Consider the following 53,395-nt stretch of genomic DNA (forward strand, 5'->3'; position numbering starts at 1 on the left):
TCGACACGGGTCCGGGCCGGCACGGCGAGGGAGACCACGGCACTGCGCCGCCACCGGAGCGGCGGCCGGACGCCGACGCGGTCTCGCGGCGGGGCGGTCCTGGTACGGCGGGGGTAGGCGACGCGGTCGGCACGGTCGGCGGCGTCGACGTAGAAGTCCAGCAGCCGCCGCAGGACGTCGGCGCGCTCCCGGTCGGTGTCGTCGGCGCGGGACCTGGAGTGGCCGTACTCCCGCAGCAGGTCGTGGAACTGGTACCGGTCCGGAACCGGTTCGCGCAGCAGATGGCAGGCCAGCAGCGACTCCAGCATCCGTTCCGCGGCGGTGGGGCCGAGGCCCAGTGCGGCGGCCGCCGACTCCGTCGTGAGGTCCGGGCCGGGGTGCAGGCTGAGCCGGCGGAACGCGGCGCGCTGCTCCTCCGTGAGGGTCTGGTACGTCAGGTCGAAGGCGCGGACCATCTCCTTCTCCGTGTCCCGGATCTCGCCCAGCCTGCCCTCCGCGCGGGTCAGGCGGTCGGCGAGGGTGGTGAGCGTCCAGGCCGGATGGGCGCGGAAACGGCCCGCCACCAGCTCGATGGCGAGCGGGAGACGGCCGCATAATCGCACGATCAGGGCGGTCTGCCCGGCGTCCTGGGTGCGTTCTCGGCCGGCGAACGCGCGGAACAGGGCGATGGCGTCGTCGTTCGGCAGCACGTCCAGCGGGATGTGCCGGGCGTGCGGCAGACCGGGCAGGTGGCGTCGGCTGGTGATGATCGTCAACGAGGGCGAGCCGCCCGGCAGCAGCGGGCGGATCTGCGCGGCGCTCACCGCGTCGTCGAGGACGATCACCGCCCGGCGCCCGGCCAGCATGGTCCGCCACAGCGCGGTACGACCCTCCAGCTCGACGGGGATGGTCTCCGCCGGGGCGCCCAGCAGTCTGAGCAGCGTGGCCAGGGCGGCCCCGGGCCCCAGCGGATCGCCGGCCGGGGAGTGGCCGCGCAGGTCCAGGTACAGCTGGGCGTCGGGGAACCGTTCCGCCAGCCGGTGCGCGCCGTGCACGGCCACGGCGGTCTTGCCGATCCCGGCCATGCCGCTGATGGTGCTGACGCACTCCAGGCTGATCACCGAGCCGTCCTCGGCCGCGGCCTCGACCGCGGCGCTCAGTGCCCGCAGTTCCGCCCGGCGGCCGACCAGCGGCGGCTGGTGCGGCAGGTTCCTCGGAGCGGACGGAGGCAAAAGGACAGGCGCAGGAACAGGAACAGGAACAGGAACAGGCGGGGCCGGGGGCGCGGTCTGCTGGGGCGAGGGTGGTTGTCTGCCCCGGACCAGGTCGGCGACCGGGGAGCGGTCGAGAATGCCGCGGTGGATGCGGTTCAGCTCGGCACCGGGACGGGAGCCGTACTGCGTCATCAGCAGCTGGCGGGTCTCCTGGTGCACCCGCAGCGCGTCGGTGTAGCGGTTGCCGCCGTAGTACGCCAGCATCAGCTGGCCCGCCAGGGTCTCGTCGCCCGGATGCCGGTCGACGAGCGCGCGCAGCTCCGCGGTCACCTCCGCGAACCGGCCCAGCCGCAGGGCGGCCGCGATCCGGGAGACGGTGGCGGCCAGCCGCCGTTCCGCCAGCGTCCGGCGCACGGTCCCGGGCCACTGGCCGGGCAGCCCCGCCAGGGCCTCGCCCCGCCACAGGCGTTCGGCGCGCTCCAGCACGGCGGCCGTCCGTTCGTCGTCACCGCTCGCGGCGAGGACGCCGGCCCGGGTCACCAGATGCCGGAACCGGTGCCAGTCGACGTGTTCGCGGTCGGCCTCCAGCGTGTAGGTGTGGGCCCGGCTGACGATGCGGGGCGCGGGGCCGGGCGACGGGCCGGCCGGCCGCAGCCGCCTGCGCAGCCGCGAGACATAGCTGTGCACGCTCTCGCGGGCACGCGCCGGAGGTTCACCGTCCCAGAGCCGGTCCACGAGCACGTCCAGCGCCACGGGCCGGCCCACGTCCAACGCCAGCAGGGCCAGCAGGGCGCGCTCCTTGTCCGATCCGAGTTCCACCCGCCGACCGTGCACCCGGAGCCCCACCGGGCCCAGTAGCTGGAAATCCATCAGTGCCTCCCGCTGGTCCGACCACGTCGACGAACTGTGCAGAGGGAATCGGGCATGTCATGGAGCGACGAGCATGACAGGGAGCGGAGGGTGTTTCCAGGTGCGGCCGCGTGCTGGCCGAAAGGTGGCTCTGCCGCGCGGCGGGCCCGCGCGGTCCGCATCGTCCGGGGTGCGGCGCGGGTAGGACCGACTGGACCGAGGGAACGGGCGACCGGCCGGGGGGCGGACACCATGAGCGCGGCGGGGCAGGACGGCGGAGCGAGCCGGAGCCGCAATTCCATCGGCGGATCGGCCCGGTTCAACGGACCCACCGTCCAGGCCCGCGACATCCACGGCGGCGTCCGGATCGAGAGCGCCCCGCCTCCGCCTCCGCCGACGCCGCGCCAACTGCTGCCCGTACCGGCACACTTCACCGACCGCCAGGACGAACTGGCCGCCCTGGACCGGCTCCTCGCTCGACATGCGGACGCCGGCTCCACCCAGCCGCTGATCGTGGTCAACGGCCCGGCCGGCATCGGCAAGACCACCCTGGTCTCGCGATGGCTGCGACGGCACCGGTCCGACTTCCCCGACGGGCAGTTGTACGCCGACCTGCGCGGACACGTGGCGCACGGACCGGCCGACGGACCGGCGGACGGGCCGGCGGACCCCGGTGACGTGCTCGGGCGGTTCCTGCGGTCGCTCGGCGCCTGGGCCGTGCCGGTGGAACTGGCCGAAGCGGCGTCGTTGTGGCGTTCCGTCACCACGGACCTGCGGATGGCGGTCATGCTGGACAACGCCTTCTCCGCGGCGCAGATCCGGCCGTTGTTGCCCGGCGGACCCGGTGGCCTGGTCGTGGTGACCAGCCGGCACCGACTGACCGGACTGCGGCTGGACGGGGCGGAGTTCCACCGGCTGCGGGCGCTCGGGCCCGACGCGGGAATGGAGTTGTTCATCCGAGGCGCGGGCGAGGACCGCGTATCGGATCAACTGCCCGCCGTCCGGCAGGTCGTCGATCTCTGCGCGGGCCTGCCCCTCGCCGTGTGTCTCGCCTCCGCCCGGCTCGCCGCCCGCCCGAGACAGCCGGTCGCCGCACTCGCGGACGCGCTCACGCCCGACGCCGGCCGCCTGGCCGCGCTGGAAGTCGAAGGGGAAGCCACCGTGCGCAAGGCCCTGGACGCGTCGTACGCGGTGCTGGGCCCCGAGGCGGCCCGGACGTACCGGGCGCTCGGCCTGCTGCCCCTGCCCGACTTCGACGTCCGGACGGTCGCCGCGGCCTGCGCGGAGTCCCTGGAGTGGGCGGAACACCGGCTGGACGAACTCGTCGAGGCCAATGTGCTCGAGGAGATCGGCCCGGACACGGTGCGCTTCCACGACCTGGTCCGCGTCCACGCCCACGACCGGGCGACGGCGACCGACACCGAAGCAGACCGCGAGCGCGTGCTCCGGCGGGTCGCCGACTGGTATCTGAAGACCGCCACCGAGGCGCAACGCCGCATCACACCGGCCCAGTTGACCCTCCCCCGGGACTACGCCCACCCGTCCCGGCTGACCGTCCCCTTCACGGACGAGGCCGGGGCGCTGCGCTGGCTGGACGACCGGCGCGCCCACCTCATGGCGGTCCTGCGCCTGGCGGCCGAGCGTGACTGGCACGCCACGGCCTGGCAACTCGTGGACGCCATGTGGCCGTTGTTTCTCCGGCTGCGCCACTACGACCTGTGGATCGAGGCCCACCGCATCGGCCTGGAAGCCGCCCGCAGGGACGGACACCGCGAGGCCGAACGGCAGATGCTCAACTCCGGGGCCATCGGTCTGAGCGCCGCCCGCCGGCTGGACGACGCCGCCGAGTGGTACACGGCCTCCCTGCGTGCTGCCCAGGAGGCCGGTGACGCGCGGGACGAGGGGCAGGCACTGCTCGGCCTCGGCGGCTGCCACTACGAGGCGGGACGTTACGCGGAAGCCGTGCCGTACCTGAACCGCGCGGTGACGACCTGGGAGGAGTGCGGCTACCGGCGCGGAGTCGCCCTCGCCCGAGTCGTGCTCGGCGAGGTCGCCCTCGCCCGGCGCGATCCCGAGCGGGCCGTCGCCTGCTTCGCCCGGGCCCGGACCGAGCTCCTCGCCGTGTCCGACCCGCATGACGCGGCCCGCGCCCTCGCCTTCCTCGGCCGGGCCCGCGCCCGGACCGGCGACCACGAGACGGGAACCGCGCAACTGGCGCAGGCGCTGGCGGTGTTCACGGCCTCCGGAGCCGTCCACTGGCAGGCCCGCACCCTGGAGATGCTCGGCGACACCGCGCGTGAACGGGGCGAGGACCCGGCCGCCGACGACTTCCACCGCCGGGCCCTCGCCCTGTACGAGACCACGAGCCCGGCGGACGCACGCCGGATGCGGGGTTCGTAGGCGCCCTCGCAGGCACCGCCTCCTCATGTGCCGTGCAGCACCCGGATGTCCTGGATCGACCCCAGCGTGTGTCCCGTCGCCAGCCAGGCGTGCAGACAGGACGCGAGCAGCGGCTGGTCGGGCCGCACCCGGTGGGCCAGCGGCACCGCCGTCCGGGTCCTCCCCCCGGCCACCGCCCAGCCGCCCGCGGCCAGCGGCGCCGCCACCAGCCGGCATCCCGGATGAGCGGCCGCGATGTCGTCCAGCCGGCGTGCCGCGTCGGCGAACGCGCGCGGGTGCCGGTCATGCAGCACGTCGGCACAGACGGCGGGCCACCGGCTCCCGGGACGGAGCGCGGCCTCCGCGGCGACGTGCTCGTCCGTGGCGTCCGTGGCGTCCGTGGCGTCCGTGGCGTCCGTGGCGTCCGACGGGCCGTCGGCAGCCGGCGCCGTGCGGCCGACGCGGGCCAGCAGGTCGTAGTGCTTCCCGGACGACCGCACGCGGAGCCACAGGTCCGGCACGGCGTCCTGGCGGACGATCCCGGCGTGCCGCCGCGGCGTCTCCAGACGGACCGAGACGATACGCATCACGCCGGAACCTCCCGGTGTCCGCGCGCCCACGCCGTCAGTGACGGCGGCTCCGGCAGGGCGGCCGTCTCCGGCTCGTGAGCGGGCCGGCCCAGGCACAGCAGGCGGTACATGAGCCGCCGCATGTTGCGGTTGAAGCGGCCGGGCTCCGAGGTGATGCGCGCCGCGATCGCCGCGTACTCCTCCCGGCGGTATTCGTCAGCCGCGTAGTGCAGCTGGCCGAGGAGCGGATGGGCGGGGGACAGGAACGGCGCGGTCACGGCGAGCGCGGCGGCGGGCGAGGCGGGGTTGATCTCCCGCTCCGGCGCGCTCGCCAGCAGGATGGGCGCGCCGGTGAGCGTGCCGTACAGCGTCACCGAACCGTGGTCGCCGATGATCCAGTCCGCCGCGATCAGGACACTGCGCCAGTCCGCCTCCGGGGGCACGAGCGTGACACCCCGCCCGGCGCAGCGCGCCAGCCACGCCCTGACCTGCCAGGGACCGTGCCCCGACCACACGTTGGGATGAACCAGGACGACGCACCGGAACCGGCCGGGGGGCAGTTCCGCCACGAGCCGCGGCAGCAGGGCGTCGAGTCGGCCGAAGGACGAGCGAGTGCCCCACGTCGAGACCACGACCACCAGTTTCTCGTCGTCCGCGAGGCCCAGGGCCCGGCGGTAGTCCGCGCGCAGCGGCAGGCTCGCCGCGATCCGGTCGTGCACCGGGTCCCCGACGACGTGGGCGAGCGGGAGCGCCTCCGGGCAGTGCCGTGCCAGGACGGCCAGTTCGGCGTGGTGGGGCACCACGACGGCGGCGGGCAGCCGGCCCCCGGGGGCGAGGTCCTGCCGACGCAGCCCGGCCACACCGGTGTGCGGCCCCGAGTCCAGACGCTTGAGATATCCGGCGCCGTGCGGCAGCGTGATCAGCGGGGCGGAGATCCGCTCGACGCCGCGCGGCCCGGCCGCCAGGGCCAGGTCGAACGTCATCCGCACGGCCTCGTCCCAGGGCAGCACCGCGCCGCCCAGCAGCTGCAGGAAGCGCGGCACCTCGTCCCCGAAGACGTGCGGCGGGGCGGTGAACACCACCTGCACCCGGAAGTCCGCCTCCAGCAGCGACAGGACGTCTACCAGCCGCTTTCCGTAGGTGAGGGTGTGTACGACGACCAGCACCGTCTTGCGCTCGACGAGCGTCAGCCACTCGCGGCCCTCGGCCGACGCCTCCGTGCCTTTCCGCAATGCCGACATGATGTCCCCCGTTGTCCGTGCGGGCCCGGCTCGGCCCGTTCGGCGAGCCTCTGCCCCCGCCGGTGGACGGAAGACCTGCCGGGACCTTGCGGAAACCTTGCAGCGGGCCGCTCGGCGTGCCGACCGCTGGGTCCCACGGCCGCGGCAGCCCTCGTCAGGCGGAGCTCGCCGGTGCGGCCGTGGTGCCGCGGACCTCCAGCGCCGGTGTGGCGAGGTCGACCCGTGCGGGGCGGTCCGGGGCGTCGATGCGCTCCAGGAGGCGCTGGGCGGCCCGTCGGCCCACCTCGTGGCCGGCGTTGTCGACGGTGGTCAGCCACAGGTGCCGCAGGCGGGAGAGGTAGGTGTTGTCGTACCCGACGAGGGAGAGGTCGCGGGGGACCCGCAGGCCGCTCTCCTCGGCGGCGGACAGGGCGCCGACGCAGGCCATGTCGTTCACCGCGAACACGGCGGTGGGCCGCCGCGTGCGGCTCAGCAGCCGGACGGTGGCCCGGTAGCCGCCCTCCTCGGTGAGGTCGCCCTGCTCCACGACCGCCGTGGCGGCCAGCCCGTGCTCGCGCATGGTGGCCACGAAGCTGCGGCGGCGCAGGTCGCCGACCGCGCCCCGGCCGGCGATGTGGGCGATGTGCCGGTGGCCGAGGGCGATCAGGTGCTCGGTGGCCAGGCGGGCACCGAGCTCGTCGTCGCCCGCGATCAGGTCCACGCCGGGCAGCACCGGTTCGCGGGTGCCGGCCACGACGGTGGGGACCCGCCCCGCGGCGACGCGCAGCGCCCCCGGGTCGTGCAGGGTACCGACCGCGACCAGGCCGTCGACGCGCAGTTCGGCGAAGGTCCGGGTGAGGTCCTCCCCGAGGCGCCGGTTGAGGTGGCCGTCGGCCAGCAGCGTGTGCAGGCCGCTGTCGTACAGGCGGGAGTTCAGGCCGTCCAGCAGTTCCACGAACCAGGGGTTGCGCAGGTCGTTCAGGAGCACGCCGACGGTGCGGGTGCGCCGCTCGCTGAGGCTGCGCGCGGCCGCGTTGGGCCGGTAGCCGAGCTCCTCGACCGCGGCGAGCACCGCCGCCCGCTTCTCCGGCCGCACGCCTTTGGCGCCGCGCAGCACGAGCGAGACCAGGGACTTGGAGACGCCGGCCCGCGCGGCGACGTCACGGATGGTCGGAGCGGTCATGGTGTGGACCGTTCCATAGGCAGCGTCGTGCTGTAAAGCCCCTGACGCCCCACCCACAGGCGCTTGACATCTCACGGAAGCGCCAACCATGGTGATTCCAAGCTTTTGGATCGGTCCAAAGAAGGGCTGTCATGGTGAATACGCTCGGCGTCGCCGTCGTGGGGTTCGGCTGGATGGGGCGGGTGCACACGCAGGCGTACAGCCGCCTGCCGCACCACTTCCCCGAGCTGCCGCTGCGGCCGGAACTGGTCGCCGTCGCCGACGAGGTGCCCGGCCGCGCCGAGGAGGCCGCGCGGCGCTACGGCTTCGCGTCCGCGCACCGCGACTGGCGCGAGATCGCCGCCGATCCGCGGGTGGCGGCGGTGAGCATCACCGCCCCCAACTTCCTGCACCGCGAGATCGGCGTGGCGATGGCCGAGGCGGGCAAGCACATCTGGATCGAGAAGCCGGTGGGCCTGACCGCCGAGGACGCCCGCGCCGTCGCCGGCGCCGCCGCCGCGGCGGGCGTGCACGGCACGGTCGGCTTCAACTACCGCAACGCGCCCGCCGTCGAGGCGGCCCGCGAGTTGATCGCCGCCGGCGGGATCGGCGCCGTCACCCATGTGCGCATCCGGCTGTTCAGTGACTACGCCGCCCACCCCGACGGCGCCCTCACCTGGCGCTACGAGCGCCGGCGCGGCGGCAGCGGAGTGCTGGGCGACCTCGCCTCGCACGGCGTGGACCTGGCCCGGTACCTGCTCGGCGACATCGCGTCCCTGACCGCCGACACGGCCGTCTTCGTCCCCGAGCGGGCCCGACCGGCCGGCGCCACCGCCGGGCACACCAGGGCGGCCGGCGGCGAGCTCGGCCCGGTCGAGAACGACGACTACGTCAGCTGCCTGCTGCGCTTCGCCTCCGGCGCCCGCGGCGTCCTGGAGGCGTGCCGGGTCTCCGTCGGCGAGCAGAACAACTACGGCTTCGAGATCCACGGCACCACCGGAGCCCTCTTCTGGGACTTCCGCCGCATGGGCGAACTCGGCGTCAGCCGCGGCACCGACTACCAGGACCAGCCCGTCACCACCCGCTACGTCGGCCCGGGCGACGGCGAGTACGCCGCGTTCCAGCCCGGCTCGGCCAACGCCATGGGCTACGACGACCTCAAGGTCGTGGAGGCCCGCCACTTCCTGCGCTCCATCGCCGAGGGCGGCGCACACGGGGCGACACTGGACGACGCGGTCGCGAGCGCGGTGGCACTCGACGCCATGACGCGCTCCGCCGAACGGGGGACCTGGGTCACTCTGGACTGAGCCCACGAGACCCCGGAAACCCCAGGTCAAGGGCGTACGGGCGGGTGCGGGACAGGCCACGTCGGCCGAGAAAAACGCATGGACCGCGTCAGCGGGCCCGCGGGACACTTCGAGGCCTTGCGGCGGCACGTGGCGGGCTGCCGTACGACGTCTCGGGGTGGTCATGGGATCGGCTGAATCACAAGCGCCGGGCAGGGGCTCGGTGCTGCTCGCACTGCGGTACTACGGACGGGAGCTGACCCGGCTGAGGTGGCTCACGCTGCCGGCGATGCTGTTGCCGGCCCTCGGCAACATCGGCATCAACTACCTCGCGCCGCTGGCCGTCGCGAAGCTCGCCGGACGCATCGCCGACGGCGCGAGACTCACCCTCCACGCGGCGCTGCCCTACGTCCTCGCCTTCGCCGGCGTGCTGCTGCTCGCGGAGGCGCTGTGGCGCGTCGGCCTGCACTGCCTCAACCGCCTCGACGCCCTCGGCATCGAGCACCTGTACGTGGTCGGCATGGACGAACTGTTCGCGAAGGACGCCGCGTTCTTCCACGACAACTTCGCCGGGTCGCTGACCAAGCGGGTGCTGAGCTTCGCCTCCCGCTTCGAGGTGTTCGTCGACACCGTCGCGTTCCAGATCGTGGGCAGCCTGGTGCCGCTGGTGTTCGGGTCGGTGGTGTTGTGGCGCTACGACCCGTGGCTCGTCGTCGGGCTGCTGGTGATGATCACCGTCACGGCGCTGTGCGTGGCGCCCCTCATCCGGCGCCGTCAGGCGCTGGTGCGCCGGCGCGAGGAGGCGATCGCGCGGGTGTCAGGGCATGTCGCCGACAGCCTGATGAACATGGACACCGTCCGGGCGTTCGCCGCAGAGGAACGCGAGGCCGCCGAGCACCGCTCCCGCGTGGCGCACTCCCGGCGCCTGACGCTGAAGTCGTGGGACTACGGCAACCTGCGCATCGACACCCTGGTCGCGCCGCTGTCCGTGCTGACCAACGCGCTGGGCCTGCTGCTCGCGATCGCGCTCGGCGGGGGCGGCCACAGCGTGGAGGCGGTCGTGGTCGCCTTCACCTACTACACCAACGCGACGCGGATCATGTTCGAGTTCAACCAGATCTACCGGCGCCTGGAGAGCGCCATGACGGAGGCCGCGCAGTTCACCGAGCTGCTGCACACCCCGCCGACCGTCCTCGACCCGCCGTCGCCGCAGCCCCCGCCGACCCGGGCCGCCGACATCCGCTTCGAGCGCGTCACCTTCGCCCACGCGGGCGCCGAACCGCTCTTCGAGGGCCTGGACCTGGATGTACCCGGCGGGGCGCGGATCGGCCTGGTCGGCAGGTCCGGCGGCGGCAAGTCCACCCTCACCCGGCTGCTGCTGCGGATGACGGACATCGACGCCGGCCGGATCCTGATCGGGGGCCGCGACATCAGCCGGCTCCGCCAGGCCGACCTGCGCGGCCTGATCGCCTACGTGCCGCAGGAACCGGCGATGTTCCACCGCACGCTGCGGGAGAACATCGCCTTCGCCCGACCGGACGCCACCGACGCCGAGATCCGCGCCGCGGCCGAGGCGGCGCACGTCACGGAGTTCGCCGACGCGCTGCCGGAGGGCCTGGAGACCATGGTCGGCGAACGCGGCGTCAAGCTGTCCGGCGGCCAGCGCCAGCGCGTCGCGCTCGCCAGGGCGATCCTGCGCGACGCGCCGATCCTGCTGCTGGACGAGGCGACCAGCGCCCTGGACTCGGAGAGCGAGGTCCTGGTCCAGGAGGCGCTGTGGCGGCTGATGGAAGGGCGGACGGCGCTCGTGGTGGCGCACCGGCTCAGCACGGTCGCCGCCATGGACCGGCTCGTCGTCCTGGACCGCGGCCGGATCGTGGAGCAGGGCACCCACCAGGAACTGCTCGCGCGGGACGGCGCCTACGCGAGGCTGTGGCAGCACCAGTCGGGCGGCTTCCTCGACGACAGCCCCGGCGCCTCCGTCACGGTCTGACCCGGCGCATCCGCCACGGTCCGACCAGGCGCGGGAAGTCGGACGTCACGGTCCGACCAGGCGCGGGAAGTCGGACGTCACGGTCTGACCAGGAGCTGGAAGTCGAACGCGTACCGGGAGGCGCGGTAGATGTGCGTCCCGTACTCGACCGGCCGGCCGGTGTCGTCGTACGCGGTGCGCTGCATGGTCAGCAGGGCGGCGCCCTCCTTCTCGTCGAGACGGGCGGCCTCCTCGGCGGTGGCGCAGCGGGCGCCGACGGTCTGCCGGGCGCTGTGCAGGGTGATGCCCGCGGTGCGCATCAGCCGGTACAGGCCCGTCGACTCCAGCCGAGCGGTGTCGAGTTCGAGCAGGGAGGCGGGCAGGTAGTTGCACAGGAACGCCACCGGATGGCCGTGCGTGCTGCGCAGCCGCTCCAGGACGACGACCTCGCCGCCCTCCGCGACACCGAGCGCGGCCGCCACCTCGGCGGACGCCGGCTGGTGCTCGTGGCGCAGCACCTCGGTGGTCGGCCCCTGCCCGGCCGCCTCCAGGTCGTCGTAGAGGCTGCTGAGCTCCAGCGGGCGCTTGACCTGGCTGTGCACCACCTGGGTGCCGACGCCCCGGCGGCGCACCAACAGCCCCTTGTCGACCAGGGACTGGATCGCCTGGCGGACGGTGGGCCGGGACAGGCCCAGGCGGCCGGACAGGTCGACCTCGTTGCCCAGCAGGTTGCCCGGGGCGAGGACCCCGTGCTCGATCGCCGCCTCCAGCTGCTGCGCGAGCTGGTAGTACAGCGGCACGGGACTGCCCCGGTCCAGGGCGAAGTCCAGCGATTCGAGCGCGGCGGCGTTCGTGGCGCGTGCGGAGCCACTGGTCCTCGCCATGGCCGTACCTCCCTGTGATGGTGTGTCAGGAGTGGCAGGGGAAACCGAAGGGCCTCATCCGAACGGGGAGTTCAGAGGTGGCGGCGGCGGTCGGCGACCTGGCGGTCGTACACCTCGCGGGCCCGCACCGCGGCCTCGCGGGAGGCGGTCTCGGCGACCGGCACGTCCCACCAGGCCTCGGCCGGGGGAGCGGCCGGGCCGGCGGTGCCGGTCTCGACGTACACGCACGTCGGCCGGTCGGAGGCGCGGGCCGCGGCGAGCGCCGTGCGCAGCTCGCCGACCGTCCTGGCGCGCAGCACGTCCATGCCGAGGCTGCCCGCGTTGGCGGCCAGGTCGACCGGGAGCGGGTCGCCGGTGAAGGTGCCGTCGGCGGCGCGGTAGCGGTAGGCGGTGCCGAAGCGCTCGCCGCCGACGCTCTCCGACAGGCCGCCGATGGAGGCGTAGCCGTGGTTCTGGATGAGCAGCAGGTTGACCGGCAGGCCCTCCTGCACGGCCGTGACGATCTCGGTCGGCATCATCAGGTAGGTGCCGTCGCCGACCAGCGCCCACACCGGGGTGCCGGGCGCGGCCTGCTGGACGCCGATCGCGGCCGGGATCTCGTAACCCATGCACGAGTAGCCGTACTCCAGGTGGTACTGGCGCGGACTGCGCGCCCGCCACAGCTTGTGCAGGTCGCCGGGGAGCGAACCGGCCGCGTTGATCACCACGTCGTCGTCGCCGACGACCGCGTCCAGCGCGCCGAGCACCTGCGTCTGGGTGGGCACGGCGCTGTCGTCGTCCGAGCGGTAGGCGGCCTCCACCACCCGCTCCCAGCGCTCCTTGCCGGCCCGGTACCCGGCCTCGTAGCCGGCGTCGACGCGGTGCCCGGCGAGCGCCTCGGTCAGCCGCTCCAGACCGGCCCGCGCGTCGCACACCACCGTCCGCGCGGCCAGCTTGTGCGCGTCGAACGCGGCGATGTTGAGGTTGACGAACCGCACGTCCGGGTCCTGGAAGAGGGTGCCGGAGGCGGTGGTGAAGTCCGTGTACCGGGTGCCGACGCCGATCACCAGGTCGGCGGTGCGGGCGATGTCGTCGCAGACGGCCGTGCCGGTGTGGCCGATGCCGCCGAGGTCGGCGGGGTGGTCGTGGCGCAGCGAGCCCTTGCCCGCCTGGGTGGAGGCGACGGGGATGCCGGTGGCGTCCACGAGCGCCTTCAGCGCCTCCTCGGCCTCGCTGTGGTGGACGCCGCCGCCCGCGACGATCAGCGGGCGGCGCGCCGCGCGGATCGCGTCGACGGCCGCGGCGAGCTCGGCCGGGTCCGGCGCGGGCCGCCGCACGTGCCACACGCGCTCGGCGAAGAACTCCTCCGGCCAGTCGTACGCCTCGGCCTGCACGTCCTGGGGCAGGGCCAGCGTCACCGCGCCGGTCTCGGCCGGGTCGGCGAGGACGCGCACGGCGTTCAGCGCCGAGGGGATCAGCGCCTCGGGGCGGGTGACGCGGTCGAAGTACCGGGAGACCGGGCGCAGGGTGTCGTTGACGGAGACGTCGGCCTCGGTGGGGTGCTCCAGCTGCTGCAGCAGCGGATCGGCGGCGCGGGTGGCGAAGTAGTCGCCGGGCAGCAGCAGGACCGGCAGCCGGTTGACGGTGGCCAGCGCGGCGCCGGTGACCAGGTTGGTGGCGCCGGGACCGATGGAGGTGGTCACGGCCTGCGCGGACAGGCGGTTGAGCTGCCGGGCGTGACCGACGGCCGCGTGCACCATGGCCTGCTCGTTGCGGCCCTGGTGGTACGGCATCACCGCGTCCGGTCCGATGCCCGCCTCCAGGAGGGCCTGCCCGAGGCCCGCCACGTTGCCGTGCCCGAAGATGCCCCAGGTGCCGGCGATCAGCCGGCGCCGTACGCCGTCGCGCTCGGTGTACTGGACGGACAGGAAGCGCACCAGGGCCTGCGCGACGGTCAGGCGGCGGGTGGGGGTGCTCATCAGGACTTCTCCGGTGCCGTGTAGAGGGGGAGGCGGGGGTCGACGGGCTGGTCCGGCCAGGTGCCGCGGATCCAGGCGTGATCGGGGTGGTCGCAGATCAGCCAGGCGCGCTCGGCTTCGGGACCCGCCATGACGTTGAGGTAGTACATGTGGTGGCCGGGCACCGCCATCGACGGCCCGTGCCAGCCGTCCGGGATGAGGACGACGTCGCCGTCGCGCACCTCGGCCAGGACGTCGGTGCCCCGGCCGTGGCCGGAGGGCGAGACCCGCTGGTAGCCGAGGCCGGGGGTGGCGTCGTGGGCGGCGAACTCGAAGTAGTAGATCTCCTCGAGCACCGACTCCTCGCCGGGGCGGTGCTCGTCGTGCTTGTGCGGCGGGAACGACGACCAGTTGCCGCCCGGGGTGATCACCTCGACCGCGATGAGCTTGTCGCACTCGAAGACGCCGGCCGCGCCGAAGTTGTTGACCTGGCGGCTGCTGTTGCCGGTCCCGCGCAGTTCGACGGGCACCGAGGAGGCGGGCCCGTAACGGGCGGGCAGCCGGCGGGTGCAGCGCGCCCCGGTGAGCGCGAACCGCCCGCCGCCGGGGGACGAGACGGTCACCCGGGCGTCCCGCGGCACGTAGGCGAAGTCGCTGACGGCCGTGAACACGCTGTCGCGGCCGGTGAGTTCGAAGGTGTCGTGGCCGAAGTCGTCGTCGGCGGCGACGGTGCAGCCGCCGGACAGCGGCAGCACGATCCACTCGCTCTCCCCCGTCTCGAAGGTGTGCGTGCCGCCCGGCGGCAGCCGGAGCACGCGCAGGCTGGAGTAGCCCCAGCCGGCCTTCTCGGGGGTGACGTCCACGGCGTACGGGCCGCTGCCGGCCTTTCCGGCGGGAAGGTGATACGTCATCGGTTCCTCCGGGTCACGACGGGCGGATCGGCGGGCGCGGCACAGGTCCCGGCACGGGGCGCAGCACAGGCCGTGGCACGGGGTGCGGCACAGGGCATCGCACGGCGCTCGGCACGGGGCGCAGCACAGGTCCCGGCACGGGGCACCGCACGACGGCGCTTCACAGCAGCCCCACGGCCGTGTCGACCGCGCTCTCCACGCTGCCCTCGGCCGGGTACAGCAGCGAACGGCCGACGACCATGCCCATGACGGTGGGCAGCCGCAGGGCCTTGCGCCAGCGTTCGTAGGCGCCTTCCTGGTCGTCGCCGACCTCGCCGCCGAGCAGGACGGCCGGCAGGGTGGACGTCTCCAGCACCTCGCCCATGTCGTCGGGGTTCTCGGTGACGGGCAGTTTCAGCCAGGTGTAGGCGGAGGTGCCGCCCAGCCCCGAGGCGATGGCGATGGACCGGGTGACGGCCTCGGCGGACAGGTCGTTGCGCACCCGGCCCTCGACACGGCGGGAGACGAAGGGCTCCACGAACAGCGGGAGCCGGTGCGCGGCCATCGCGTCGACGGCGCGGGCGGCCGACTCCAGCGTGGTCAGCGACCCCGGGTCGTCGTAGTCGACGCGCAGCAGCAGCTTGCCGGCGTCGAAGCGGAGCCGGGCGATGTCCTCGGCGCGGTGGCCGGTGAAGCGGTCGTCCATCTCGAAGGCCGCGCCGGCCAGGCCGCCGCGGTTCATGGAGCCCATGACGACCTTGTTCTCCAGCACGCCGAGCAGCAGGAGGTCCTCCAGGATGTCGGCGGTGGCCAGCACCCCGTCGACGCCGGGCCGGGACAGCGCCGTGCAGAGACGCTCCAGCAGGTCCGCCCGGTTGGCCATGGCCAGGCGCCGGTCGCCCACGCCGAGGGCGCCGCGCGCCGGGTGGTCGGCGGCCACGATCATGAGGCGGCCGCTGTCGCCGAGCAGGGGCCGGCGCACCCGGCGGGCGGCGGCCTCGGCGACGGCCTCGGGGTGCCGGGCCCTGACCGAGACGAGGTCGGGGATGCTGATGGTCAAGACGAAAGCTCCGTTCGGGGAGTTCAGGCGGCGGCGCGGGCGAGCAGGTCGCCGACCTCCGCCGCGGTCGGCATCGCGGAGGAACAGGCCAGCCGGGAGGCGACGAGGGCGCCGGCGGCGTTGGCGTACCGCATGGTCTTCTCCAGCGTCCAGCCGGACAGCAGCCCGTGGACCAGCGAGCCGCCGAACGCGTCGCCCGCGCCGAGGCCGTTGGCGACCTCGACGGGCACCGGCGGGACCTCGGCGGTGGTGCCGTCGCGGTGCACGGCGAGCACCCCCTCGGGCCCCTGCTTCACCACCGCCAGCTCCACGCCCGCCGCCAGCAGCGCCGCCGCGCAGGCGCGCGGCTCGCGGACACCGGTGGCGATCTCGCACTCGTCGAGGTTGCCGACCGCGACCGTGGCGTGGCGCAGGGCCTTCGCGTAGTACGGGCGGGCCTCCTCGGCGTCGCGCCAGAACATCGGGCGCCAGTCCAGGTCGAAGACCGTGGTCCCGGCCCTGCCGCGGGCCTCGAGCGCGGCGAGCGTGGCGGAGCGGCTGGGCTCCTCGCTCAGCCCGGTGCCGGTGATCCACAGGACGCGGGCCGCGCGGATGGCGGAGAGGTCCAGTTCACCGGCGTGTATCTCCAGGTCAGGGGCCTTGGGCTGCCGGTAGAAGTACAGCGGGAAGTCGTCCGGCGGGAAGATCTCGCAGAACGTCACCGGTGTCGGGTAGGCGTCCACGGGCGTCACCCAGCGGTCGTCGACACCGAACTCCTGAAGCGCCCGGTGCAGATAGGCGCCGAAGGGGTCGTTCCCGGTGCGGCTGATCAGCGCGGTGCGCCGGCCGAGCCTGGCGGCGGCGACCGCCACGTTCGCGGCCGAACCGCCGAGGAACTTGCCGAAGGTCTCCACGTGCGAGAGGGGCACGCCCGACTGCATAGGATAGAGATCGACTCCGAGACGGCCCATAGTGATCAAGTCGAAGGACTGGACGACGGACTCCAACGGCTCAGCCATGCGCGACGCTCCTCAAGCTGTGCTGGGGACGCGGGGGCCCGTGGGCCTCCCGCCTCCCAGGTGTAGGCCGCCGTGGCCGACGCTGTCAATAGTTTGTACGGACATTCGGACCTGTAAGTGAAATGATGTCTTAACAAAGTATTGACAGCGAGCGCGCCAAGGGATTGGATCCCGTCCCAGCACGACCGCCGCTTCCGCGGCTCACGACCCGGAGCTGCACCGCAGGTCCGGGCCCCGGATCCCGACGATCCGCCGGCATTCCCCGTCTCCCCCCGTCGCACAGTGAGGTGCAGGACAGATGGAACGCTCTTCTCTCTCCCGCAGACTGGCCCCCGCGGTGGCCCTGGCAGCTGCGGCGGCACTGACCGTCGCGGGCTGCTCCAGCAGCTCCGGCGGCAAGAAGGCCGAGGAGAGCGCGGACGGCGCCTCCGCGGGCAAGGCCACCACGCCCCGCATGACGGTCGCCCTGGTCACCCACCAGTCGCCCGGTGACACCTTCTGGGACATCGTCCGCAAGGGCGCCGAGGCCGCCGCCGCCAAGGACAACATCAAGCTCGTCTACTCCGCGGACCCGAGCGCCGGCGCCCAGGCCACTCTGGTCCAGAACGCCATCGACCAGAAGGTCGACGGCATCGCCATCACCCTCGCCAAGCCCGACGCCATGAAGGACGTCGTGTCCAAGGCGACCCAGGCGAACATACCCGTCGTCGGCCTCAACTCCGGGGTCAGCGACTGGAAGAAGCTCGGCCTGATGGAGTTCTTCGGCCAGGACGAGACCGTGGCCGGCGAGGCGTTCGGCAAGAAGCTCAACGAACTCAAGGCCAAGCACGCCGTCTGCGTCGTCCAGGAGCAGGGCAACGTCGGCCTGACCCAGCGCTGCGACGGCCTGAAGAAGACCTTCTCCGGCAAGACCGACGTGCTGTACGTCAACGGCACCGACATGCCGTCCGTGAAGTCGACCATCACCGCCAAGCTCAAGCAGGACAAGTCCATCGACTACGTCGCCACCCTCGGCGCCCCGTTCGCGCTGACCGCGGTGCAGTCGGTGTCCGACGCCGGCAGCAAGGCCAAGATCGCGACCTTCGACCTGAACAAGGACCTGACCGGCGCCATCAGCAAGGGCACCATCCAGTTCGCCGTGGACCAGCAGCCCTGGCTCCAGGGCTACCTGGCGATCGACTCGCTGTGGCTGTACAAGAACAACGGCAACTACATGGGCGGCGGCGAGCAGCCCGTGCTGACCGGTCCCGCCTTCGTGGACAAGTCCAACGTCGACGCGGTCGCCAAGTACGCCGCGAAGGGCACTCGGTGATGAGCATGACCCAGGACGCCGAGCCGGCGGTGACCACACCGCCGGCCTCCGGCCCCGGCAAGGAAACCGACGGGCGCACGGCCCGGCGCCCCCTGGCGCTCAGGCTGCTGGCCCGCCCCGAGGTGGGCGTCTTCCTCGGCGCCGTCGCGGTGTACGTGTTCTTCCTCGTCACCGCCCCGCCGGTGCGCGACGGATCCTCGATGGCGAACGTGCTCTACCAGTCGTCGACCATCGGCATCATGGCGCTTCCGGTGGCGCTGCTGATGATCGGCGGGGAGTTCGACCTGTCGTCCGGTGTCGCCGTGATCACCTCGGCGCTGACCGCGAGCATGCTGAGCTACCAGCTGACCGTGAACGTCTGGGTCGGCGTGGTCCTCGCGCTCGCCGTGTCCCTCGCGGTCGGCTTCTTCAACGGCTGGATGGTGGTCAAGACCGGCCTGCCCAGCTTCCTGATCACCCTGGGCAGCTTCCTGATCCTGCAGGGCGTCAACCTCGCGGTGACCAAGCTGGTCACCGGCAACGTGGCCACCGACGACATCAGCGACATGGACGGCTTCGACCAGGCGAAGAAGATCTTCGCGTCGACCTTCGAGGTCGGCGGTGTCCAGGTCAAGATCACCGTGGTCTACTGGCTGGTCTTCGCGGCCCTGGCCACCTGGGTGCTGCTGCGCACCAGGTACGGCAACTGGATCTTCGCCGTCGGCGGCAACAAGGAGTCCGCGCGGGCCGTCGGCGTGCCCGTGAACTTCACCAAGATCTCGCTGTTCATGCTGGTCGGCTTCGGCGCCTGGTTCGTCGGCATGCACCAGCTCTTCACCTTCAACACCGTGCAGTCCGGCGAGGGTGTGGGCCAGGAGCTGATCTACATCTCCGCGGCCGTGATCGGCGGCTGCCTGCTGACCGGCGGCGCCGGCTCGGCGATCGGCCCGGTCTTCGGCGCCTTCATGTTCGGCATGGTGCAGCAGGGCATCGTCTACGCCGGCTGGAACCCCGACTGGTTCAAGGCGTTCCTCGGCGCGATGCTCCTCGGCGCGGTGCTGATCAACCTGTACATCCAGCGCACGGCGACCCGGAGGTGACCGACATGACGACAGCCGACGAAGCCGGCACCCACGGCGCCATCATCGCCGACACCGCCGCCGACGACGGAGACGGAGCGATCGTCGAACTGCGCGGCGCGGGCAAGTCCTACGGCAACATCCGCGCCCTGCACGGCGTCGACCTGAAGGTGTACCCCAGCCAGGTCACCTGCGTGCTCGGCGACAACGGCGCCGGCAAGTCCACCCTCATCAAGATCATCTCGGGTCTGCACCAGCACACCGAGGGCGAGTTCCTCGTCGACGGCGCCCCGGTGCGCTTCAGCACCCCGCGCGAGGCGCTCGACAAGGGCATCGCCACCGTCTACCAGGACCTCGCGGTCGTCCCGCTGATGCCGGTGTGGCGCAACTTCTTCCTCGGCTCGGAGATGACCAAGGGCCCCTGGCCGCTGCGCCGCCTCGACATCGAGAAGATGAAGAAGACGGCCGACCACGAACTGCGCGAGATGGGCATCGTCCTGGACGACCTGGAGCAGCCCATCGGCACCCTCTCCGGCGGCCAGCGCCAGTGCGTGGCCATCGCCCGCGCCGTCTACTTCGGCGCCCGCGTGCTGATCCTGGACGAGCCGACCGCCGCCCTCGGCGTCAAGCAGTCCGGCGTGGTGCTGAAGTACATCGCCGCCGCCCGCGACCGCGGCCTCGGCGTCATCTTCATCACCCACAACCCCCACCACGCCTACATGGTCGGCGACCATTTCAGCGTGCTGCGCCTGGGCACCCTGGAGATGTCCGCGTCCCGCGACCAGGTCAGCCTCGAGGAACTCACCAACCACATGGCCGGCGGCGCCGAACTCGCCGCGCTCAAGCACGAGCTCGCGCAGGTCCGCGGAGTCGACGTCGAGGAACTCCCCGAAGAGGACGCCCTCACCGCACCCGGCGCGGCCGCATCCGAAGGGAAGTCCTGACATGCCCGCTGCGCTGGACCGCATCCGGGTCGGCTCCGCCCCCGACTCCTGGGGCGTCTGGTTCGCCGACGACCCCCTGCAGGTGCCCTGGGAACGCTTCCTGGACGAGGTCGCCGAGGCCGGCTACTCCTGGATCGAGCTCGGCCCCTACGGCTATCTGCCGACCGACCCGGCCCGGCTCACCGACGAGGTGAACAAGCGGAACCTGAAGGTCTCCGCCGGCACCATCTTCTGCGGACTGCACCGCGGCCCCGCCGAATGGGACGGCACCTGGGAGCAGGTCAGCCGGGTCGCGGCGCTCACCCAGGCCATGGGCGCCGAGCACCTGGTCGTCATCCCGTCCTTCTGGCGGGACGACAAGACCGCCGAGATCCTGGAGCCCCCGGAGCTGACCGGCGAGCAGTGGGCCCACCTCACCAAGGGCATGGAACGGCTCGGCCACGAGGTGAAGGAGACGTACGGCCTCGACATCGTCGTGCACCCGCACGCCGACACCCACATCGACACCGAGGCGCACGTCGAGCGCTTCCTCGACTCGACCGACTCCGACCTGGTCAACCTCTGCCTGGACACCGGGCACTACGCCTACTGCGGCGGCGACAGCGTCAAGCTGATCGAGACCTACGGCGAACGCATCGGCTACCTGCACCTCAAGCAGGTCGACCCGGAGATCCTCGCCGACGTGCGGGCGAACGAGGTGCCGTTCGGCCCGGCCGTGCAGCGCGGCGTGATGTGCGAACCGCCCTCCGGCGTACCGGAGCTGGGTCCGGTGCTGGAGGCGGCGCAGCGGCTCGGCGTGGACCTGTTCGCGATCGTCGAGCAGGACATGTACCCGTGCGAGCCGGACAAGCCGCTGCCCATCGCGGTGCGCACCCGCAAGTTCCTGAGGTCCTGCGGCGCCTGACCGCCCGACCGCCCGAAGGGGAACGACCATGGCACAGCCCGGCACACTGCGCGTCGCCGTCGTCGGCACCGGCAGGATGGGCGCCGACCACGTCCGCCGTATCCAGGGGGTCACCAGCGGCGCCCGGGTGACCGCCGTCGTCGACGTCGACGCGGAACGCGCCAAGGCCGTCGCGGCCGGTATCGACGGCTGCACCCCGTACACCGATCCGGCCGCCGCGATGGCGGCGGCCGACGTCGACGCCGTGCTGATCGCCTCCCCGGGGCCCGCTCACGAGGCGGCCCTGCTGACGGCGTTCGCGCACGACCTGCCCGTGCTGTGCGAGAAGCCGCTCACCCCGGACGCGGCCTCCGCCCTGCGGGTGCTCGAAGCCGAGCAGTCCCTGGGCCGGCGCCGCGTCCAGGTCGGCTTCATGCGGCGCTACGACGCCGAGTACCTGAAGCTCAAGGCCCTGCTGGACAGCGGCCAGCTGGGCCGGCCGCTGCTGCTGCACCACCGGCACCGCAACGTCGCCTCCCCGCCCGGCTGGCGCAGCGAGATGCTCGTCAACGACTCCGTCGTGCACGAGATGGACGTCACGCGCTGGCTGCTCGGCCAGGAGATCAGGGCCGTGACGGTGCTGCGCCCGGCGCCGTCCGCGAACGCCCCGGACGGGATGCAGGACCCGCAGTTCGTGGTGTTCGAGACCGACGGCGGCGCGGTCGTCGACGTCGAGATCTTCGTCAACTGCGGCTTCGGCTACCAGGTACAGGCCGAGGCGGTCTGCGAACGCGGCACCGCCCGGATCGGCGACGGCCACGCCATGGTCACCAACATGGCGGGCCGCTGGGGCGGCACCATCGCCCAGGACTACCTCGACCGCTTCGCCGACGCCTACGACCGCGAGGTCCAGGCGTGGGTGGACGCCACCCGCCGCGGCGAGGTCACCGGCCCCAGCGTGTGGGACGGCTACGCCGCGGCGGCGGTCAGCGAGGCCGGCGTGCGCGCCCTGGAGCAGGGCGGCCGGGCCGAGGTGGAACTCGTGGAGCGGCCGCCACTGTACCGGTGACGCGCCGGACGCCCCCGGTCGAGCCGTCAGTGGCCGGCGGTGAAGCCCGCGAGGGGCCGGGTGAAGACGACCCGTGGCCGGCCGGGGCCGTTGTAGTCCTCCGCGACCCGGACGTCGAAGCCCAGGCTGCGGTGGAAGGCGAGGGAGCCCTCGTTGCCCACCGTGGTGATCGCCTTCAGCCGGACGGCGCCCTGCCGGCCGGCGGCCTCGGCGAAGGCCTCGTACAGGGCGCGGCCCAGCCCGGCGCCGCGGGCGTCGTCGCGGGTCGCGACCAGGTGCACGTACCCGGTGCCGCCCGGGGTGACGAAGCCGATCAGGTAGCCGAGGACGCCGTCGTCCGACCGGGCGACCAGGCAGGTCCGCCCGAACTCGTGCACCAGCGGCAGCAGATGCAGCGCCCGCAGATCACGCTCGCCCCAGTAGCGGGCGTGATCGTCGAGGGCCTGCTGGATGTCGGCGACCTGCGCGGGGACGATCCGGGCGACAGCCGTGGCGTCGGTCACGCGGGCGCCGGTCACTCGGCCGTCGGTCACGCGGGCGCCGGTCGTGCGGTCGCCGGTAGTGCGGTCGGTCATCCGGCTGTCCGTCCGGCGTCCGTGCGCGGCCGGGGTGCGAAGCCCGCGGCCCGGTAGCAGTCGTCGATCAGCGTCATCGTCGCCACCGCGTCGTCCGCGTCCAGCGGCAGCGGCACGCCGTCGCGTACCCGCGCGGCGAAGGCGTCCAGCTGGTAGGCGTACGACGACCGGGTGCCGAGCCGTTCCGTCCGCTCGCCGTCCGCGGTGCGCACCACGACCCGGTCGTCCCGGTGCGGCAGCACGAAGTTCGGGGCGGCCGCCTCACCGCGGCTGCCGACGATCCGGCAGCTCATCTCCAGCTCCCCGTAGGCCATGTGGCAGCGCGCGGAGGCGGTGGCCCCGCCGGGGAAGGCCAGTTCGGCGTCCAGCCACTCGTCGACGCCGGGCGCGCCCCCGCGTTCGCCGCCGCGCGCGGAGACGAGCCGTGGCGCGCCGCCCGCGAGGGGCGCGAGCATCCGCGCGGCGTGCAGGGCGTAGCAGCCCAGGTCCATCAGGGCGCCGCCGGCCAGCGGCAGCGACCAGCGCGGGTCGCCGTCCGGCGGGGCGGGCGTCGCGACCAGGGCCTCGAACCTCAGCAGCTCGCCCAGTTCGCCGCTCGCCAGGATCTCGTGCAGCCGGCGGGTGACCGGGTGGAAGAGGTAGTGGAAGCCTTCCAGGAAGACCGTCCCGGCCTTCGCGGCGGCCTGCCGCACCTCGGCGGCCTCCGCGGCGTCGCTCGCCGACGGCTTCTCGGTCAGGACGTGCTTGCCGGCCGCGAGGGCGGCGAGGTTCCACGGCCCGTGCAGGCCGTTGGGTAGCGGGTTGTAGACCACCTCGACCTCGGGGTCGGCGAGCAGGTCGGCGTACGAGCCGAGCACCCGCTCCACGCCGTGCTCCGCGGCGAAGGACGCGGCCCGGGAGCGGTCCCGGGCCGCCACCGCGACGAGGCGGTGGCCGCCGGCCCGGGCCGGGTCGGCGAGCGCGCGCCCGGTGATCCGCGCGGCTCCCAGTATTCCGATGCGCAGGGGCTCCCGGTCCGGTCCGCTCATGCCGTGCGTTCCTCCTCGGTCGTGGCGGGAGTGTCCTCCCGCCGTGTCGGTGTGCCGTACGCCGCCGGGAAGCGGCGGCGGACGAGGTCCTGGGCGTGCGCGACGACGCACTCGACCAGTTCGAAGGCGGGCAGGCCGCCGACATGGTACGTGCGCATCCGGCCCTGCAGCGCCGCGAGCCGGTCCAGGGCGCCGGCCGCCAGGTCGTCGCCGCCGAAGTGCGGCATGAACGCCCACCGGCGCCGCAGGTGCACCCGCTCCAGCCGGCCGCCCAGCTCGGCGATGTCGTCCGGCAGCAGCGCGGCGACGTCCTCGGGACGGCCGTAGGAGTAGAAGGTCCGCACGTCGCTGCCGGGGTAGCGGTGGTGGTACGACACGCAGTGGCCGGCCGCCCCGCGGGTCGCCGTGTGGCGGTCCAGGAAGTAGAAGGCGTCCTCCGGCAGGCCGGGGGCGGTGGCGAGGGTGGTGTGGTAGGCGTTGCTGCGCATCCGGGCGGCGAGGTCGCGTTCCTCCTCGGTGGCGTCCAGGACCGGCAGGATCCGGTCCAGGGGGACGGCCAGCACCAGGTCGTCGGCGTCCACCGGGCCCCCGTCGGTGTGCACCCGTACCCCGTCCGCGCGCCGCTCGACCGACCCGACCCGCACCCCGCACCGCACGTCTTCCAGCCCCTCGGCGACGCGGCTCCACAGGGTGGCGAACCCGCCGACGACCGTGAACGTGCCCGCGTGTCCGAGCAGTTCCGGCCCGTCGGACAACAGCCCGGTCATCTCGGCGTACTTGACGAAGTACAGCGCGGGCACGGCGTCGTCGAGGTGGCCGTAGCCGGCCGCCGTGTACCCGGTGCCGAACGATTCGGCCATGGACCACAGGCGGTGCTCGGCGAGCCATTGGGCGACGGGAGCGGCGAGCGCCTTCGCGGAATGGGCGAGCCCGGGTTCGGCGATGCGCGGGAACTCGCGCTCGCGCAGCGCCCGGTAGCGGGCGAACGCCTCGTCGCGCAGGAACGGCATCGTCTGCCGGCTCGCGGTGCGCTCCGCGACGTTCAGGACGCGGTAGCGGGTGGTGCGCTCCGTCTTGACGCCCAGCTCGGTCACCAACTCCGCAACCCGCTCGTACCGGTTGGTGCAGATGTGGCCGCCCAGGTCGTAGGCCAGGCCGTCGACGTGCACGCTCCGGCACTTGCCGGCCACGTCGTCCAGCTCCTCCAGGACGGTCACCCGGTGTCCGGCGCGCTCCAGTTCCCGGGCGGCGGTCAGACCGCCGGGACCCGCGCCGACCACGACCACGCTGCGCGGGCCGGGGCCGGGTAACTCGTCGCGTACGAGGGCAGGTCGGTGGACGGCGTGGCCGCTGGTCATGGTCGTCGCTCCTCGGTCGGTGGTGCGTGGACGGTCTCGTGGTCGCCGTGCGGGCGGACCACAAGACCGTAGACGCACTCCGGGAGCGCGGCCACGCCGCCCCGGCCTCAGCCGGCGCGCACCTCGGCGAGCGTCACCGGCCGGTGCTCGTGCAGCGACAGGGTGCACGCCTCCGCGATCCAGCCCGCCTCCAGCGCGTCCGCGACCGTGCAGGGGGAGGTCCGGGTGCCGGCCACGACCTCGGTGAACGCGGTGAGTTCGGCGCGGTAGGCCTCGGTGAAGCGGTCCATGAAGAAGTCGTGCGGGGTGCCCGCGGGGAAGGTCACGCCGGGCTCGACGGAACGCAGCGGCAGCTTGTCCTCCAGGCCCACGGCGATGGAGTCCGTGAATCCGTGGATCTCCATGCGGACGTCGTAACCCCGGCCGTTGTGGCGGGAGTTGGAGACGACGGCGATGGTGCCGTCGTCGAGGGTGAGGATCGCGCCGGTGGTGTCGGCGTCGCCCGCCTGCTTGATGTAGTCGGCGCCCCGGTTGCCGCCGACGGCGTACACCTCGGTCACCTCGCGGCCGGTCACCCAGCGGATGATGTCGAAGTCGTGCACCGAGCAGTCGCGGAAGATGCCGCCGGAGGAGGCGACGTACGCGGCCGGCGGCGGCGCCGGGTCCAGGGTGGTCGACCGCACGGTGTGCAGCGTGCCCAGCTCGCCGCTGTGCACGGCGGCCCGCGCCGCGACGAATCCTGCGTCGAAGCGGCGGTTGTAGCCGATCTGGATCGGCACGTCGGCGCCCTCGACGGCCCTGAGGACCTCGACGCCCTCGGCCATGGTCTTCGCGACGGGCTTCTCGCAGAAGACGGGCACGCCGGCCTCGACCGCGGCCAGGATCAGGCCCGGGTGGGCGTCGGTCGCGGCGGCGATCACCACGCCGTCCACCCCGGCGGCCAGCACGGCCTCGGGGGAGTCCGCGACCTCGGCGCCGAACCGCTCGGCGGCGGACTTGGCGGCCTGGGCGAACGGGTCGGACACGACGAGCGAATCCACCGCGTCGAGTCCGGAGAGGGTCTCGGCGTGGAAGGCGCCGATGCGGCCGAGGCCGAGGATTCCGATGCGCATGGGGGTGTTGCTCCTTGGTTGCGGGGTGGTGCGGGGTGATGCGGTTCGTAGCGGGGCAGTGGGGCGGGAGGTCAGTCGAGTCCGCCGAGCACGTTCTGGTCCCAGTCGATCACCGATCCGGTGACCACGCCCGACCGGTCCGACAACAGGAGGACCACGAAGTCGGCGATCTCGTCCGGCTGGCCGAGCTTGCCCATCGGCAGCTTCGCGGCGGCCTCCTCGCGCCAGTCGTCCCCGGCGCCGTGGAACCTCTTCTGCGTCGCGTCCTCGCCCTCGGTCGCCGTCCAGCCGATGTTCAGGCCGTTGACGCGGATCCGGTCCCAGCGGTGGGCGTGCGCCGCGTTGCGGGTCAGGCCGATGAGACCGGCCTTGGCGGCGACGTACGGCGCGAGGAAGGGCTGCCCGCCGTGCGCCGACGACGTGATGATGTTGACGATCGTGCCCGGCGCCCCGCGGCTCAGCATGTCCGCCACCGCCGCCTGCATCGCGAAGAACGGCGCCCTGAGATTGATCGCGATGTGCTGGTCGAACAGGGCGGGCGTGGTGTCCAGGAGCGTGCCCCGGGAGGTGAGGCCGGCGGAGTTGACCAGGCAGTCGACCCGGCCGTACACCGCCACCACGTCGCCGACGGCGGACCGTGCCTGCTCGGCGTCGGACAGGTCGGCCCGTACGAAGGTGGCCTTGCCGCCGGCGGCGGTCAGCTCGGTCACCAGCGCCTCGCCCGGTGCCGTGCGCCGCCCGGTCACGGCCACGACCGCGCCCTCGCGGACCGCGGCCCGCGCGACGGCTGCGCCGACGCCCTGACTGCCGCCGTTGACGAGGACGACCTTGTCGTCGAGAAGTCCCATGAGGGGCAGGTCCTTTCAGATTTCCCGCGGTCGGCTTTCGCGCCGCTCGGCGCCGGCCCGCAGCGCGTCGCGCAGGGCCTTGGGGGTCCATGTCTCGCGCAGGGCGCGCCGTACGACGTCCGCCTGCGCGGGCGGGGCGAGGCCGTCGACGGGCGGGTCGCTGTCGAGGTTGGTGGGGAACGGGTAGCCCTCGGCGCTCGCCGCGATCACGTTCTCCAGCCACTCCTCGCCGGCGCCCTCCGCCCGGCGCCTGAGCAGCACCGGGAAGACTGCGTCGACGACGGCCTCGCGGTCGACCGTCTCCATCGCCCGGCCGAACGCGGACGACACCTGCAGCAGGTTGGCGGTGCGCCGGATGTCCGCGGAGCGGTTGGCGCCGGCCGCGTGGAACAGCGCCGGGTTGAAGAAGACCGCGTCGCCCTTGGCGAGCGGGAGCTGGACGTGGTGGGCCTCGAAGTACTCGCGGAAGGCCGGCAGCCGCCAGGCCAGGTAGCCGGGCCCGTACTTCTGCGAGTGCGGCAGGTACATCGTCGGCCCGGACTCCACGGGCATGTCGCAGTGCGCGACCGCGCCCTGGAGGGTGAGGACGGGGGAGAGGGCGTGCACGTGCGCCGGGTAGCCGGCCGCCACCTCGCCGGAGAGGAAGCCCAGGTGGTAGTCGCGGTGCACGGTCTGCGCCGCGCCGCCCGGGTTGACTACGTTGACCTGCGAGGTGACCTGGTAGGCGGGGCCGAGCCAGGCGGTGGCGGCCAGCGCCAGCATGTCGTTGGCGTAGTAGTCGGCGAACGCCTCCGGGTCGTGGAGGGCCGCCTTCTCCAGCGCGTTCCACACCCGGTCGTTGGCGCCGGGGGCGGCGAAGTGGTCGCCGGCCCGCGCGCCCGAGGCCCGCTGCCCGGCGATGAGGGCGTCGAAGACGGCGCTCAGCCGGTCGACGACGGCCGGGTCGGGGAAGGCGCCCTTGAGGACCACGATGCCGGGCCCGTCGGCGAGCGCCCGGACCAGCTCGGCCCGCACGCCGGCGCGGTCGGCGGCCCCGCGCAGCCGGTCGCTGTCGTAGACCAGGACACCGTGCTGCACGGCGGAGGCGTACGGGTAGTCGGCCCGGTCGGTGGAGGTCTCGACGAGCGCGCGGAAGGCGTCGAGGTCGCAGTCCTGCTCGGACAGCCACACACGGCGTTGCGCGGAGAGGGAGGACGTCAAGGACGCCGAGGACGGCAAGGACGCCGAGGACGGCAAGGACATCGAAGACATCGAGGACATCGTCGTCCCTTCGGGGGCACGGAGCGAAACAGCTCTGTCATTGTTGTCAGTACAAACCCCTCGAACAACCAGCAGGAAGCCATCAAAAACCCCTCAAGGAGCCATCCGTGGGCCACCCCTTCCCCATCCGGGAGATCGCACGTCAGGCGGGCCTGAGCGAGGCCACGGTGGACCGGGTGCTCAACGGGCGCGGCGGCGTGCGGGAGAGCACCGCCCGCGAGGTCCGGCAGGCCATCGCCGACCTGGACCGGCAGCGCACCCAGGTCCGGCTGGTCGGCCGCACCTTCATGATCGACATAGTGATGCAGGCGCCGGAGCGGTTCTCCACCGCCGTGCGCGCCGCCCTGGAGACGGAACTGCCCTCCCTGCACCCGGCGGTCGTCCGCTCGCGCTTCCACTTCCGCGAGACCGGCCCCGCCGCGGAACTGACCCGCACGCTGGACCGCATCGCCCGGCGCGGCTCGCAGGGCGTGATCCTCAAGGCACCGGACGTCCCGGAGGTCACGGCCGCCGTCGGCCGGCTCGCCGACGCGGGCGTCCCCGTGGTGACCCTGGTGACCGACCTGCCGGCGACCCCGCGCCTGGCCTACGTCGGCATCGACAACCGGGCGGCGGGCGCGACGGCGGCGTACCTGATGGGCCAGTGGCTCGGCGACCGCCCCGGCAACGTGCTCACCAGCCTCAGCAGCGGCTTCTTCCGCAACGAGGAGGAGCGCGAGATGGGTTTCCGCAGCGCGATGCGCACCCACCACCCCGACCGCACGCTGGTGGAGATCGCCGAGGGGCAGGGCCTGGACACCACCCAGTACGACCTGGTGCGCGCCGCGCTGGAACGGGACCCGGACATCCGCGCCGTCTACTCGATCGGCGGCGGCAACATCGCCACCCTGCGCGCCTTCGCGGACCTGGGACGCGAGTGCGCGGTGTTCGTCGCGCACGACCTCGACCACGACAACACGCGCCTGCTGCGTGAGCATCGCCTGTCCGCCGTCCTCCACCACGACCTGCGCCAGGACATGCGGGAGGCCTGTCACCTCGTGATGCGCTTCCACGGCGCGCTGCCGCCCGCGGGACCCACGCTGCCGTCCGCCACGCAGGTGGTGACGCCGTACAACATGCCCGCGCCGACGACGAGTTGAGGAGCCGTGATGACACAGCGGGTCGAGCGCGGGCAGGCCGGGCGCGGGCAGGTCGAGCGCGGACAGACCGAGCGCGGACAGACCGAGCGCGGGCAGGCCGAGCGCCGACTGACCGAGTGCGTCCGGACCGAGCGCGTCGAGATCGAGGGCGTCGCGTTCCTCGTCACGCTGACGCCGGGCAGCCGCATCGGGCTGCTGGCGCTGCACGCCGCCAACGAAGGGGGTACGGCCGAACTCGCCGAGTCGCTGGCCGCGCGCTGCGGCGCCACCAGCCTCGTCTTCAGCCAGCCGGGGGCGCGGCGGCCGGTGCACATCCCGTCGCCGCGCATGGCCGCGGACCACTGCGCGCTGCTGCGGGACTTCCTCTGCCACGTCTCGGTGACGGTCTCCCTGCACGGCCACCTGCGCGCCGCGGCGCCGCGCACCGTCTTCCTCGGCGGCGGCAACCGGTCGGCGGCCCGGCTGCTCGCCTTCGGACTGCGCGCGCTGCGGCCGGAGTTCGAGGCGGTCACCGACCTCGCGAAGATTCCCCGCGCGCTGCGCGGGCTGCACGCGAGGTACCCGGTGAACCTGACCCGCGGGGGCGGCGTCCAGGTGGAGCTTCCGCTGCTCGCCCGCACCCGGCGGCCGGGACGGCGGGCGGGAGAGCCGGACACCCCGCCGGAGCCGGTCGTCGACGCCCTCGCCGAGGGCGTGCGCCTGCTGTCCCGCAGAGGCTGACGCGTTTCCCAGGGCTGCGTGTCTTGTCAGAGCTGCGTGTTTCTCAGAGGTTGATGGCGTACGCCTTGCGCAGCGTCTCGTGGACCGTCCAGGTCGTGCGGTCGCCCGCGCGCAGCACGGCCATGTCGCCGGGCCCGACCTCCAGCGTCGGCCCGCCCTCCACCTCGACGGTCGCCGACCCGCTGATCACGACGAACAGCTCGTCCGCCTCGGTGTCGGTGACGACGCCGGGGGTGATCTGCCAGATCCCGCGGACCTGCCGGCCGTCCCGCGACTCCCAGACGACCTTTCCGGTCACCTCCGGAGTCCCGGACACGATCTGTGTGGGGGTCGAGGGGCTCGGGCTCGAGCTCGGCGTCGGGGATGTGGAGAGCGAAGCTGTGGGTCATACGGCGACCCTAGCCACCGCACCCGCACCGTCGGTGCCGACAGAGTGTGGGTTCTCGGCCCCGCCCGCAGGACACTTCGTCACGACGGACGGGCACCGGACCGGGGATCGGGGGGTTTGACCGGGTCAGCGTGACCGACGTCTGCCCGCAATACGGCGGACAAAATTGTTGACAATGTTGTCTGGCTAGATTTAGGTTCGACAGGCACTCACTCAGGGAGGGCAACGATGCCGAAGGAAGCCCGTCCGAGCACCGGGGAGCAGGCCAAGCAGCACGCGCTCGCGCAGCTGCGGCAGGCGATCCTGCACGGCGAGATGGCACCGGCACAGCGGCTGGTGGAGAACGAACTCGCCGAGCAGTTCGGTGTGACACGGGCCAGCATCCGTGCCGCGCTCATCGATCTGGAGGCACAGGGCCTGGTCGAGAGGATCCGCAACCGCGGCTCGCGGGTGCGGGTGGTGACCGTGGATGAAGCGGTCGCCATCACCGAATGCCGCATGGTCCTCGAAGGGCTGTGCGCGGCCAAGGCGGCCGTGCTGGCCGACGACGACCAGCTCGCCGAGCTGACGGAACTCGGCACGGCGATGACCAAGGCCGTCGCCGACGGCGAGCCGGTGACGTACTCCGAACTCAACCAGGAACTGCACGCCAAGGTCCGCGAGTTCTCCGGCCAGCGGACGGCCGTGGACCTCCTGGAGCGGCTGAACGCCCAACTGGTGCGCCACCGCTTCCAGCTGGCGCTGCGGCCGGGGCGTCCCCAGCAATCCCTGAACGAGCATCTGGCGATGATCGAGGCGATCAGGGCCAGGGATCCGCAGGCGGCCGAGGCGGCCGTCCGCGCCCACCTCACCAGCGTGATCGAGGCGCTGCGCGACTGACGCGGTGCGCGACCGACGCGCGCGGGGCGGGCGCGCCCACCTGTCCACCAAGGAGATCCGAGCAATGACCCAGGCCAACGCGCCCGCCATCCCACGATCCACACTCGTCGTCACCGCGCACGCCGGGGACTTCGTGTGGCGGGCGGGCGGAGCCATCGCCCTGGCCGCGTCCCGGGGCGAGCAGGTCACCATCGCGTGCCTGACCTTCGGCGAGCGCGGCGAGTCCGCCAAGGCGTGGCGCGAGGGCAGGAAGCTGGAGGAGATCAAGGCGATACGCCGTGACGAGGCCGAGCGCGCCGCCGCCACCCTCGGCGCCGAGGTCCGCTTCTTCGACGCCGGCGACTATCCCCTGGTGGCCACCGAGGAGCTGACCGACCGGCTCGTCGCCGTCTATCGCGAGACCCAGCCGGACGTCGTGCTCACCCATCCGGCCGAGGACCCGTACAACGGCGACCACCCGGCCGCCAACCGCATGGCGCTCCAGGCCAGGATCCTGGCCCAGGCCATCGGCTACCCGGGCGAGGGCGAGATCATCGGCGCCCCGCCGGTGTTCTGCTTCGAGCCGCACCAGCCCGAGATGAGCGGCTTCAGGCCCGAGGTGCTGCTCGACATCACCGAGGTGTGGGAGACCAAGCGCAAGGCGATGGAGTGCCTCGGCGCCCAGCAGCACCTGTGGGACTACTACACCGACCTCGCCGTGCGCCGCGGCGTCCAGCTCAAGCGCAACGCCGGCCCCAACCTTGGGCTGGCCCACAAGACCATGGCCGAGGCGTACATGCGTCCCTACCCGCAGATCGCGAAGGAGCTGGCATGAGCGGCGTGATCGTCACCGGCCATCCGAAGGCGGAAGCGCGGGACGTCGAGGCGCTGGCCCGCTTCGGCGTGGCGACGGTGAGCGAGGCGATGGGCCGCAGCGGGCTGCTCGGCCCGGAGATCCGGCCCGTCCAGCAGGGCGTGCGGATCGCGGGCACCGCCGTGACCGTGCTCAGCTGGCCCGGCGACAACCTGATGATCCACGCGGCCGTGGAGCAGTGCGGGGAGGGCGACATCCTCGTCGTCACCACCACCTCGCCCTCCACGGACGGCATGTTCGGCGAGCTGTTCGCCACCGCGCTGCGGCGGCGCGGCGTGCGCGGCCTCGTCATCAACGCGGGCATCCGCGACACGCAGGAACTGCGCGACATGGGCTTCGCCGCCTGGTCCCGTGCGATCTCCGCGCAGGGCACCGTGAAGGCCACCGGCGGCTCGGTCAACGTGCCGGTCGCCATCGACGGCCAGGTCGTCCGCCCCGGTGACGTGATCGTCGCCGACGACGACGGCGTGGTGGTCGTGCCCCGCGAGCGCGCCCGCGAGACCGCCGAACGCTCGGCGGCCCGGGAGGCCAAGGAGGCCGAGTCCCGCGCCGCCTTCCTCGACGGCCAACTCGGCCTGGACCGCTACGGTCTGCGCGAGAAGCTCAAGGAACTCGGCGTCGAGTACCGGACGTACGAGGAGTACGCCGCGCACGCGGGAGACCGGCCGTGACCGACGCGGTGCCCTGCCTGCTGATGCGCGGCGGCACCTCCAAGGGCGCCTACTTCCTGGCCCGCGACCTGCCCGCCGAACCGGCCGCCCGCGACGCGCTGTTGCTGCGGATCATGGGCAGCCCGGACGAGCGGCAGATCGACGGACTGGGCGGCGCCCACCCGCTCACCAGCAAGGTGGCGGTCGTCTCGCCCTCGTCCGACCCGGAGGCGGACGTCGACTACCTATTCCTCCAAGTGGGCGTCGAACGACCCGAGGTGAGTGACCGTCAGAACTGCGGCAACATCCTCGCCGGCGTCGGCCCGTTCGCCGTCGAGCGCGGACTGGTCACGGCGGGGGAGGAGGAGACCTCGGTACGCATCAGGATGGTCAACAGCGGCGGCCACGCCACGGCGACCTTCCCCACCCCGGGCGGCCGGGTCCGCTACCAGGGCGACGCGGAGATCTCCGGGGTGCCGGGCACGGCCGCGCCGGTGGTGATCGCCTTCCCGCCGGGCGCCGGTCCCTTGCTGCCCACCGGCAACGTCCGCGACGACATCGACGGCACCCCGGTGACCTGCGTGGACAACGGCATGCCCACGGTGCTCATCGCCGCGTCCTCCCTGAAGGTGACCGGCTACGAGCGGCCCAAGGACCTGGAGGAGGACCTCGCGCTCGCCGACCGGCTGCGCGCGATCCGCCTGGAGGCGGGGCGGCTGATGGGCCTCGGGGACGTCTCCGACACCACCGTGCCCAAGCTCACGCTCCTCGCCGCGCCCCGCGACGGTGGCGCGGTCACCACCCGCACCTTCATTCCGGTGCGCTGCCACCCCTCGATCGGTGTACTCGGTGCCGCGAGCGTTGCCGCCGGCCTTCGGATCGAAGGCGCCGTCGGCGCGGACCTCGCCGAGCTGCCCGCCGGCGGCGACCGGGTCCGCATCGAGCACCCCACCGGGTTCCTCGACATCGAAAGCAGCCTCGGCACCGACTCCGCGGGCCGGCCCGTCGCCCGCCGCACGGCCGTGGTCCGCACCGCTCGCAAGATCTTCGACGGCACCGTGTTCCCCCGGTCCGCCGAGACGGCCCCCATGTCCGCACCATCCCCCGGAGGTCGACGATGACTCCGCCGCTCGGCGACATCGCCCACATCGGTCACGCCCAGCTCTACACGCCCGACCTGGACGCCAGTGTCGCCTTCTTCACCGACTACCTGGGCCTGACGGTCAACGGTCAGGACGGCGACACGGTCTACCTGCGGACCTTCGACGACTACGAGCACCACAGCCTGGTGCTCACCGCCCGCGAACAGCCCGGCCTGGGCCGCCTCGCGCTGCGCACCTCCAGCGAGGAGGCCCTCCAGCGCCGCGTCCGGGCGGTCGAGGAGGCGGGCGGCACCGGACGGTGGGCCGAGGACGAGCCCGGGCTGGGGAAGATCTACGTCACCGCCGACCCGGACGGCCACGAGCACGCCCTGTACTGGGAGAGCGAGCACTACCGCTGCCCCGACGACCTCAAGCCCGCGCTGAAGAACCAGCCGCAGGCCAAACCCAACCGGGGCGTGGGCGTGCGCCGCCTGGACCACGTCAACTTCCTCGCCTCCGACGTGCTCGCCAACGCCGAGTTCCAGCAACACGTCCTCGGCGCGCGGCCCACGGAGCAGATCCGGCTCGACTCGGGGAAGATCGCCGCACGCTGGCTGACCTTCACCAACAAGTCGTACGACGTCGTCTACACGTCGGACTGGACCGGTTCCTCGGGGCGGCTGCACCACATCGCCTTCGCCACCGACACCCGCGAGGACGTCCTGCGCGCCGCCGACCTCGCCATCGACACCGGCGTGTTCATCGAGACCGGCCCGCACAAGCACGCCATCCAGCAGACGTTCTTCCTCTACGTCTACGAGCCCGGCGGCAACCGCGTCGAACTGTGCAACCCGCTCACCCGTCTGGTGCTGGCGCCCGACTGGCCGCTGATCACCTGGACCGAGGAGGAACGCGGGAAGGGCCAGGCCTGGGGGCTGAAGACCATCGAGTCCTTCCACACGCACGGCACGCCGCCGGTCGCCTAGAGCGGTCACGGCAACGGGGGTGGGGGCGCACCGGAGTGCGCCCCCACCCCCTGCCGTCCCCGGATCGTTGATGAGATTGTTGACAAAAGCGTTGACTCTTTTGGAGTGGCTCCTTAGCGTCTAGCGCACGGGTCAGCCGCACGAGCCGCGTCGGCCCGCACCCAGATCCCCTCCAGGCAACGTCTCCTGGACGAGAGGAAAACGAAGATGTCCTCCTCCCCCTCCCTGTCCGCTCGCGGCAGCAGACTGGCCCTCCTGGCCGTCGCCCTGTGCTGGCTGGCCGTCCTCTTCGACGGTCTCGACATGTTCATCTACGGCTCGGTGCTGCCGCACCTGCTCGAGACGAAGACCTTCGGCCTCACCCCCGACCAGGCCGGCGACCTCGGCAGCTACGCCACCTTCGGCATGCTCGTCGGCGCCCTGACCGCCGGCACCGTCGCGGACCGGATCGGCCGCAAGAAGCTGATGATCGGCTGCGTCACCCTGTTCTCGCTGGCCTCCGGCGTCTGCGCGATCTCGGGCAGCGTCGAGGTCTTCGGCCTCGGCCGGACCCTCGCGGGCGTCGGCCTCGGCGGCCTGCTGCCCACCGCGATCAGCATGGTCTCCGACTACGCCCCGCGCGGCCGCGCCGCCATCGTCATCGGCCTGCTGATGACCGCGCACCACGCGGGCGGCATCCTCTCCGCCTACGTGGCCAAGTGGCTCATCGAGCCCGCCGGCTGGCGCGCCGCCTTCTGGGTCTGCGTGGCGCCGCTGCTGTTCGCCCCGGTGCTCGCGAAGATGCTGCCCGAGTCGCTGAGCTTCCTGGTCGCCAAGGGCCGCGACGAGGAGGCCCGCGCGCTGGCCGCCCGCTACGACGTGGAGCTGCCCGCCACGGCCGAGAGGAAGACGGCCGCCGACCGCTTCGACGCCCTGGTGGGCCTGTTCCGCGGCGGCGAGTGGGTCCAGACCCTGCTGTACTGGCTGGCCTCCTTCGGCGGTCTGCTGCTCGTCTACGGCGTCGCCACCTGGCTGCCCACCCTGATGCGCGGCGAGGGCTACCGGCTCGGCTCGGCCCTGACCTTCGTCGTCGTCTTCAACCTCGGCGGCATCGTGGGCATGCTGGTGGCCGGCCGCGCCGCCGACCGCTTCGGCGCCCCGCGCATCTCGGCGATCTGGTTCGCGCTCACCGCCGCCGGCGTCTTCCTGCTGAGCGTCCACATGCCGACCGGCGTCACCATGGCGGTCGTCTTCCTCACCGGCGTCTTCCTCAACAGCGCCCAGACGATGATCTACGCGACGGTGTCGATCCGCTCCACGCCCGACAGCCGGGCCACCGCCGTCGGCTGGACCTCCGGCATGGGCCGCTTCGGCGCCGTCTTCGGCCCGTGGCTCGGCGGCCAGCTGCTCGCCGCGGGCCACGGCGACTGGGGCTTCACCGCCTTCGCGCTGGCCGGCGTGTCGTCCATGGTCTTCATCGGGATCGCGGCGCTGCGCGGCTCCGGGAGCGGCGCGAGGCGCAGCGCCGGCCAGGAACTGGTCGCCGCCCACTGAGCGCCTCCGGCCGGTCTTCGGCGTTACGGTGTGGCGCGACCTGTGCGGACGGGCGGCCGAGTGCGGGATCAGGCCACCCGAGCCGCGCGGACAGGCGGGCCCCGGCGCCCGTCAGCCGGCGCCCGTCACCCGTCACCCCTCACCCGGCACCCGGCGCCCGTCACCCGGCACCCCTCACCCGGCGCCCGTCCCCCGGCGCCTCGCGGTGCCGGGTGCCACGTCGTGCATGGCCTGCCCGGGGGGCGGCGGGTAGACGGTATCGGTCCCGGCGGCGGGGGAGGAGTCCGGCGTCCGGTGCACGCGCACGCGCCGCGGGGCGGGTGCCGCCCGGGGACGGCTCGGTACGACCGCCCGTATGCGGTAGGGTTGACCTGCACGATCACGCGGCTCGGCCGGGTGACGCGCGCCGGGACGTGGCGCAGCTTGGTAGCGCACTTGACTGGGGGTCAAGGGGTCGCAGGTTCAAATCCTGTCGTCCCGACGGCGCGAAGGGGTCTTCGCGGGCGGAAGCTCGCGGAGACCCCTTTTTCCGTAGCCTCCGGCGTCGCGCGACTCCGCACCCCGCACTGCGGCTGCCGCGTGCCGCCCGGCCGGGCGGGGCCGGGCCGCCCGCGAAACCCCGCCGTGCCGCCGAGGTCCACCGGCGACGGCCACCTGATGGACAGCCCCTTGACGCCACTCGCGCCCGGACCGACACTCCAGAGGGGAATCCTAGTGAACGGGTAGGGAATGGCATGAGGCGCCTCGAGTGGGTCACCGCGCACGTGGGCCGTTCGCCTCTGCTGACCTCCCGCCGCCACATCGATCTGCTGCGTGTGTGCAGCGCGATCGCCCCTCTGCGCTGAGCCGTACCCATCCGCGTCGGCGCGACCCAGAGCCGCGCCGCGCCGGCGCACAGGGGTGCCTACGGCCGAGCCGCCCGACGTCGCTTCCGCCGCGCGCACGTCCGCGCCCGCTCCCGGGGAGAGTCATGTCCATCGCACCACTGGCCGCCCACGCGTCCGCCGAGCCCGGCACCGCCTTCCGGGGCCGGATCGGCAGGGACGCCCGCAGCGGTCACTACGCCGTCCCGCTCCGCTACCGCCTGTACCTGTCGACCGCGTGTCCCGACGGCCTGCGCATCGCCGTCACCCACACCCTGCTCGGCCTGGACGCCGTCTGCCCGGTCACCGTCCTGCCCGCCGTCCCCGACCTGCCCGACGGCGGCTACCACGCCCTGCGCCCGCTGTACGACGCCAGCGCCCACCGCTACGGCGGCCCCGCCGTCGCACCCGTGCTCGGCGACGACTGGTCCGGGCGCATCGTCAGCACCCACGCCCCCGACATCATGCGCGACCTCGCCCGCGGCTTCGGCGCCGGCCGCCCCTCACCGTACCCCCGCGGCGCGGAGTCGGAGATCGAGGCCGTCGAGCGGATGTGCGCGCACGGCATCGAACGCGCCGCGCAGCGGGCCGGCGCCGCGGACACCGGGCCGGACGAACGCGCCGCCGCACTGGAGGAGTTGCTCACCACGCTGGGCGCCCTGGAGCGGTGGCTCGACGGGCGCACGTACCTGATCCGCGATCAGGTCACCGCCGCCGACGTCGAGTTGTGGTCCGCGCTGGTGCTGCTCGACACGGTGCACCGCAACCACCTGGACGCCTCCGCCGTCCACCGCGTCGCCGCCCACCCCGCCCTGTGGGCCTACGCCCGCCGCCTGACCGCCCACCCCGCCTTCGGACCGCACCTCGACCTGGACGGCATCGCCCGCCGCCACCACGCCCGCTGCCGGGGCCTGGAGGACGCCGGAGCCGCCGTCCGGATCCTGGACTGGGCCGCCCACACCCCCTGACCGTTCCACCTGGTGGACCGGTGTTGACATCGGCCGGGCCGAGCGCATTGACTTGCGGCTCACAACGGTCATGAGCGTCAGCGCCAAGCCCTGGCTCGCTGACCGGCAACCCTCGCTCAGCGGTGGGGTGCCCCAGGTGACGACCGGACCGGATGACGTTTTTCGGTAAGCGCGAGGCCCGCAGGGCCGGAACAGTGACGGTGACGAGATGTACGCAGCTTTCAGGACGGTGACACGCCGTCCCCTGAGCTGCGTACCGCCGTGCGCGAAGCCGCTCGTCGCCGACCGCGCCGTCGATCTGCTGCGCGTCAGCAGCGCACTGTGTACCGCACCGGGCCGCGCCCGCTGCCACGGCTGACCACCAGCACCGGCAGACTCGGCCCCCAGGCCGGCCACCGGCCTGAGCGGCCCGCGCATCCCTGACGAACACCGCCCGCCCGGTGTGCCGTTGTCCTTTCCGCCCCCGGTCCGTACGCCCGCGCGTATGCGCCGCTCGCCGTCGCGGCACACGCCGTCACGGTCCGGGGGTGTCCGACCCAGCCGGAGCCCTCCATGAGTGAACTCCCAGGCGCCGTGTCCCTCGCCGGGGCACCGCCCGCCGACACACCGTCAAAGACCCTGTCCGCACAGCGCGTCCAGCCGCTGCGGCGGCCCGGACGCTGGATCGCCACCGCGGTCGTCCTGGTCCTCGTGGCCCAGTTCGTGCACGGTCTGGCGACCAACCCCTTCTACCAGTGGGACCGCTTCGGCTACTGGTTCCTTCGGCCGACCATCCTCGACGGGCTCCTCATCACCCTCGAAGTCACCGCCTACAGCGCCGTGCTGGGCCTGCTCGGCGGCATCCTCCTCGCCCTGGCCCGCCTCTCGAAGTCCCCGGTGCTGCGCGCGGTCAGCTGGACCTACGTCTGGGCGCTGCGCTCCATCCCGCTGATCGTGGTGCTGCTGTTCCTCTACAACTTCAGCGCCCTGTACCAGACGTTGAGCCTCGGCGTCCCCTTCGGGCCCGCCTTCTTCACCTTCGACGAGTCCCGGCTCGCCACCGACATGGTGGTCGCCGTCGTCGGCCTCAGCCTCAACGAGGCGGCCTACGCCGCCGAGGTCGTCCGCGGCGGCCTCCTCTCCGTCGACCAGGGCCAGCACGAGGCCGCCGCGGCGCTCGGCCTGCCCAAGAGCTACCAGTTCACCAGGATCGTCCTCCCGCAGGCGCTGCGGTCGATCGTCCCGAACTACGTCAACCAGCTCATCGGCCTGATCAAGGGCACCTCGCTGGTCTTCTACGTGTCCCTGCTCGACCTGTTCGGCTCCGCGCAGACGATGGGCAGCACCTACCCCGGCGACATCGTGCCGCTGCTGCTGGTGGTCACCGTCTGGTACCTGATCCTGACCAGCCTGGTGTCCGTCGCCCAGTTCTACGTCGAGCGGTACTACGCCCGGGGCGCCACCCGCTCCCTGCCGCCGACGCCGCTGCAGAAGCTCCGCACCGGCCTGCGCGACCTGCGGGACCGTGCGCGCAGGGAGGCCGCCGTATGACCGCCGAGACCCTCAGCACCCGGCCCGCCGCGGTCGAGGTGCACGACGTGCACAAGTGGTACGGCGCCCACCGCGTCCTGGACGGCATCGACCTGACCGTGCGCCCCGGCGAGGTCACCGTGATCCTCGGCCCGTCCGGCTCCGGCAAGTCGACCCTGCTGCGGGTGATGAACCACCTGGAGAAGCCGGAGATCGGCCACGTCAGCGTGGGCGGCGAGCTGATCGGCGTACGCCGGCACGGCGAGCGGCTGAGGGAGCTGAGCGAGCGGACCATCCTCGCCCAGCGCAGCCGCATCGGCTTCGTCTTCCAGAACTTCAACCTCTTCCCGCACCTGACCGTGCTGGACAACGTGGCCGCCGCCCCCGTCGCCACCGGCCGGCTCGCCAAGGCCGAGGCACGGGAACTCGCCCGCGAACTGCTCGGCAGGGTCGGCCTCGCCGACCGGACCGGCGCCTACCCGCGCCAGCTGTCCGGCGGCCAGCAGCAGCGCGTGGCCATCGCCCGCGCGCTCGCCCTGCGCCCCGGCGTCATCCTCTTCGACGAACCCACCTCCGCCCTCGACCCCGAACTCGTCGGCGAAGTCCTCGCCGTCATCGAGGACCTGGCGAGCAGCGGAACCACGCTCGTCATCGTCACCCACGAGATCGGCTTCGCCCGCCGGATCGCCGACCGGATCGTCTTCCTCGACGAAGGCCGGGTCGTCGAGCAGGGCCCGCCCGCCGAGGTCCTGGACAACCCCCGGCACGAGCGGACCCGGGACTTCCTGAGCAAGGTCCTCTGAACCGGCCGCCCCCCAGACCACCACCCCCGTAGCACAGGCACCACCAGCAACACCCTCACCGAACGACAAGGAACAGCCATGCCTTCCCACCTCTCCCGACGTCACCTGCTGCGCGGCCTCACGGCGGCCACCGCCGTCACCGCCCTCGCCGCCGGGCTCGCCGCCTGCGGCGGCGACAGTGACGCGGCCACCGGCACCGGCAGCACCGCCGCCGGGTCCGTGACCGTGGGACGGCTGTCCAACGGCGCCGCGAAGGAGACCACTCTCAAGGTCGCCGAGGTGAAGTCCATCAGCGCCGAACTGCCCGCCTCCGTCCGCAAGTCCGGCAAGCTCGTCATCGGCGTCGGCGCGCTGCCGTCCGGCTTCCCGCCGCTGGCGTACGTCGGCAGCGACCAGAAGTCCCTCACCGGCGCCGAGCCCGACCTCGGCCGCCTCGTCGCCGCGGTCCTCGGCCTGAAGCCCGAACTGAAGAACTCCACCTGGGAGAACCTCTTCGTCGGCATCGACAGCGGCAAGGTCGACGTCGCCTTCTCCAACGTCACCGACACCGAGGAACGCAAGAAGAAGTACGAGTTCGCCTCCTACCGGCAGGACAACCTCGCCTTCGAGGTGCCCGAGAAGAGCAATTGGAACTTCGACGGCGACTACCGCAGCCTGGCCGGCCTCACCGTGGCCGTCGGCTCCGGCACCAACCAGGAGAAGATCCTGCTGGAGTGGAAGAAGAAGCTGGAGAGCGAGGGCAAGAAGCTCACCGTCAAGTACTTCCAGGACAGCAACAGCACCTACCTGGCCCTGGGCAGCGGCAAGATCGACGCCTACTTCGGCCCCAACCCCGGCATCGCCTACCACATCACCCAGGTCGCCAAGACGCCCCAGCCGACCCGCAACGCGGGCAAGTTCTCCGGCGCGGGCGCCGACCTGCAGGGCCTGATCGCGGCCACCGCCAAGAAGGACAGCGGCCTGGCGAAGCCCCTCGCCGACGCGATCAACCACCTCATCGACAGCGGCCAGTACGCCAAGTGGCTGGCCGCCTGGAACCTCTCCAACGAGGCGGTCGCCAAGTCCCTGGTCAACCCGCCGGGACTGCCGCTGGACAACTCCTGACCGGCGGGACCCGGCAGCCCCCGGCCCATGGCCGGGGGCGCCCCCTCCCACCGCGCTCGCCCGCCGCCGGCCCCCGTCCGCGCGGGGGCCGGCGCTCCGTACGGACTTCGGACTCACCGGAAGGCACCCCGTGACCTCATCCACCGCACCCTCCCCGGCCGCCCTCCACCTCGCCGTCGCCCTGGACGGCACCGGCTGGCACCCCGCCTCCTGGCGCGAACCGGTGGCCCGGCCCAGGGAACTGTTCACCGCCGCGTACTGGGCCGGTCTGGTGGCCGAGGCCGAGCGGGGCCTCATCGACTTCGTGACCTTCGAGGACGGCCTCGGCCTTCAGTCCTCGCACCCCTTCGACCTCGACGGGCGCACCGACCAGGTCCGCGGCCGCCTCGACGCCGTCCTGACCGCCTCCCGCATCGCCCCGCTGACCCGGCACATCGGCCTGGTGCCGACCGTGATCGCCACCCACACCGAGCCGTTCCACATCTCCAAGGCGATCGCCACCCTCGACCACGTCAGCACCGGCCGCGCCGGCCTGCGGGTGCAGATCACCGCCCGGCCGCACGAGGCCGACCACTTCGGCCGCCGCACCATCGGGCACCTCGACGGCTACGACGACCCCGTGGTGACCGACCTCTTCGACGAGGCCGCCGACCACGTGGAGGTCGTGCGCCGCCTGTGGGACAGCTGGGAGGACGACGCGGAGATACGGGACGTCGCCACCGGCCGCTTCATCGACCGCGACAAGCTGCACTACATCGACTTCGAGGGCCGCTTCTTCAGCGTCAAGGGCCCCTCCATCACCCCGCGCCCGCCGCAGGGCCAGCCGCTCGTCACCGCCCTCGCCCACCAGACCGTCCCCTACCGGCTGGTGGCCCGCCAGGCCGACGTCGGCTACGTCACCCCGCACGACACCGACCAGGCCCGCGCGATCGTCGCCGAGATCCGCGCCGAGCAGGAGGCGGCCGGCCGTGCCGGAGAGCCGCTGCACGTCTTCGGTGACCTCGTCGTCTTCCTGGACGACGACCCCGCCGAGGCCACGGCCCGCAAGCAGCGCCTCGACGACCTCAACGGCGAGGAATACACCAGCGACGCCCGGATCTTCACCGGCACCCCCGCCCAACTCGCCGACCTGTTGCAGGAGTTGCAGTCCGGTGGACTGACCGGATTCCGGCTGCGCCCCGCCGTCCTCGGGCACGACCTGCCGGCCGTCACCCGCGGCCTGGTCCCCGAACTCCAGCGCCGCGGCGTCTTCCGCCGCTCCTACGAGGCCGACACCCTGCGCGGACTGCTGGGCCTGGCCCGCCCCGCCAACCGCTACGCCGCCACCGCCTGAGCCGGAAGGACCTCACCACCATGACCAAGCCGCTGAAGCGGATCCATCTGGCCGCGCACTTCCCGGGCGTCAACAACACCACCGTCTGGAGCGACCCCGAGGCCGGCAGCCACATCGATTTCAGCTCCTTCGTCCACTTCGCGCGCACCGCCGAACGCGCCAAGTTCGACTTCCTGTTCCTCGCCGAGGGACTGCGCCTGCGCGAACAGGGCGGCAAGATCTACGACCTGGACGTCGTCGGTCGCCCCGACACCTTCACCGTCCTCGCCGCGCTCGCCGCCGTCACCGAACACCTGGGCCTCACCGGCACCATCAACTCCACCTTCAACGAGCCCTACGAGGTCGCCCGCCAGTTCGCCTCCCTCGACCACCTCTCCGGCGGCCGCTCCGCCTGGAACGTCGTCACCTCCTGGGACGCCTTCACCGGCGAGAACTTCCGGCGCGGCGGCTTCCTGCCGCAGGAGGAGCGCTACTCCCGCGCCAAGGAGTTCCTGGCCACCGCGCACGAGCTGTTCGACTCCTGGCACGGCGACGAGATCATCGCCGACCAGGCCACCGGCACCTTCCTGCGGGACGCGAAGGCCGGCGCGTTCGTCCACCACGGGCAGCACTTCGACATCCACGGCCAGTTCAACGTCCCCCGCTCCCCGCAGGGCCGCCCGGTGATCTTCCAGGCCGGCGACTCCGACGAGGGCCGCGAGTTCGCCGCGTCCGGCGCCGACGCCATCTTCAGCCGGCACTCCACCCTGGAGGCGGGCCAGGCCTTCTACACGGACGTCAAGAGCCGCCTGGCCAAGTACGGCCGCCGCCCCGAGCAGCTGCTCATCCTGCCCGCCGCCACGTTCGTGCTCGGCGACACCGACGCCGAGGCCGAGGAACTCGCCCGCGAGGTGCGCCGCAAGCAGGTCAGCGGCGCCACCGCCATCAAACACCTGGAGTTCGTCTGGAACCGGGACCTGTCCTCCTACGACCCGGACGGCCCGCTGCCCGACATCGACCCGGACGTCAGCGACACCCACATCGCCGAGGGCCGCGCCCAGGTCCGCATGTACCGCGACCCGGTCGCCACCGCCCGGGAGTGGCGCGAGCTGGCCGCCGCCAACAACTGGTCCATCCGCGACCTGGTCATCAACACCGGCAACCGCCAGAACTTCATCGGCTCCCCGGCCACCGTCGCCAAGGCCATCAACGACTATGTGCAGGCCGACGCCGCCGACGGATTCATCCTGGTCCCGCACATCACCCCCGGCGGCCTCGACGTCTTCGCCGACACGGTCGTCCCGCTGCTGCAGGAACAGGGCGTCTTCCGCACCGACTACGAGGGCCCGACCCTCCGCGACCACCTGGGCCTCGCCCACCCCGACGCAGCGGGGGAGGACCAGCGGGCCGCTTCCTGACCCCACCGGTCAGGCGATCACTCCCGCCAGTCCAGCTGATGCGCGGGCGTGCCGACCGACCTGCCGTACGCGACCGCTTCGGCGCGGCCCGCCTCGTCGCCGCGCCGGTAGCGGAATACCTTCCCGGCGAACACGACGACGTGCTCGTCCCCGGCGACGAAGTCGGTGTACCAGCCGTGCTCCGGCTCCAGCACCGCGGCGAGCGCCTGCGCGAGCCCGTCGACACCGTCCGCGCTCTCGGTGCTCTCCGTGGTCTCCGTGCTCTCGGCCTCGTACTCCCACTCCACGAACGTCCAGTACCGGGGCTGGGCGGCGGTGGTGCTCTGCGAGACGTCGAGGCGGCCGACCTTGCGCAGGCGCAGGCCCGGGTGCTCGAACGCGGCGCCTGGGCGCAGGCTCTCACCGATGAGGTATCCGCTGATCACATCCATGCCCGGAAGCTACCCGCCCCCACTGACAACGTGGCGAGGGGCGTGGCGTGGCCCCGGACGTCACCCTCCCCCGAAGGTGACGTCCGGGACCCCTCCCCCGGCGCCGGACAGTGGTCCAGCCGCCCGCGTGCCGCGGATCAGTGCTGTCACCAGCACATGACCGCTGTCTGTCCCGGTCCCCAGGCGGAGTACAGACGCACGCGGACGAAGTAGCGGCGGCCCTTGACGAAGCGGGCCCTGATGGTGGCGTTGTGCGGGGTCCCCCCGTCGTCGTGGCCGGCGAGGTAACGGGGTTCCCCGTCCCGCTCCTCGAAGACCACGACGACCGTGTCGCTGTCGCCGAACGTCCCCACGGTGTAGTCGCGGGTCTCCGGCGGCTCGACGACGAAGTCGGCCTGCTCACCCGGCTGCAGCCCCAGCGGCACGGACCGGAAGGGCACCAGCGCCGGCGGCGGGACGGAGGCCGGGCCGGCCGGCGGGTACCAGCGCAGCACGAACTCCTTGTCGGCCGGCGACAGCGTGCCGGGCGGGTGCAGCCCGCCGCGGAACTGCTCGGGCTCCAGGATCAGCCCGGACGGGAAGGCGAACTCCATGACCGACTGCGGATCCCAGACACCGGCGTTGGCCTCGTCCCGGTCCAGCTTGCGCAGGACGTTGAAGAACGTGGTGTCCCGGCTCCAGTGGTTCGGCGGGCCCGCCAGGTCGGCGTAGACCGCCTCGTCGTCCCACAGCAGACCGGCGTACGGGCTCTGGTGCTCGTGCAGCATGCCGAGCGCGTGCCCGATCTCGTGCAGGGCCGTCCCGCGCTCCCCGGGCGCGGTCAGGTCCCAGCCGAAGTTCATCGTGCGGTCGTTCACGCCGGCCCGCAGCGCGTCCCTGCCCACGGCGGACCAGGAACCGTCGCCGGACTGGAACCCGATGCGCAGCTCCGCCTCCGAACGGTCGCCGACCTCGACGAACGACACCCCGATCCCGAGGCCCTGCCACTCCCCGAAGCACTCGCGCACCACGTCCCGCTGCTCCTCGGAGCCGACCCACGACACCCGCCGCGACTGCCCGGTCCCCGGCACCGGGATGACGGAGGCGTCGGTGTCGCGGTCGAAGAAGCAGTAGTGCAGAACCGTGCCGTTGACCCACATCCGGCTGCCGCCGACGAGCGCACCACGCCGCTCGGCGGTCAGCCCCGGCGCGAAGGCGGGGGCCGACTGCTGCGTGAGGGAGCAGTAGCGTCCGGCCATGCGCACAGCCTGCCGTGGCCGGGCCCACGGGCACCTGAGTCGGGGGCTACTCAAGTCACCCTGTATCAGGCATGAGTACGCGTGCTCATACTGCCGTGACGACTTTCGAACGCGACGCGAAGACCCTCGCACTGCCCTGGCCGTTCACCGGACGTGAGGACGAACTCGAACTGATCCGCCGGTCCCTGTCCGGCGGCCGGCCGGGCATCGTGGTGACCGGCCCGACGGGCTGCGGCAAGACCCGCCTGATCACCGAGGCCGTACGGGGCGGCGATCGCGCCCGCGCGGCCGGCACGCCCGGGACCCGGCACATCCCCTTCGCCGCGTTCACCCACCTGCTGCCCGAGCAGGTCACCCTGCACCGCGCCGTCCAGCTGCTGTCCGGGACCCGGCTGCTGCTGGTCGACGACGCCCATCTGCTCGACGACTCCTCGGCCGCCCTCGTGCACCAGCTCGCCGTGCACGGCCGCACCCGTCTGGTCGTCGCCGCGGCCGACGACGCCCCGGTGCCCGGCGCCGTCTCCCGGCTGTGGACCGACGAACTGCTGCCCCGCCTCGCCCTCGAACCGCTGCCCCGCCAGGACACCGAACAGGTTCTCGCCTCGGCCGTCGACGGGGGACTGGAACCGCTCACCCTGAACCGGCTGCACCGCCTGTGCCGGGGCGACCTGCGGCTGCTGCGCGACCTGGTCGACGCCGCGCGCGAGCGCGGACTGCTGCGCCGGCTGCCGTACGCCGACGCCGACGCCGACGCCGGCGCCGGCGCCTGGGCGATGCGTGGCCCGCTGCCGCTGACGGCGACCGTCCGCGCCCGCGCCGCGCAGGTTCTGGAGCGTCCCTGCCCGCAGGAGCGCGAGACCCTCGAACGCCTCGCCTTCGACGAGCCGCTCGCCCCGCACATCGACGACTTCGACCCGCGGATCCTCGAACCGCTCGAGACCGACGGCCTGATCCACGTCGACGACCGGGGCGCCGTCCGCCTCGCCCACCCCCTGCACGGCCCGGTGCTGCGGGCCGCGGCCGGCAGGCTGCGGGCGAGGCGGCTGGCCCGCACCCCGGACGACTGCGGACCGGCCCTCAAGACCGAGGAGGCCGCGCTGGTCCGGCGGATCGAGCGGGCCGACGTGCGGGGCACGCCGACGCCCGTGGGGGAGTGGCTGGCGCAGGAGGGCACGCCGGTGCCGGCCGGGTACGCGGCCGTACGCGCGCGGTACGCGCGGCTCCGCGGGGAACTGCGGGAGGCGGCGGCCTGGGCACGGGAGGGGCTGCGCACCGCCCCGGACGACGCGGAGTGCCGCGCCGAACTCGCCCTGGCCGCCGCGCAGACCGGGGACACGGCCACCGCCCAGCAAGCCGTGGACGGGCGGCCGGACCTCGCCGCCGCGGCGGCCTGGCTGGCCGCGGCCCGCGGTGACGTCGACGGGGCGCTGACGACGCTCGCCGACCTCGCCCACGCCGCCGCCGCCGCCGACGCCGACGCCGGGGAACGCGGGTACGGCGCCGGTCCGGCGGGTGGAGCACGCGTGCGCTACGACGCCGTGTGCGTCGACGCCGTGCGCTACGACGCCGTACGCCTGGGCGCGCCGGAGAAGGCCGGCGGCCGGCTTCCGGCGGACAGCGTGTTCGCGCGGCACGCCGACGCCCTGACGCGCGGCGACGGGCCCGGCCTGGACCGGGCCGCCGAGGAACTGGAGGCGGCCGGTTTCCTGCTGTTCGCCGCCGAGGCACGCGCCCAGGCCGTCGCGGCACACCGCGACCCGAGGGCCGCCCGCACCTCGCGCACCCGCGCCGTCGCCCTGGCCCACCGCTGCCAGGGCGCCCGCACCCCCGCCCTGTCCGGCCTCGTCCTGGGCGAACTCACCGCCCGCCAGCGGCAGATCGTCGCACTCGCCGCCGCGGGCCTGAGCAACCGCCAGATCGCGGAACGGCTGACGCTGTCGGTCCGCACGGTCGGCAACCACCTCTACAGCGCCTACGCCCGGCTCGGCGCCAGCGACCGCGGAGCGCTGCCGTGGCTGGTGGACCTGCCCGACGCGCGGTCTGCCTGAGCCGCCCCCGAGCCGGCGGTCTGACCCCCGTGATCGGGGGAGGGGTCAGGCCGCCACCGGCGCCGCCGCGACCACGACGACGTGCGCCGCCCGGCGGCCTCGGCCGGCGCCCGTCTCCGCCCGTCTCCGCCCGTCTCCGCCCGTCTTCGCCCGTCTTCGCCCGTCTTCGCCCGTCTTCGCCCGTCTCCGCCCGGCGGCCTCGGGAGGCCGCTCAGGCCGCTCAGGCCGCGCCGAACGCGGTGAACGCCCACCCCGTCGCCTGGTGCAGCGCGTCCCCCGGCAGCGCGGCCCGCGCGTCGCGCAGCGCTTCCGCCAGGGACAGGCCGCCGCTCACGCCCTTGTGCAGGGCGAGCATCAACGACACCACCGCCGCGTCGTTGACGGGCGCGCTGCTCGCGACCACGCCCGCCGTGCCCAGCGGCAGCAGCGCGGTGACCAGGCCGAGCAGCTCGTCCGCGCCCACCGAGGCGAACCGCGCGGTGTCGCAGCAGGACAGGATGATCCGGTACGGGCTGCGGTCCAGGCGTTCGAAGTCGTGCACGACGATGGGGCCGTCGGCCATCCGCAGCGACGAGAACAGCGGGCTGTCGGCGCGGAAGGTGCCGTGCGCGGCGATGTGGGCCAGCGCGGCGCCGTCGAGCTCCTCCAGCACGCGCGGCACGCGCGCGTCGTCGTGCTCCAGCAGCGTCGCCCCGCCGTACCGGTCGGCCAGCTCCGGCACCTCCGCCCCGCCGCTGGCCAGGCCCGGCCCGCGCACCAGCACGTGCCGGCCGCCCGGCGGCGGCTCGGTCTCCCGGGCGCGCAGCCAGCTGCTCGCCGACGGCGACACGCTGAGCACCCGGTCCCGCAGCGACGGCAGCAGCGCCCACGGCACCCGGTGCAGGCGGCCCGGCGGCACCACCACGACCGGCCCGGACCCCAGATGCGCGGCGGCCGGCCCCAGCAGCAGCTCCTCCAGACGGCGGCCCGCGGCCTCCACCACCGGAAGCCGGGCGTCCGCGCCCGGATGGGCGAGCCGCCGCAGCCCGGCCTGCACGTGCTCGGCCTCCACCTCCGCCTCGGCGATCAGCCCCGCCTCGAACCTGCGGACCCGCCCGTCCCCGCACAACAGCACCTGCACCCGCCCGTCGAGCACGGCGAGCTCCACCAGCCGCGTCCCGCCCAGCCGGCCGAGCAGCCGGGCGACGTCGAAGCGTTCCTCGGCGCCCGGCGCGTCCCCGCGCATGTGCAGCGTCCGGGACCGGATCTCCCGCTCCAGACGGCGCTGTTCCCGTTCCAGGACCGGCACCGGCCGCCCTTCCGTGCGGGCGGCCTCGGCGCGGGCGGCGATCTCCCGGAACGCGGTCAGCCTGCTCTGCAGCACCGGGTCGGCCGGCGGGCGGGTGGGCGGCGCCGACAGCACGGTGGCCCGCCAGCGCTCACTCCACGTCAGCAGCCGCCGCGGCCCGCCGGACTCCAGGCTGACCTGCTGGGCCAGCGCGGCCAGCTCCGCGCCCTGCGCGGTGGCACGCGCGCGCAGTTCCGAGGCGCCCAGGGTCATCCGGTGGTCGTCGAGCACGTCCAGCCCGCGCCGGCACGCCTCCAGCACGCCCCGGCCCGACCCCGCGGCACGGGCGCGCAGCGCCTGCGCGGCCCAGCCCGTGATCCGGGCGAGCGGCGGCCCGCTGTGCCGGCTGCGGGCGGCGACGGCCAGATGCCGCTCGGCGTCCGCGGTCCAGCCCAGGGCGAGCGCTATCCGCCCGGCCAGCAGGGACGCCGCCGACGCGGCCGGCGCGCCGAGGGCGGCGAGCCGCTCGGCCACCGCGGCGGCGTCCCCGACCAGCCGTCCCGACCGGCGCCCGGCCGCCACCCGCGCCTCCAGCATCACCAGCCGGGCGTGCGTCTCCCACCAGGTGCGCCGCTGGCCGGCGAACAGCCGCACGGCCAGCGCCGCGCGCGCTATCGCCGTGTGCGGATCGCCCGCGACGCGGGCCGCGCGGGCCGCGACCAGCAGCAGCTCCGCCTTGCGCGTCGACTGCCCGCCGATGCCGTCGAGCATCCCGATGGCCGCGTCCGCCTCGGCCAGCGCCTCCGAGGCGAGCCCGGCGGCCATCAGCACCTCGCAGCGCCGGATGTAGAGCATGAAACTGGGCGTGCCGAGCTTGTCGTAGCGCTCCTCGGCCTCGTCGAACAGCCGCAGCGCGGCCGGCACGTCGCCGGCCCGGAACGCGGCCAGCCCCCGGCTCTCCACCACGTCGGCCTTGTCGTGCTCCTGGCCGGTGGTGTCCCACAGCGCCTCCGCGGCGGTGAAGTCGGCGTCCGCCCGGTCCACCGCGCCGACCGCGAGGTGCACGGTGGCGCGCAGGGTCAGCGCGCGCGCCGTCCAGATGACGTCGTCCGCCTGCCGCAGCACGGGGATCGACCGGCGCACGTCCTCCAGCGCCTCCCGGTGGCGTCCCAGCACCCACGACGCGTAGGCCCGCCGGAACAGCACGCGTGCGCGTGTGTGCCCGCTGCTGACCGCGACGCCCCGCTCCAGCGCCTCCAGGCCCTGCCGGGTGCGGCCGGCGTGCACCAGCGCGACGCCCAGCGCGGCCAGCACGTCCGCCTCCCGGTCGGCCGACCCCGAGCGCGCCGCGAGGTCGCGGCCGCGGCGCAGATGGTGCAGGGCGAGCCTGAGGTCGCCCCAGTCCCGCTGCCAGATGCCGATCACCTGGTGGGCGACGGAGGCGGACCAGGGTGAGGGATCGGATTCCAGCACGTTCTGCGCCCGTGCCAGAGCCTCGTTGGGGGCCGCGAACACCATCGGCAATAGTTCGAGAACCGACTCGCTTCCCGCTGTCACCCCACGGATGGTAGTGGCTTGTTGCCGTTTACACAGGTTCGGTGCTGTATCAATCACCGACTCCGCCGCTCTGACTGACGAACGCCGCCTCAACCGGAGGACACGCACATGGCCCCTCAGCGATTCCACGAGCAGTTCCACCAGATCCAGCGCTCCATGCCGGACGTCCCGCTGGCGATGGGACCTGACGACTCCGCCGAGTTCCTCTACGAGAAGGGCGTCGTCCTCGCCCGCGACGGCGAGGAGGCACGGCTCGTCGAGGACGCCGTGCGCAGCCACTTCACCGCGGCGCCGGAGCTGACCGCCGACCACGTGCGCAGAGCGGGCCCGGAGACCAACCGCTCCGGCATCACCCGCATCCAGGTCGGCGACCCCGGCCAGGGCGACCGGCGGGCCGACCGGGCCGTGGCGCACGCCCTGCGCGCCCTGCGCGAGCACGAGGGCCGAGCCGGACGCCGGCTGGTCAGCCGCAACCACGTGGTGTCCATCGCGGTGAACTCCTGCCCCGGCGACGAGCCGGTGCCCGTGCCGCTCGCCGAGGGCCCCAACCCGGCCCCCGCACAGGGCGTTCACGACCCGGCCACCGCCGTCGGCGTCCTCGTCGTCGACAACGGCCTCACGCACGACTACGCGTCCCTCCCGCTGCTCGCCCGCGTCCAGGGCGACCTGCACGGCACCGAGACCGACGGCGACGGCAACCTCCTGCAGTACGTCGGCCACGGCACGTTCATCGCCGGCCTGGTCGCGGCCGTCGCGCCCAACGCCGACGTCACCGTGCGCAACACCCTCAACGACGCCGGCGCCGTGCTGGAGTCCGAGTTCGGCGAGCGCCTCTTCGACGCCGTCGACCGCGGCGGCTGGCCGGACGTGCTGAGCCTGTCCGCCGGAACCTCCAACGGCCGCACCGACGGCCTGCTCGGGGTGGAGAGCTTCATGCAGGAACTGCGCACCCAGCGCACCCTGCTGGTCGCGGCCGCCGGCAACAACTCCAGCGCCTCCCCGTTCTGGCCCGCCGCCTACGCCTCCCTGCCCGACTACCAGGACGTCGTCCTGTCGGTGGGAGCGCTGCGCGCCGACGGCGAGTACGGCGCCTGCTTCACCAACTACGGCCCCTGGGTCAACGTCTACGCCCCCGGCGAGCGGCTCACCAGCGCGCTGACCGGCTTCGACGCGCCCGTGCCCTACGTGTACCAGCACACCACCTACGACGCCTGCCGCTACGGCTTCACCTACGCGTGCCCGTGCCAGTACCCGCCCCACACCGGAGTGCTCAGCGAGAGCGGCGACCCCGCCTCCGGCAAGGCGGACCAGGTGGTGTTCGAGGGCCTCGCCAACTGGAGCGGCACGTCCTTCGCCACCCCGGTGGCCGCCGGCCTGGTCGCCGCCTGCATGACGGCCGGCGGGCAGACCGACGCGCGGGCGGCCCGCAAGCAACTCCTCGCCGCGAACGACGCGTACGCGGAGGTGCGCGGGGCGCACGTGCCCGCGCTGCTCCCCGCCACCTGGCGCCCGACCGCGCTCACGCAGCCGGCCGGTGAGGCGTGAGGTCCGGAACCGCCCCCTCCACGGCGTACGATGTCTTGCCGTACACGAGGGGTGGGGCCGTGGACCGTGCAGATGTCGGCGCGCTCGTCCAGTCAGCCGTCGACGGTGACGCGGCGGCCTGGAAAGCGTTGGTGGAAGGGCTGAGCCCGCTGGTGTGGTCCGTCGTGCGCGCGCACCGGCTCTCCGACGCCGACGCCCACGAGGTGTACCAGACCGTGTGGTTCCGCTTCGCCCAGCACCTGGGACGCATCCGCGAACCCGACAAGGCGGGGTCGTGGCTGGCGAGCACCGCCCGCCACGAGAGCCTGAAGGTGCTCAAGAGCCTGAAGCGGCTGACCGTGACGGACGACCCCCAACTGCTCGACCGGGTCAGCGAGGACCGTACGCCCGAACAGTCGCTGCTGGACTCGGAGGACGCGGCCGCCGAGACCGAGCGCATCCGGCACCTGTGGCAGGAGTTCGAGGAACTCGGCGAGCGGTGCCGTCAGTTGCTGCGCCTGCTGATGGCCTCGCCGCCGCCCAGCTACCAGGAGGTGTCCGCCGCCCTGGGCATCGCCGTGGGCAGCATCGGACCGCTGCGCCAGCGCTGTCTGCGGCGCCTGCGGGCACGACTCGAAGCTCGGGGGGCGGTGTGAGCGACATGAACGGCACGAACGACGACGAGGTCTTCGACGGCGGCGGTTTCGACGACAGCGGTTTCGACGGCGGCGGTTTCGACGGCGGCCCGGACGGCGACGAGTTCGCCGACGCGCTGCTGGAGGAGGAGCTCCGCCAGGCGGCGGCCATCCTGGACCCGGTCCCGGCCCAGCTGCGGCAGCTCGCCGTGGAGGCCTTCGCGCTGCACGACCTGGAGGCCCGCGTCGCCGAGCTGACCTTCGACTCGGTGGTCCACGCGCTCCCCGTCAGAGGAGCCACGGACACGCCGCGGATGCTGACCTTCGAGGCGGGCGGGGTCACCGTCGACGTCGAACTGACCGGGCACGGGCTGATGGGGCAGGTGCTGCCACCGCAGTCGGCCCGCATCGAGGTCCTCGGCGGACCGCACGGGGGCGCGCCGCTGACGGCCGACGCAATGGGCCGCTTCACGTCCGAGGATGCGCCGGCCGGCCCGTTCGCGCTGAAGCTGCGCACCGGCGAGGGCGTGATCGTCACGGACTGGCTGACGGCCTGACGTCACCGGGTGAGTCGCGGACCCCCCCCCGGGGCCGCGCGGGGGGCCGGCCCGGCGCCCCCCCCCGCGGGCCCCCGCCCGCCCG

The 53,395-nt window shown here is 73.3% G+C and carries 45 protein-coding genes, 1 tRNA gene, 1 pseudogene and 1 riboswitch; of the genes and pseudogenes, 28 read left to right on the forward strand and 19 right to left on the reverse strand.

What is annotated here, in order from left to right; genetic code table 11:
• On the reverse strand, positions 1 to 2,012 hold a 2,012-nt coding region (locus tag AB0G63_RS11160), incomplete at its 3' end, for a BTAD domain-containing putative transcriptional regulator (RefSeq protein WP_360747707.1).
• A 282-nt stretch (positions 2,013 to 2,294) separates the two neighbouring features.
• Here AB0G63_RS11160 and AB0G63_RS11165 point away from each other — a divergent pair.
• Positions 2,295 to 4,442 (forward strand): tetratricopeptide repeat protein, encoded by a 2,148-nt coding sequence (locus tag AB0G63_RS11165; RefSeq protein WP_360747710.1) that lies wholly within the window; start codon positions 2,295 to 2,297, stop codon positions 4,440 to 4,442.
• 23 nt (positions 4,443 to 4,465) lie between these two features.
• On the opposite strand, the gene AB0G63_RS11170 is transcribed toward AB0G63_RS11165, so the two are convergent.
• The 3 genes from AB0G63_RS11170 to AB0G63_RS11180 form a co-directional block, all read right to left on the reverse strand.
• Positions 4,466 to 5,008, reverse strand: coding sequence for a hypothetical protein (locus AB0G63_RS11170; RefSeq protein ID WP_360747713.1), 543 nt, complete (start codon positions 5,006 to 5,008; stop codon positions 4,466 to 4,468).
• Entirely contained in the window at positions 5,008 to 6,231 is a 1,224-nt protein-coding gene (locus AB0G63_RS11175) for a hypothetical protein (RefSeq protein WP_360747716.1), read from the reverse strand. The genes AB0G63_RS11170 and AB0G63_RS11175 overlap by 1 nt, the downstream gene beginning before the upstream one ends.
• Positions 6,232 to 6,385: 154 nt before the next feature.
• Positions 6,386 to 7,393 (reverse strand): LacI family DNA-binding transcriptional regulator, encoded by a 1,008-nt coding sequence (locus AB0G63_RS11180; RefSeq protein WP_360747719.1) that lies wholly within the window; start codon positions 7,391 to 7,393, stop codon positions 6,386 to 6,388.
• 131 nt (positions 7,394 to 7,524) lie between these two features.
• Here AB0G63_RS11180 and AB0G63_RS11185 point away from each other — a divergent pair, with 131 nt between their 5' ends.
• Both AB0G63_RS11185 and AB0G63_RS11190 read left to right on the forward strand, forming a co-directional pair.
• Positions 7,525 to 8,679: a Gfo/Idh/MocA family oxidoreductase gene (locus AB0G63_RS11185; RefSeq protein ID WP_360747722.1), complete on the forward strand. Its 1,155-nt coding sequence runs from the start codon at positions 7,525 to 7,527 to the stop codon at positions 8,677 to 8,679.
• A gap of 163 nt (positions 8,680 to 8,842) precedes the next feature.
• Complete coding sequence (locus AB0G63_RS11190) at positions 8,843 to 10,651, forward strand: ABC transporter ATP-binding protein (RefSeq protein ID WP_360747725.1); 1,809 nt, start codon at positions 8,843 to 8,845, stop codon at positions 10,649 to 10,651.
• A 77-nt stretch (positions 10,652 to 10,728) separates the two neighbouring features.
• Here AB0G63_RS11190 and AB0G63_RS11195 read toward each other — a convergent pair whose 3' ends face one another.
• The 5 genes from AB0G63_RS11195 to iolC form a co-directional block, all read right to left on the reverse strand.
• On the reverse strand, positions 10,729 to 11,514 hold the full coding sequence (locus AB0G63_RS11195; RefSeq protein ID WP_360747728.1) for a GntR family transcriptional regulator: 786 nt from the start codon (positions 11,512 to 11,514) through the stop codon (positions 10,729 to 10,731).
• A 71-nt stretch (positions 11,515 to 11,585) separates the two neighbouring features.
• Positions 11,586 to 13,472: a 3D-(3,5/4)-trihydroxycyclohexane-1,2-dione acylhydrolase (decyclizing) gene (iolD, locus tag AB0G63_RS11200; protein ID WP_360747731.1), complete on the reverse strand. Its 1,887-nt coding sequence runs from the start codon at positions 13,470 to 13,472 to the stop codon at positions 11,586 to 11,588.
• Positions 13,472 to 14,362: a 5-deoxy-glucuronate isomerase gene (gene iolB / locus AB0G63_RS11205; RefSeq protein WP_360747734.1), complete on the reverse strand. Its 891-nt coding sequence runs from the start codon at positions 14,360 to 14,362 to the stop codon at positions 13,472 to 13,474. The genes iolD and iolB overlap by 1 nt, the downstream gene beginning before the upstream one ends.
• A gap of 160 nt (positions 14,363 to 14,522) precedes the next feature.
• Positions 14,523 to 15,401: a deoxyribose-phosphate aldolase gene (locus AB0G63_RS11210; RefSeq protein ID WP_360747737.1), complete on the reverse strand. Its 879-nt coding sequence runs from the start codon at positions 15,399 to 15,401 to the stop codon at positions 14,523 to 14,525.
• Between the two features lie 23 nt (positions 15,402 to 15,424).
• Positions 15,425 to 16,399 carry a 5-dehydro-2-deoxygluconokinase gene (iolC, locus tag AB0G63_RS11215; RefSeq protein WP_360747740.1) on the reverse strand — a complete coding sequence of 325 codons (975 nt, stop codon included), beginning with the start codon at positions 16,397 to 16,399 and terminating at the stop codon, positions 15,425 to 15,427.
• A 298-nt stretch (positions 16,400 to 16,697) separates the two neighbouring features.
• Here iolC and AB0G63_RS11220 point away from each other — a divergent pair, with 298 nt between their 5' ends.
• The 5 genes from AB0G63_RS11220 to AB0G63_RS11240 are packed head-to-tail and all read left to right on the forward strand — an operon-like array spanning position 16,698 to position 21,665.
• Complete coding sequence (locus AB0G63_RS11220; protein WP_360747743.1) at positions 16,698 to 17,711, forward strand: sugar ABC transporter substrate-binding protein; 1,014 nt, start codon at positions 16,698 to 16,700, stop codon at positions 17,709 to 17,711.
• Positions 17,711 to 18,790 carry an ABC transporter permease gene (locus AB0G63_RS11225; RefSeq protein WP_360747746.1) on the forward strand — a complete coding sequence of 360 codons (1,080 nt, stop codon included), beginning with the start codon at positions 17,711 to 17,713 and terminating at the stop codon, positions 18,788 to 18,790. The genes AB0G63_RS11220 and AB0G63_RS11225 overlap by 1 nt, the downstream gene beginning before the upstream one ends.
• A 5-nt stretch (positions 18,791 to 18,795) precedes the next feature.
• The gene (locus AB0G63_RS11230) at positions 18,796 to 19,713 is read left to right on the forward strand and encodes an ATP-binding cassette domain-containing protein (protein WP_360747749.1); all 918 of its coding nucleotides are present in this window, start codon (positions 18,796 to 18,798) and stop codon (positions 19,711 to 19,713) included.
• Position 19,714: 1 nt separating this feature from the next.
• Complete coding sequence (locus AB0G63_RS11235; protein WP_360747752.1) at positions 19,715 to 20,617, forward strand: sugar phosphate isomerase/epimerase; 903 nt, start codon at positions 19,715 to 19,717, stop codon at positions 20,615 to 20,617.
• Positions 20,618 to 20,645: 28 nt separating this feature from the next.
• Positions 20,646 to 21,665, forward strand: a complete 1,020-nt coding sequence (locus AB0G63_RS11240) for a Gfo/Idh/MocA family oxidoreductase (RefSeq protein ID WP_360747755.1) — start codon at positions 20,646 to 20,648, stop codon at positions 21,663 to 21,665.
• A 26-nt stretch (positions 21,666 to 21,691) separates the two neighbouring features.
• On the opposite strand, the gene AB0G63_RS11245 is transcribed toward AB0G63_RS11240, so the two are convergent.
• The 6 genes from AB0G63_RS11245 to AB0G63_RS11270 all read right to left on the reverse strand — a co-directional run bounded on the left by AB0G63_RS11245 (position 21,692) and on the right by AB0G63_RS11270 (position 27,828).
• The gene (locus AB0G63_RS11245; RefSeq protein WP_360747758.1) at positions 21,692 to 22,240 is read right to left on the reverse strand and encodes a GNAT family N-acetyltransferase; all 549 of its coding nucleotides are present in this window, start codon (positions 22,238 to 22,240) and stop codon (positions 21,692 to 21,694) included.
• Positions 22,237 to 23,268 (reverse strand): Gfo/Idh/MocA family oxidoreductase, encoded by a 1,032-nt coding sequence (locus AB0G63_RS11250; RefSeq protein ID WP_360747761.1) that lies wholly within the window; start codon positions 23,266 to 23,268, stop codon positions 22,237 to 22,239. Before AB0G63_RS11250 ends, AB0G63_RS11245 begins: the two co-directional genes overlap by 4 nt.
• Complete coding sequence (locus AB0G63_RS11255; protein WP_360747763.1) at positions 23,265 to 24,626, reverse strand: FAD-dependent oxidoreductase; 1,362 nt, start codon at positions 24,624 to 24,626, stop codon at positions 23,265 to 23,267. Before AB0G63_RS11255 ends, AB0G63_RS11250 begins: the two co-directional genes overlap by 4 nt.
• A gap of 107 nt (positions 24,627 to 24,733) precedes the next feature.
• Positions 24,734 to 25,738, reverse strand: coding sequence for a Gfo/Idh/MocA family oxidoreductase (locus AB0G63_RS11260; RefSeq protein WP_360747766.1), 1,005 nt, complete (start codon positions 25,736 to 25,738; stop codon positions 24,734 to 24,736).
• Between the two features lie 71 nt (positions 25,739 to 25,809).
• Complete coding sequence (locus tag AB0G63_RS11265; protein WP_351899338.1) at positions 25,810 to 26,586, reverse strand: SDR family oxidoreductase; 777 nt, start codon at positions 26,584 to 26,586, stop codon at positions 25,810 to 25,812.
• A 15-nt stretch (positions 26,587 to 26,601) separates the two neighbouring features.
• A complete protein-coding gene (locus AB0G63_RS11270; protein WP_360747842.1) occupies positions 26,602 to 27,828 on the reverse strand; it encodes a phytanoyl-CoA dioxygenase family protein in 1,227 nt (408 codons plus the stop codon).
• A gap of 125 nt (positions 27,829 to 27,953) precedes the next feature.
• Here AB0G63_RS11270 and AB0G63_RS11275 point away from each other — a divergent pair, with 125 nt between their 5' ends.
• Together AB0G63_RS11275 and AB0G63_RS11280 are read left to right on the forward strand one after the other, a co-directional pair.
• Complete coding sequence (locus tag AB0G63_RS11275) at positions 27,954 to 28,985, forward strand: LacI family DNA-binding transcriptional regulator (RefSeq protein ID WP_360747770.1); 1,032 nt, start codon at positions 27,954 to 27,956, stop codon at positions 28,983 to 28,985.
• Positions 28,986 to 28,994: 9 nt separating this feature from the next.
• Complete coding sequence (locus tag AB0G63_RS11280; protein WP_360747773.1) at positions 28,995 to 29,705, forward strand: poly-gamma-glutamate hydrolase family protein; 711 nt, start codon at positions 28,995 to 28,997, stop codon at positions 29,703 to 29,705.
• Between the two features lie 43 nt (positions 29,706 to 29,748).
• On the opposite strand, the pseudogene AB0G63_RS11285 reads toward AB0G63_RS11280, so the two are convergent.
• Positions 29,749 to 30,094 (reverse strand): annotated as a pseudogene (locus AB0G63_RS11285) (cupin domain-containing protein).
• Positions 30,095 to 30,321: 227 nt separating this feature from the next.
• On the opposite strand from AB0G63_RS11285, the gene AB0G63_RS11290 reads away from it, so the two are divergent.
• From AB0G63_RS11290 to AB0G63_RS11355, 14 genes are all read left to right on the forward strand, one after another.
• A complete protein-coding gene (locus AB0G63_RS11290; protein ID WP_360747776.1) occupies positions 30,322 to 30,972 on the forward strand; it encodes a GntR family transcriptional regulator in 651 nt (216 codons plus the stop codon).
• Between the two features lie 64 nt (positions 30,973 to 31,036).
• Complete coding sequence (locus AB0G63_RS11295) at positions 31,037 to 31,786, forward strand: PIG-L deacetylase family protein (protein ID WP_360747779.1); 750 nt, start codon at positions 31,037 to 31,039, stop codon at positions 31,784 to 31,786.
• Positions 31,783 to 32,496, forward strand: a complete 714-nt coding sequence (locus tag AB0G63_RS11300; RefSeq protein ID WP_360747782.1) for a 4-carboxy-4-hydroxy-2-oxoadipate aldolase/oxaloacetate decarboxylase — start codon at positions 31,783 to 31,785, stop codon at positions 32,494 to 32,496. Before AB0G63_RS11295 ends, AB0G63_RS11300 begins: the two co-directional genes overlap by 4 nt.
• Positions 32,493 to 33,596, forward strand: coding sequence for a 4-oxalomesaconate tautomerase (locus AB0G63_RS11305; RefSeq protein ID WP_360747785.1), 1,104 nt, complete (start codon positions 32,493 to 32,495; stop codon positions 33,594 to 33,596). Before AB0G63_RS11300 ends, AB0G63_RS11305 begins: the two co-directional genes overlap by 4 nt.
• Entirely contained in the window at positions 33,593 to 34,543 is a 951-nt protein-coding gene (locus tag AB0G63_RS11310; RefSeq protein WP_360747788.1) for a catechol 2,3-dioxygenase, read from the forward strand. The genes AB0G63_RS11305 and AB0G63_RS11310 overlap by 4 nt, the downstream gene beginning before the upstream one ends.
• Before the next feature lie 207 nt (positions 34,544 to 34,750).
• Positions 34,751 to 36,076, forward strand: coding sequence for an aromatic acid/H+ symport family MFS transporter (locus AB0G63_RS11315; protein WP_360747791.1), 1,326 nt, complete (start codon positions 34,751 to 34,753; stop codon positions 36,074 to 36,076).
• 407 nt (positions 36,077 to 36,483) lie between these two features.
• Positions 36,484 to 36,557, forward strand: a tRNA-Pro gene (locus AB0G63_RS11320).
• A 253-nt stretch (positions 36,558 to 36,810) separates the two neighbouring features.
• Entirely contained in the window at positions 36,811 to 36,921 is a 111-nt protein-coding gene (locus AB0G63_RS11325; protein ID WP_360747794.1) for a putative leader peptide, read from the forward strand.
• A 125-nt stretch (positions 36,922 to 37,046) separates the two neighbouring features.
• A complete protein-coding gene (locus tag AB0G63_RS11330) occupies positions 37,047 to 37,907 on the forward strand; it encodes a glutathione S-transferase C-terminal domain-containing protein (RefSeq protein WP_360747797.1) in 861 nt (286 codons plus the stop codon).
• A gap of 66 nt (positions 37,908 to 37,973) precedes the next feature.
• Positions 37,974 to 38,085: riboswitch (SAM riboswitch) on the forward strand.
• Between the two features lie 374 nt (positions 38,086 to 38,459).
• Complete coding sequence (locus tag AB0G63_RS11335) at positions 38,460 to 39,437, forward strand: amino acid ABC transporter permease (RefSeq protein WP_360747800.1); 978 nt, start codon at positions 38,460 to 38,462, stop codon at positions 39,435 to 39,437.
• A complete protein-coding gene (locus AB0G63_RS11340) occupies positions 39,434 to 40,219 on the forward strand; it encodes an amino acid ABC transporter ATP-binding protein (RefSeq protein ID WP_360747803.1) in 786 nt (261 codons plus the stop codon). Before AB0G63_RS11335 ends, AB0G63_RS11340 begins: the two co-directional genes overlap by 4 nt.
• Positions 40,220 to 40,297: 78 nt before the next feature.
• On the forward strand, positions 40,298 to 41,323 hold the full coding sequence (locus AB0G63_RS11345) for an ABC transporter substrate-binding protein (protein WP_360747806.1): 1,026 nt from the start codon (positions 40,298 to 40,300) through the stop codon (positions 41,321 to 41,323).
• A gap of 130 nt (positions 41,324 to 41,453) precedes the next feature.
• Positions 41,454 to 42,656, forward strand: a complete 1,203-nt coding sequence (locus tag AB0G63_RS11350; protein WP_360747809.1) for an LLM class flavin-dependent oxidoreductase — start codon at positions 41,454 to 41,456, stop codon at positions 42,654 to 42,656.
• 20 nt (positions 42,657 to 42,676) lie between these two features.
• Positions 42,677 to 44,053, forward strand: coding sequence for an NtaA/DmoA family FMN-dependent monooxygenase (locus AB0G63_RS11355; RefSeq protein ID WP_360747812.1), 1,377 nt, complete (start codon positions 42,677 to 42,679; stop codon positions 44,051 to 44,053).
• A 17-nt stretch (positions 44,054 to 44,070) separates the two neighbouring features.
• Here AB0G63_RS11355 and AB0G63_RS11360 read toward each other — a convergent pair whose 3' ends face one another.
• Both AB0G63_RS11360 and AB0G63_RS11365 read right to left on the reverse strand, forming a co-directional pair.
• Positions 44,071 to 44,484 (reverse strand): hypothetical protein, encoded by a 414-nt coding sequence (locus AB0G63_RS11360; RefSeq protein ID WP_360747815.1) that lies wholly within the window; start codon positions 44,482 to 44,484, stop codon positions 44,071 to 44,073.
• A 146-nt stretch (positions 44,485 to 44,630) separates the two neighbouring features.
• Positions 44,631 to 45,722 (reverse strand): M12 family metallopeptidase, encoded by a 1,092-nt coding sequence (locus tag AB0G63_RS11365; RefSeq protein ID WP_360747818.1) that lies wholly within the window; start codon positions 45,720 to 45,722, stop codon positions 44,631 to 44,633.
• Positions 45,723 to 45,793: 71 nt separating this feature from the next.
• On the opposite strand from AB0G63_RS11365, the gene AB0G63_RS11370 reads away from it, so the two are divergent.
• Positions 45,794 to 47,770 carry a LuxR C-terminal-related transcriptional regulator gene (locus tag AB0G63_RS11370; RefSeq protein ID WP_360747821.1) on the forward strand — a complete coding sequence of 659 codons (1,977 nt, stop codon included), beginning with the start codon at positions 45,794 to 45,796 and terminating at the stop codon, positions 47,768 to 47,770.
• Positions 47,771 to 47,990: 220 nt separating this feature from the next.
• On the opposite strand, the gene AB0G63_RS11375 is transcribed toward AB0G63_RS11370, so the two are convergent.
• Complete coding sequence (locus AB0G63_RS11375) at positions 47,991 to 50,555, reverse strand: CHAT domain-containing tetratricopeptide repeat protein (protein WP_360747845.1); 2,565 nt, start codon at positions 50,553 to 50,555, stop codon at positions 47,991 to 47,993.
• A 147-nt stretch (positions 50,556 to 50,702) separates the two neighbouring features.
• Here AB0G63_RS11375 and AB0G63_RS11380 point away from each other — a divergent pair, with 147 nt between their 5' ends.
• The 3 genes from AB0G63_RS11380 to AB0G63_RS11390 are packed head-to-tail and all read left to right on the forward strand — an operon-like array spanning position 50,703 to position 53,310.
• Positions 50,703 to 52,139, forward strand: a complete 1,437-nt coding sequence (locus tag AB0G63_RS11380) for a S8/S53 family peptidase (RefSeq protein WP_360747824.1) — start codon at positions 50,703 to 50,705, stop codon at positions 52,137 to 52,139.
• A gap of 59 nt (positions 52,140 to 52,198) precedes the next feature.
• Entirely contained in the window at positions 52,199 to 52,774 is a 576-nt protein-coding gene (locus AB0G63_RS11385; protein ID WP_360747827.1) for a sigma-70 family RNA polymerase sigma factor, read from the forward strand.
• Between the two features lie 5 nt (positions 52,775 to 52,779).
• Positions 52,780 to 53,310: a hypothetical protein gene (locus tag AB0G63_RS11390; protein WP_360747830.1), complete on the forward strand. Its 531-nt coding sequence runs from the start codon at positions 52,780 to 52,782 to the stop codon at positions 53,308 to 53,310.
• The last annotated feature ends 85 nt before the right edge of the window (positions 53,311 to 53,395 follow it).

It is taken from the genome of Streptomyces sp. NPDC020996, assembly GCF_040641355.1.
In the GTDB taxonomy this organism is placed as follows: domain Bacteria; phylum Actinomycetota; class Actinomycetes; order Streptomycetales; family Streptomycetaceae; genus Streptomyces.

Excerpts from the sequence above, each read along its gene's own strand:
- AB0G63_RS11165 (WP_360747710.1), top strand. The coding sequence starts at position 2,295 with ATGAGCGCGGCGGGGCAGGACGGCGGAGCGAGCCGGAGCCGCAATTCC.
- AB0G63_RS11170 (WP_360747713.1), bottom strand. The coding sequence starts at position 5,008 with ATGCGTATCGTCTCGGTCCGTCTGGAGACGCCGCGGCGGCACGCCGGG.
- AB0G63_RS11175 (WP_360747716.1), bottom strand. The coding sequence starts at position 6,231 with ATGTCGGCATTGCGGAAAGGCACGGAGGCGTCGGCCGAGGGCCGCGAG.
- AB0G63_RS11180 (WP_360747719.1), bottom strand. The coding sequence starts at position 7,393 with ATGACCGCTCCGACCATCCGTGACGTCGCCGCGCGGGCCGGCGTCTCC.
- AB0G63_RS11185 (WP_360747722.1), top strand. The coding sequence starts at position 7,525 with ATGGTGAATACGCTCGGCGTCGCCGTCGTGGGGTTCGGCTGGATGGGG.
- AB0G63_RS11190 (WP_360747725.1), top strand. The coding sequence starts at position 8,843 with ATGGGATCGGCTGAATCACAAGCGCCGGGCAGGGGCTCGGTGCTGCTC.
- AB0G63_RS11195 (WP_360747728.1), bottom strand. The coding sequence starts at position 11,514 with ATGGCGAGGACCAGTGGCTCCGCACGCGCCACGAACGCCGCCGCGCTC.
- iolD (WP_360747731.1), bottom strand. The coding sequence starts at position 13,472 with ATGAGCACCCCCACCCGCCGCCTGACCGTCGCGCAGGCCCTGGTGCGC.
- iolB (WP_360747734.1), bottom strand. The coding sequence starts at position 14,362 with ATGACGTATCACCTTCCCGCCGGAAAGGCCGGCAGCGGCCCGTACGCC.
- iolC (WP_360747740.1), bottom strand. The coding sequence starts at position 16,399 with ATGGCTGAGCCGTTGGAGTCCGTCGTCCAGTCCTTCGACTTGATCACT.
- AB0G63_RS11220 (WP_360747743.1), top strand. The coding sequence starts at position 16,698 with ATGGAACGCTCTTCTCTCTCCCGCAGACTGGCCCCCGCGGTGGCCCTG.
- AB0G63_RS11225 (WP_360747746.1), top strand. The coding sequence starts at position 17,711 with ATGAGCATGACCCAGGACGCCGAGCCGGCGGTGACCACACCGCCGGCC.
- AB0G63_RS11230 (WP_360747749.1), top strand. The coding sequence starts at position 18,796 with ATGACGACAGCCGACGAAGCCGGCACCCACGGCGCCATCATCGCCGAC.
- AB0G63_RS11235 (WP_360747752.1), top strand. The coding sequence starts at position 19,715 with ATGCCCGCTGCGCTGGACCGCATCCGGGTCGGCTCCGCCCCCGACTCC.
- AB0G63_RS11240 (WP_360747755.1), top strand. The coding sequence starts at position 20,646 with ATGGCACAGCCCGGCACACTGCGCGTCGCCGTCGTCGGCACCGGCAGG.
- AB0G63_RS11245 (WP_360747758.1), bottom strand. The coding sequence starts at position 22,240 with ATGACCGACCGCACTACCGGCGACCGCACGACCGGCGCCCGCGTGACC.
- AB0G63_RS11250 (WP_360747761.1), bottom strand. The coding sequence starts at position 23,268 with ATGAGCGGACCGGACCGGGAGCCCCTGCGCATCGGAATACTGGGAGCC.
- AB0G63_RS11255 (WP_360747763.1), bottom strand. The coding sequence starts at position 24,626 with ATGACCAGCGGCCACGCCGTCCACCGACCTGCCCTCGTACGCGACGAG.
- AB0G63_RS11260 (WP_360747766.1), bottom strand. The coding sequence starts at position 25,738 with ATGCGCATCGGAATCCTCGGCCTCGGCCGCATCGGCGCCTTCCACGCC.
- AB0G63_RS11265 (WP_351899338.1), bottom strand. The coding sequence starts at position 26,586 with ATGGGACTTCTCGACGACAAGGTCGTCCTCGTCAACGGCGGCAGTCAG.
- AB0G63_RS11270 (WP_360747842.1), bottom strand. The coding sequence starts at position 27,828 with ATGTCCTTGCCGTCCTCGGCGTCCTTGCCGTCCTCGGCGTCCTTGACG.
- AB0G63_RS11280 (WP_360747773.1), top strand. The coding sequence starts at position 28,995 with ATGACACAGCGGGTCGAGCGCGGGCAGGCCGGGCGCGGGCAGGTCGAG.
- AB0G63_RS11290 (WP_360747776.1), top strand. The coding sequence starts at position 30,322 with ATGCCGAAGGAAGCCCGTCCGAGCACCGGGGAGCAGGCCAAGCAGCAC.
- AB0G63_RS11295 (WP_360747779.1), top strand. The coding sequence starts at position 31,037 with ATGACCCAGGCCAACGCGCCCGCCATCCCACGATCCACACTCGTCGTC.
- AB0G63_RS11300 (WP_360747782.1), top strand. The coding sequence starts at position 31,783 with ATGAGCGGCGTGATCGTCACCGGCCATCCGAAGGCGGAAGCGCGGGAC.
- AB0G63_RS11310 (WP_360747788.1), top strand. The coding sequence starts at position 33,593 with ATGACTCCGCCGCTCGGCGACATCGCCCACATCGGTCACGCCCAGCTC.
- AB0G63_RS11315 (WP_360747791.1), top strand. The coding sequence starts at position 34,751 with ATGTCCTCCTCCCCCTCCCTGTCCGCTCGCGGCAGCAGACTGGCCCTC.
- AB0G63_RS11325 (WP_360747794.1), top strand. The coding sequence starts at position 36,811 with ATGAGGCGCCTCGAGTGGGTCACCGCGCACGTGGGCCGTTCGCCTCTG.
- AB0G63_RS11330 (WP_360747797.1), top strand. The coding sequence starts at position 37,047 with ATGTCCATCGCACCACTGGCCGCCCACGCGTCCGCCGAGCCCGGCACC.
- AB0G63_RS11335 (WP_360747800.1), top strand. The coding sequence starts at position 38,460 with ATGAGTGAACTCCCAGGCGCCGTGTCCCTCGCCGGGGCACCGCCCGCC.
- AB0G63_RS11340 (WP_360747803.1), top strand. The coding sequence starts at position 39,434 with ATGACCGCCGAGACCCTCAGCACCCGGCCCGCCGCGGTCGAGGTGCAC.
- AB0G63_RS11345 (WP_360747806.1), top strand. The coding sequence starts at position 40,298 with ATGCCTTCCCACCTCTCCCGACGTCACCTGCTGCGCGGCCTCACGGCG.
- AB0G63_RS11355 (WP_360747812.1), top strand. The coding sequence starts at position 42,677 with ATGACCAAGCCGCTGAAGCGGATCCATCTGGCCGCGCACTTCCCGGGC.
- AB0G63_RS11360 (WP_360747815.1), bottom strand. The coding sequence starts at position 44,484 with ATGGATGTGATCAGCGGATACCTCATCGGTGAGAGCCTGCGCCCAGGC.
- AB0G63_RS11365 (WP_360747818.1), bottom strand. The coding sequence starts at position 45,722 with ATGGCCGGACGCTACTGCTCCCTCACGCAGCAGTCGGCCCCCGCCTTC.
- AB0G63_RS11370 (WP_360747821.1), top strand. The coding sequence starts at position 45,794 with ATGAGTACGCGTGCTCATACTGCCGTGACGACTTTCGAACGCGACGCG.
- AB0G63_RS11375 (WP_360747845.1), bottom strand. The coding sequence starts at position 50,555 with ATGGTGTTCGCGGCCCCCAACGAGGCTCTGGCACGGGCGCAGAACGTG.
- AB0G63_RS11380 (WP_360747824.1), top strand. The coding sequence starts at position 50,703 with ATGGCCCCTCAGCGATTCCACGAGCAGTTCCACCAGATCCAGCGCTCC.
- AB0G63_RS11390 (WP_360747830.1), top strand. The coding sequence starts at position 52,780 with ATGAACGGCACGAACGACGACGAGGTCTTCGACGGCGGCGGTTTCGAC.